Origin of the sequence: Streptomyces antioxidans (assembly GCF_000968685.2) — a bacterium.
Taxonomy (GTDB): Bacteria; Actinomycetota; Actinomycetes; order Streptomycetales; family Streptomycetaceae; genus Streptomyces; species Streptomyces antioxidans.
In genome coordinates, this window is the sequence record NZ_LAKD02000076.1 from 1 (window position 1) to 55,649 (window position 55,649).

At 72.7% G+C, this 55,649-nt stretch carries 54 protein-coding genes and 3 pseudogenes (1 of these 57 running past the window's edge); 26 read left to right on the plus strand and 31 right to left on the minus strand.

Translation table 11 applies throughout. From position 1 onward, the window contains the following. Positions 1 to 28: 28 nt before the first annotated feature. Entirely contained in the window at positions 29 to 535 is a 507-nt protein-coding gene (locus VT50_RS25920; protein ID WP_046085535.1) for a DinB family protein, read from the minus strand. A 40-nt stretch (positions 536 to 575) separates the two neighbouring features. Then, positions 576 to 1,235, minus strand: a complete 660-nt coding sequence (locus VT50_RS25925) for a TetR/AcrR family transcriptional regulator (protein ID WP_046085536.1) — start codon at positions 1,233 to 1,235, stop codon at positions 576 to 578. An 87-nt stretch (positions 1,236 to 1,322) separates the two neighbouring features. Here VT50_RS25925 and VT50_RS25930 point away from each other — a divergent pair, with 87 nt between their 5' ends. Both VT50_RS25930 and VT50_RS39730 read left to right on the plus strand, forming a co-directional pair. Further along, positions 1,323 to 2,558: an FAD-dependent monooxygenase gene (locus VT50_RS25930; RefSeq protein ID WP_046085537.1), complete on the plus strand. Its 1,236-nt coding sequence runs from the start codon at positions 1,323 to 1,325 to the stop codon at positions 2,556 to 2,558. Next, positions 2,555 to 3,556: a Gfo/Idh/MocA family protein gene (locus VT50_RS39730; RefSeq protein ID WP_420822225.1), complete on the plus strand. Its 1,002-nt coding sequence runs from the start codon at positions 2,555 to 2,557 to the stop codon at positions 3,554 to 3,556. The genes VT50_RS25930 and VT50_RS39730 overlap by 4 nt, the downstream gene beginning before the upstream one ends. A gap of 202 nt (positions 3,557 to 3,758) precedes the next feature. On the opposite strand, the pseudogene lnt reads toward VT50_RS39730, so the two are convergent. Continuing rightward, positions 3,759 to 5,150: pseudogene (gene lnt / locus VT50_RS25940) on the minus strand (apolipoprotein N-acyltransferase); the annotation flags it as partial. Beyond that, on the minus strand, positions 5,147 to 7,663 hold the full coding sequence (locus tag VT50_RS25945) for a SpoIIE family protein phosphatase (protein ID WP_240529312.1): 2,517 nt from the start codon (positions 7,661 to 7,663) through the stop codon (positions 5,147 to 5,149). The pseudogene lnt and the gene VT50_RS25945, both read right to left, overlap by 4 nt. 113 nt (positions 7,664 to 7,776) lie before the next feature. On the opposite strand from VT50_RS25945, the gene VT50_RS25950 reads away from it, so the two are divergent. From VT50_RS25950 to aspA, 4 genes are all read left to right on the plus strand, one after another. Beyond that, positions 7,777 to 8,532 carry a FadR/GntR family transcriptional regulator gene (locus tag VT50_RS25950; RefSeq protein WP_075200318.1) on the plus strand — a complete coding sequence of 252 codons (756 nt, stop codon included), beginning with the start codon at positions 7,777 to 7,779 and terminating at the stop codon, positions 8,530 to 8,532. Next, positions 8,529 to 9,968, plus strand: a complete 1,440-nt coding sequence (locus tag VT50_RS25955) for an amino acid permease (RefSeq protein ID WP_046085540.1) — start codon at positions 8,529 to 8,531, stop codon at positions 9,966 to 9,968. The genes VT50_RS25950 and VT50_RS25955 overlap by 4 nt, the downstream gene beginning before the upstream one ends. Positions 9,969 to 10,147: 179 nt before the next feature. Next, positions 10,148 to 11,182: an asparaginase gene (locus VT50_RS25960; protein WP_046085590.1), complete on the plus strand. Its 1,035-nt coding sequence runs from the start codon at positions 10,148 to 10,150 to the stop codon at positions 11,180 to 11,182. A gap of 41 nt (positions 11,183 to 11,223) precedes the next feature. Further along, positions 11,224 to 12,639 (plus strand): aspartate ammonia-lyase, encoded by a 1,416-nt coding sequence (aspA, locus tag VT50_RS25965; RefSeq protein ID WP_046085541.1) that lies wholly within the window; start codon positions 11,224 to 11,226, stop codon positions 12,637 to 12,639. Here the strand turns inward: aspA and VT50_RS25970 are convergent. Beyond that, positions 12,622 to 13,923, minus strand: coding sequence for a GAF domain-containing protein (locus tag VT50_RS25970; RefSeq protein ID WP_046085542.1), 1,302 nt, complete (start codon positions 13,921 to 13,923; stop codon positions 12,622 to 12,624). The two genes, aspA and VT50_RS25970, sit on opposite strands and share 18 nt — an antisense overlap. 202 nt (positions 13,924 to 14,125) lie before the next feature. Here VT50_RS25970 and VT50_RS25975 point away from each other — a divergent pair, with 202 nt between their 5' ends. After that, complete coding sequence (locus tag VT50_RS25975) at positions 14,126 to 15,028, plus strand: SCO4651 family lipoprotein (protein WP_046085543.1); 903 nt, start codon at positions 14,126 to 14,128, stop codon at positions 15,026 to 15,028. Between the two features lie 49 nt (positions 15,029 to 15,077). Here VT50_RS25975 and VT50_RS25980 read toward each other — a convergent pair whose 3' ends face one another. The 5 genes from VT50_RS25980 to VT50_RS26000 all read right to left on the minus strand — a co-directional run bounded on the left by VT50_RS25980 (position 15,078) and on the right by VT50_RS26000 (position 19,807). Next, the gene (locus tag VT50_RS25980) at positions 15,078 to 15,326 is read right to left on the minus strand and encodes a DUF5133 domain-containing protein (protein WP_046085544.1); all 249 of its coding nucleotides are present in this window, start codon (positions 15,324 to 15,326) and stop codon (positions 15,078 to 15,080) included. 106 nt (positions 15,327 to 15,432) lie between these two features. Then, positions 15,433 to 16,959: an FAD-dependent oxidoreductase gene (locus VT50_RS41045; protein ID WP_046085545.1), complete on the minus strand. Its 1,527-nt coding sequence runs from the start codon at positions 16,957 to 16,959 to the stop codon at positions 15,433 to 15,435. Positions 16,960 to 17,029: 70 nt separating this feature from the next. Continuing rightward, positions 17,030 to 17,560, minus strand: coding sequence for a hypothetical protein (locus tag VT50_RS25990; RefSeq protein WP_046085546.1), 531 nt, complete (start codon positions 17,558 to 17,560; stop codon positions 17,030 to 17,032). A 208-nt stretch (positions 17,561 to 17,768) separates the two neighbouring features. Then, complete coding sequence (locus VT50_RS25995) at positions 17,769 to 19,223, minus strand: serine hydrolase domain-containing protein (protein ID WP_046085547.1); 1,455 nt, start codon at positions 19,221 to 19,223, stop codon at positions 17,769 to 17,771. A gap of 212 nt (positions 19,224 to 19,435) precedes the next feature. Next, the gene (locus VT50_RS26000; protein WP_046085548.1) at positions 19,436 to 19,807 is read right to left on the minus strand and encodes a VOC family protein; all 372 of its coding nucleotides are present in this window, start codon (positions 19,805 to 19,807) and stop codon (positions 19,436 to 19,438) included. A gap of 132 nt (positions 19,808 to 19,939) precedes the next feature. Here VT50_RS26000 and VT50_RS26005 point away from each other — a divergent pair, with 132 nt between their 5' ends. After that, entirely contained in the window at positions 19,940 to 21,028 is a 1,089-nt protein-coding gene (locus VT50_RS26005; RefSeq protein ID WP_078840654.1) for an enoyl-CoA hydratase/isomerase family protein, read from the plus strand. 149 nt (positions 21,029 to 21,177) lie between these two features. Here the strand turns inward: VT50_RS26005 and rpsN are convergent, their stop codons facing one another. After that, positions 21,178 to 21,483 (minus strand): 30S ribosomal protein S14, encoded by a 306-nt coding sequence (gene rpsN, locus VT50_RS26010; RefSeq protein WP_046085549.1) that lies wholly within the window; start codon positions 21,481 to 21,483, stop codon positions 21,178 to 21,180. Beyond that, positions 21,483 to 21,719, minus strand: a complete 237-nt coding sequence (gene rpmB, locus VT50_RS26015; protein ID WP_046085550.1) for a 50S ribosomal protein L28 — start codon at positions 21,717 to 21,719, stop codon at positions 21,483 to 21,485. The genes rpsN and rpmB overlap by 1 nt, the downstream gene beginning before the upstream one ends. An 89-nt stretch (positions 21,720 to 21,808) precedes the next feature. Between rpmB and rpmG the strand changes: the two genes are divergently transcribed. From rpmG to VT50_RS26040, 5 genes are all read left to right on the plus strand, one after another. Continuing rightward, on the plus strand, positions 21,809 to 21,973 hold the full coding sequence (gene rpmG / locus VT50_RS26020) for a 50S ribosomal protein L33 (protein WP_017949758.1): 165 nt from the start codon (positions 21,809 to 21,811) through the stop codon (positions 21,971 to 21,973). Positions 21,974 to 21,978: 5 nt separating this feature from the next. Beyond that, the gene (locus tag VT50_RS26025; protein ID WP_046085551.1) at positions 21,979 to 22,236 is read left to right on the plus strand and encodes a type B 50S ribosomal protein L31; all 258 of its coding nucleotides are present in this window, start codon (positions 21,979 to 21,981) and stop codon (positions 22,234 to 22,236) included. Then, positions 22,233 to 23,399 (plus strand): GTP-binding protein, encoded by a 1,167-nt coding sequence (locus VT50_RS26030; RefSeq protein WP_046085552.1) that lies wholly within the window; start codon positions 22,233 to 22,235, stop codon positions 23,397 to 23,399. Before VT50_RS26025 ends, VT50_RS26030 begins: the two co-directional genes overlap by 4 nt. Before the next feature lie 38 nt (positions 23,400 to 23,437). Beyond that, complete coding sequence (gene rpsR / locus VT50_RS26035; protein WP_046085592.1) at positions 23,438 to 23,680, plus strand: 30S ribosomal protein S18; 243 nt, start codon at positions 23,438 to 23,440, stop codon at positions 23,678 to 23,680. Positions 23,681 to 23,766: 86 nt separating this feature from the next. Further along, positions 23,767 to 24,789, plus strand: coding sequence for a cation diffusion facilitator family transporter (locus VT50_RS26040; RefSeq protein WP_046085553.1), 1,023 nt, complete (start codon positions 23,767 to 23,769; stop codon positions 24,787 to 24,789). A gap of 40 nt (positions 24,790 to 24,829) precedes the next feature. Here VT50_RS26040 and VT50_RS26045 read toward each other — a convergent pair whose 3' ends face one another. Further along, a complete protein-coding gene (locus VT50_RS26045) occupies positions 24,830 to 25,189 on the minus strand; it encodes an ArsR/SmtB family transcription factor (RefSeq protein ID WP_046085554.1) in 360 nt (119 codons plus the stop codon). Between the two features lie 395 nt (positions 25,190 to 25,584). Here VT50_RS26045 and VT50_RS26050 point away from each other — a divergent pair. Further along, positions 25,585 to 26,760: pseudogene (locus VT50_RS26050) on the plus strand (APC family permease). Positions 26,761 to 27,004: 244 nt separating this feature from the next. Continuing rightward, complete coding sequence (locus VT50_RS26055; RefSeq protein ID WP_046085555.1) at positions 27,005 to 27,547, plus strand: hypothetical protein; 543 nt, start codon at positions 27,005 to 27,007, stop codon at positions 27,545 to 27,547. Between the two features lie 89 nt (positions 27,548 to 27,636). On the opposite strand, the gene VT50_RS26060 is transcribed toward VT50_RS26055, so the two are convergent. From VT50_RS26060 to VT50_RS26070, 3 genes are all read right to left on the minus strand, one after another. Then, the gene (locus tag VT50_RS26060; RefSeq protein WP_046085556.1) at positions 27,637 to 28,176 is read right to left on the minus strand and encodes a hypothetical protein; all 540 of its coding nucleotides are present in this window, start codon (positions 28,174 to 28,176) and stop codon (positions 27,637 to 27,639) included. Between the two features lie 244 nt (positions 28,177 to 28,420). Beyond that, the gene (locus tag VT50_RS26065) at positions 28,421 to 28,930 is read right to left on the minus strand and encodes a DinB family protein (RefSeq protein WP_046085557.1); all 510 of its coding nucleotides are present in this window, start codon (positions 28,928 to 28,930) and stop codon (positions 28,421 to 28,423) included. A 202-nt stretch (positions 28,931 to 29,132) separates the two neighbouring features. Then, the gene (locus VT50_RS26070) at positions 29,133 to 30,044 is read right to left on the minus strand and encodes a LysR family transcriptional regulator (RefSeq protein ID WP_046085558.1); all 912 of its coding nucleotides are present in this window, start codon (positions 30,042 to 30,044) and stop codon (positions 29,133 to 29,135) included. A gap of 180 nt (positions 30,045 to 30,224) precedes the next feature. Between VT50_RS26070 and VT50_RS26075 the strand changes: the two genes are divergently transcribed. Continuing rightward, positions 30,225 to 30,797: a DUF6817 domain-containing protein gene (locus tag VT50_RS26075; protein ID WP_046085559.1), complete on the plus strand. Its 573-nt coding sequence runs from the start codon at positions 30,225 to 30,227 to the stop codon at positions 30,795 to 30,797. A gap of 122 nt (positions 30,798 to 30,919) precedes the next feature. Here VT50_RS26075 and VT50_RS26080 read toward each other — a convergent pair whose 3' ends face one another. The 3 genes and pseudogenes from VT50_RS26080 to VT50_RS40615 form a co-directional block, all read right to left on the minus strand. After that, positions 30,920 to 31,186 carry a GlsB/YeaQ/YmgE family stress response membrane protein gene (locus VT50_RS26080; RefSeq protein ID WP_044579552.1) on the minus strand — a complete coding sequence of 89 codons (267 nt, stop codon included), beginning with the start codon at positions 31,184 to 31,186 and terminating at the stop codon, positions 30,920 to 30,922. A gap of 104 nt (positions 31,187 to 31,290) precedes the next feature. Next, a complete protein-coding gene (locus VT50_RS26085) occupies positions 31,291 to 32,805 on the minus strand; it encodes an LCP family protein (protein WP_078840655.1) in 1,515 nt (504 codons plus the stop codon). Positions 32,806 to 32,935: 130 nt separating this feature from the next. Further along, positions 32,936 to 33,280: pseudogene (locus VT50_RS40615) on the minus strand (cation:dicarboxylate symporter family transporter); the annotation flags it as partial. A 246-nt stretch (positions 33,281 to 33,526) separates the two neighbouring features. On the opposite strand from VT50_RS40615, the gene VT50_RS26095 reads away from it, so the two are divergent. Further along, positions 33,527 to 34,495, plus strand: a complete 969-nt coding sequence (locus VT50_RS26095; protein WP_078840656.1) for a LysR family transcriptional regulator — start codon at positions 33,527 to 33,529, stop codon at positions 34,493 to 34,495. A gap of 57 nt (positions 34,496 to 34,552) precedes the next feature. On the opposite strand, the gene VT50_RS26100 is transcribed toward VT50_RS26095, so the two are convergent. From VT50_RS26100 to VT50_RS26115, 4 genes are all read right to left on the minus strand, one after another. Next, on the minus strand, positions 34,553 to 35,515 hold the full coding sequence (locus VT50_RS26100; protein ID WP_046085561.1) for an alpha/beta hydrolase fold domain-containing protein: 963 nt from the start codon (positions 35,513 to 35,515) through the stop codon (positions 34,553 to 34,555). A 325-nt stretch (positions 35,516 to 35,840) separates the two neighbouring features. Next, positions 35,841 to 36,776 (minus strand): D-alanyl-D-alanine carboxypeptidase family protein, encoded by a 936-nt coding sequence (locus tag VT50_RS26105; protein ID WP_046085562.1) that lies wholly within the window; start codon positions 36,774 to 36,776, stop codon positions 35,841 to 35,843. A 217-nt stretch (positions 36,777 to 36,993) separates the two neighbouring features. After that, positions 36,994 to 37,383 carry a TraR/DksA family transcriptional regulator gene (locus tag VT50_RS26110; RefSeq protein ID WP_046085595.1) on the minus strand — a complete coding sequence of 130 codons (390 nt, stop codon included), beginning with the start codon at positions 37,381 to 37,383 and terminating at the stop codon, positions 36,994 to 36,996. Between the two features lie 196 nt (positions 37,384 to 37,579). Further along, the gene (locus VT50_RS26115) at positions 37,580 to 38,698 is read right to left on the minus strand and encodes an NADH:flavin oxidoreductase (RefSeq protein WP_046085563.1); all 1,119 of its coding nucleotides are present in this window, start codon (positions 38,696 to 38,698) and stop codon (positions 37,580 to 37,582) included. Between the two features lie 188 nt (positions 38,699 to 38,886). Between VT50_RS26115 and VT50_RS26120 the strand changes: the two genes are divergently transcribed. After that, the gene (locus VT50_RS26120; protein ID WP_240529313.1) at positions 38,887 to 39,345 is read left to right on the plus strand and encodes an RrF2 family transcriptional regulator; all 459 of its coding nucleotides are present in this window, start codon (positions 38,887 to 38,889) and stop codon (positions 39,343 to 39,345) included. 62 nt (positions 39,346 to 39,407) lie between these two features. Here the strand turns inward: VT50_RS26120 and VT50_RS26125 are convergent, their stop codons facing one another. Together VT50_RS26125 and VT50_RS26130 are read right to left on the minus strand one after the other, a co-directional pair. Next, complete coding sequence (locus VT50_RS26125; protein WP_143645273.1) at positions 39,408 to 39,965, minus strand: hypothetical protein; 558 nt, start codon at positions 39,963 to 39,965, stop codon at positions 39,408 to 39,410. Between the two features lie 59 nt (positions 39,966 to 40,024). Further along, the gene (locus VT50_RS26130) at positions 40,025 to 40,948 is read right to left on the minus strand and encodes a LysR family transcriptional regulator (protein WP_046085565.1); all 924 of its coding nucleotides are present in this window, start codon (positions 40,946 to 40,948) and stop codon (positions 40,025 to 40,027) included. A gap of 84 nt (positions 40,949 to 41,032) precedes the next feature. Between VT50_RS26130 and VT50_RS26135 the strand changes: the two genes are divergently transcribed. Beyond that, a complete protein-coding gene (locus tag VT50_RS26135) occupies positions 41,033 to 41,794 on the plus strand; it encodes a sulfite exporter TauE/SafE family protein (protein ID WP_046085566.1) in 762 nt (253 codons plus the stop codon). A gap of 17 nt (positions 41,795 to 41,811) precedes the next feature. On the opposite strand, the gene bla is transcribed toward VT50_RS26135, so the two are convergent. Further along, positions 41,812 to 42,762 carry a class A beta-lactamase gene (gene bla / locus VT50_RS26140; protein WP_046085567.1) on the minus strand — a complete coding sequence of 317 codons (951 nt, stop codon included), beginning with the start codon at positions 42,760 to 42,762 and terminating at the stop codon, positions 41,812 to 41,814. 171 nt (positions 42,763 to 42,933) lie between these two features. Between bla and VT50_RS26145 the strand changes: the two genes are divergently transcribed. Continuing rightward, entirely contained in the window at positions 42,934 to 43,917 is a 984-nt protein-coding gene (locus tag VT50_RS26145) for a LysR family transcriptional regulator (RefSeq protein ID WP_046085568.1), read from the plus strand. After that, the gene (locus tag VT50_RS26150) at positions 43,914 to 44,816 is read left to right on the plus strand and encodes a serine hydrolase (RefSeq protein ID WP_046085569.1); all 903 of its coding nucleotides are present in this window, start codon (positions 43,914 to 43,916) and stop codon (positions 44,814 to 44,816) included. The genes VT50_RS26145 and VT50_RS26150 overlap by 4 nt, the downstream gene beginning before the upstream one ends. A gap of 66 nt (positions 44,817 to 44,882) precedes the next feature. Here VT50_RS26150 and VT50_RS26155 read toward each other — a convergent pair whose 3' ends face one another. The 4 genes from VT50_RS26155 to VT50_RS26170 form a co-directional block, all read right to left on the minus strand. Beyond that, positions 44,883 to 45,638, minus strand: coding sequence for a dienelactone hydrolase family protein (locus VT50_RS26155; protein WP_046085570.1), 756 nt, complete (start codon positions 45,636 to 45,638; stop codon positions 44,883 to 44,885). A gap of 26 nt (positions 45,639 to 45,664) precedes the next feature. Beyond that, entirely contained in the window at positions 45,665 to 46,273 is a 609-nt protein-coding gene (locus VT50_RS26160) for a 3'-5' exonuclease (protein ID WP_046085571.1), read from the minus strand. Between the two features lie 121 nt (positions 46,274 to 46,394). Beyond that, positions 46,395 to 47,276 (minus strand): aldo/keto reductase, encoded by an 882-nt coding sequence (locus tag VT50_RS26165; protein ID WP_046085572.1) that lies wholly within the window; start codon positions 47,274 to 47,276, stop codon positions 46,395 to 46,397. A gap of 206 nt (positions 47,277 to 47,482) precedes the next feature. Continuing rightward, complete coding sequence (locus VT50_RS26170; protein WP_046085573.1) at positions 47,483 to 48,355, minus strand: helix-turn-helix transcriptional regulator; 873 nt, start codon at positions 48,353 to 48,355, stop codon at positions 47,483 to 47,485. 310 nt (positions 48,356 to 48,665) lie between these two features. Here VT50_RS26170 and VT50_RS26175 point away from each other — a divergent pair, with 310 nt between their 5' ends. Continuing rightward, positions 48,666 to 49,433: an SDR family oxidoreductase gene (locus VT50_RS26175; RefSeq protein ID WP_046085574.1), complete on the plus strand. Its 768-nt coding sequence runs from the start codon at positions 48,666 to 48,668 to the stop codon at positions 49,431 to 49,433. A 36-nt stretch (positions 49,434 to 49,469) separates the two neighbouring features. Here VT50_RS26175 and VT50_RS26180 read toward each other — a convergent pair whose 3' ends face one another. Next, positions 49,470 to 50,738 (minus strand): cytochrome P450, encoded by a 1,269-nt coding sequence (locus VT50_RS26180; RefSeq protein WP_046085575.1) that lies wholly within the window; start codon positions 50,736 to 50,738, stop codon positions 49,470 to 49,472. A gap of 136 nt (positions 50,739 to 50,874) precedes the next feature. On the opposite strand from VT50_RS26180, the gene VT50_RS26185 reads away from it, so the two are divergent. From VT50_RS26185 to VT50_RS26200, 4 genes are all read left to right on the plus strand, one after another. Continuing rightward, positions 50,875 to 52,170: a sensor histidine kinase gene (locus VT50_RS26185; RefSeq protein WP_143645274.1), complete on the plus strand. Its 1,296-nt coding sequence runs from the start codon at positions 50,875 to 50,877 to the stop codon at positions 52,168 to 52,170. Beyond that, on the plus strand, positions 52,167 to 52,817 hold the full coding sequence (locus VT50_RS26190) for a response regulator (protein WP_046085576.1): 651 nt from the start codon (positions 52,167 to 52,169) through the stop codon (positions 52,815 to 52,817). The genes VT50_RS26185 and VT50_RS26190 overlap by 4 nt, the downstream gene beginning before the upstream one ends. A 179-nt stretch (positions 52,818 to 52,996) precedes the next feature. Continuing rightward, positions 52,997 to 53,761: an ABC transporter ATP-binding protein gene (locus VT50_RS26195; protein ID WP_046085577.1), complete on the plus strand. Its 765-nt coding sequence runs from the start codon at positions 52,997 to 52,999 to the stop codon at positions 53,759 to 53,761. 96 nt (positions 53,762 to 53,857) lie between these two features. Next, positions 53,858 to 55,649, plus strand: partial view of an ABC transporter permease gene (locus VT50_RS26200; protein WP_046085578.1) — the 5' portion only. It continues 740 nt past the right edge of the window; the window shows 1,792 of its 2,532 coding nt (coding positions 1-1,792); the start codon lies at positions 53,858 to 53,860; its stop codon lies off the right edge, out of view.

The window sequence follows — 55,649 nt, forward strand, 5'->3', positions numbered from 1 at the left end:
ACTGCTCACGCATCTCCGGACCAGCTCACTAGTCGCCGGTGGCGCCGTCGATCCGCTCGCGGATGAGGTCGGCGTGGCCGTTGTGGCGGGCGTACTCCTCGATCATGTGGAGGTAGATCCAGCGCAGGTTGTAGTCCCCGCGGTCGGGTCGGCTGACCACATCGTCCAGGGAACGGCCCGCGGCGGCCCTGTCGGCCTTGGCGATCTCCTCCCGCCAGATGGCGAAGGCGGCCTCCGGGGCGTCCTCGTCGGTGAGGTGGAATTCCCCGTCCGGATCCTCGTCGCTGTACCAGATCGGGCCGATGTCCTGCTGGTCGAGCACCCGGCGGAACCAGCTCCGCTCGACCTCGGCCATATGCCGTACCAGACCGAGCAGGGTCAGCCCGGACGGCGGCGCCGACGCCTCGCGCAGCCGCTTGTCGTCCAGTCCCTCGCACTTGAGGGCGAGGGTCGCGCGGTGGAAGTCCAGCCACCCCTCCAGGCTGGTGCGCTCATCGGCGGTCCGAGGCGGGTCGGGGCGTTCTGTGGTTGCCATGGCGGTCATGATGGCCGCGCCGCAGCCAGCCCGCCACGCGTTATTCGCCGAGCATCCCGCGCAGCAGCTCCTCGAACCCGGTGCGCAGCGCGGCGAGGTCGGGTGCGGCGTCGTGGTCGGCGCCCGCGGCGCAGCTGAACATCAGCCCCTCGCACCAGGCCACCAGTGACCGGGCGTGCCGACGGGGCTCGGTGGAGCCCAGTGCCGTCATCATCGCCTCAAGCGGCTCCCGGAAGCCGCGCCCCGTGGCGTCGTAGAACTCCCGCAGCTCGGGGCGGCGGGTCGCCTCCAGCGCCAGCTCATAGCGGGCGATCAGCAGATCGCGCTGGGTGGTGAGCGAGCGGTGCAGGGCGAGCGCGAGCGCGTCGGCCGGTCCCGCGACCGGATCGGTTCCGTCCGGTGCCGCGCCGCCCGGCATCCCGTCGGGCGCCAGTGCCTCCGTCTCCCGCTGGGCCAGCCGCCGGACCGCCGCCTTGAGCAGGGCGGCGCGGGTCCGTGCGTGGTTGGAGGTCGAGCCGAGCGGCAGCCTGGCCGCCTCGTCCACCGCACGGTGCGTCAGCCCCCGCATGCCGCGCTCGGCCAGCAGCGCCAGCGCGGTGTCGGCGATCAGCTCGGCGCGGGACGCGCCGGACGCGGCGGCGGACGGCGCGCCGGACGCGGCGGCGCCCGAAGCGGAGGCGGTGGTTCGATCAGCGGTCATGGGGTCAACCTAAGCCCATCCGCCATCCGTACTACGGATGTAGTAACCTCAATGAGTACTACATCTGTAGTTCTTCTTGGAGGAGTCATGCAGCAGCCCCGTGCCCTCGTCATCGGTGCCGGAGTCGGCGGGCTCACCGCCGCCGCGGCCCTGCACCGCCGCGGCTGGTCCCTCACCGTCCTGGAGCGGGCCGTCCGCCTCGAGCCGGTCGGCGCCGGAATCTCCCTCGCCGCCAACTCCCAGCGCGCCCTGGACGCCATCGCGCTCGGCGACGAGGTGCGGGCGCTCGCCGCCTGGCAGGGCGGCGGCGGACTGCGCACCCCCGGCGGCCGCTGGCTCTCCCGGATGGACAGCGCCACGATGACCGAGCGCTTCGGCGGCCCGCTGGTGCTCCTCCACCGGGCCACCCTCGTCGACCTGCTCGTCTCCCGGCTGCCCGAGGGCGTGGTCCGCACCGGGACCGCCGCCCGGCTGACCGACCCCGGTGCCGCCGGCCGCCCGGCCCGGGTCACCACCGAGGACGGCGACCACGAGGCGGACCTCGTCATCGGCGCCGACGGCATCGACTCGGCCGTGCGCGGCACGCTCTTCCCGGACCACCCCGGGCCCCGCTACGCCGGATTCACCACCTGGCGCGTCGTCATCCCCGCCCCCGACCGGCCGTTCGAGCCGCATGAGACCTGGGGGAGGGGCCGGATCTGGGGCACCCAGCCGCTCAAGGACGGCCGGGTCTACGCCTACGGGGCGGCCGTCGCCCCGCCCGGCGGCCGGGCCCCGGACGACGAGCTGTCCGAACTGCTGCGGCTCTACGGCGACTGGCACCGCCCCATCCCCGATGTCCTGGCCTCGGTCGCGCCCCAGGACGTGCTGCGCCATGACATCCGGTACATGGCCGAGCCGCTGCCCGCCTACCACCGGGGCCGGGTCGCCCTCCTCGGCGACGCCGCCCACGCGATGGCCCCCACGATGGGGCAGGGCGGCAACCAGGCCATCGAGGACGCCGTCGTCCTCGCCCACCACCTGGCCCCCGATACCGCCGATCCCTCCGCCGCGCTGGCCGCCTACACCCGCGACCGGCTGCCCCGCACCATGGACGTGGTGCGCCGCTCGGCCCGATCCGCCCGCATGATCACCCTCACCAGCGCCCCCGCCGTCGCCTTCCGCGATGCCGCGATCGCCGCCATCGGCCGCCTCGCCCCCGGTATCGCCATCCGCTCCTTCGACGGCGTCGCCGACTGGCGCCCGCCCACCCCCACGTATCCTGCGGGGCACGGCGGAAGCCAGGACCGCACGGGACCGGGGAGAACAGGGGAGAACACATGAGGGTTGGTTGCGTCGGGCTCGGCGACATCGCGCAGAAGGCGTATCTGCCCGTCCTGATGGCCCGCCCCGGCCTGGAACCGCATCTCCACACCCGCACCCCGGCCACCCTCCAGCGGGTCGCCGACACCCATCGGATCCCCGGGGCCCAGCGCCACGCCGACCTGGACTCGCTGCTCGCGGCCGGGCTCGACGCGGCCTTCGTCCACGCCCCGACCGACACCCACGCCGGCCTGGTCACCCGGCTGCTCGAGGCCGGGGTGCCCACCTACGTGGACAAGCCGCTCGCGTACCACCTCGCCGACAGCGAACGGCTGGTGCGGCTCGCCGAGGAGCGCGGGGTGAGCCTGATGGTCGGCTTCAACCGGCGCTACGCGCCCGGCTACGCCCAGTGCCTGGACCATCCGCGCGATCTGATCCTGCTCCAGAAGAACCGCGTCGGCCTCGCCGAGGACCCGCGCACCCTGGTCCTGGACGACTTCATCCACGTGGTCGACACCCTGCGCTTCCTCGCGCCCGGTCCGGTGGACCACATCGACGTGCGCGCCAGGGTCCGCGGCGGACTGATACACCATGTGCTGCTCCAGCTGTCCGGGGACGGGTTCACCGCGGTCGGCGTGATGAACCGGATGAGCGGCTCCACCGAGGAGGTCCTGGAGGTCTCAGGACAGGACACCAAGCGGCAGGTGCTCAACCTGGCCGAAGTGGTCGACCACAAGGGCCAGCCGAGCGTGCGCCGCCGGGGCGACTGGGTGCCGGTGGCGCGGCAGCGCGGGATCGAGCAGATCACCGACGCCTTCCTGGACGCGGTGCGCTCCGGGCGGCGGATCGGCGCGGAGGACGCCCTGCACACCCATGAGCTGTGCGAACGGGTCGTCAGGGACGCCCTGGAGTCGGCTGGTCTGTCCGCCGGTCCGACGGCCGGTCCGGCTGCTGGTCCGGCCGCTCACCCGGCGCCCGGTCCGGCCTCCCGCCCGACGGCCGGTCCGTACGCCGTCTGAGCGCCCGGCCCCCCTCGGCCGCGCAGAAGACGGCGAGCGCCGCCATCGCCCCGTACACCGGCCAGGGCCCGATCCGCACATACGGGCTGGTGCCCTCCCCCAGCGGCACCGTGTAGACGGTGGCCGCGCTGGTGCCGGTGGACATCCGGGGGCCCACCGGCTCGCCGCGCGGCCCGAACACCGCGCTCTCCCCGGTCAGCGTGGCGTGCACCATCGGCCGCCAGGTCTCGGCGGCCCGCAGCGCGGCCAGCGAGGCGTGCTGCTCCGGCGCCCAGCTCCCCTGGAAGGTCGAGGTGGAGGACTGGACGACCAGCATCCGCGCCCCGTCCCGCGCCAGGGCCCGGCTCATGTCGGGGAACGCCGACTCGAAGCACACCAGCGGCCCGATCCGCAGCGAGCCCGGCAGCTTCATCACCACCGGCTCGGTGCCCCGGTGGCGGTCCTCGCCGGCCGCCCTGCCCACCGAGGTGGCCCAGCCAAGCAGCGGCCGGGCCGGGATGTACTCCCCGAAGGGGACCAGCCGCATCTTGTCGTAGCGCTGCCCGGTCGGGCCGTCCCGCCCGATCAGCACCGAGCTCTTGTAGATGCCGGGCATGTCACCGCGCCGCGCGTCCACGTTGACCAGCAGCTCCGCGCCGACCGTCCGGGACAGCCCGGCCAGCCGCCGGGCCAGCTCCGGATGGGCGGTGAGGTCCTGGGCCACGCTGCTCTCGCCCCACACCACCAGGTCGACATCGCGCCCGGCCAGCTGCCGGGTCAGCTCCGCGCCGCGCTCGAAGCGCGGCCCGGGCCCCGGGATGACCCCCGGCTGCACCACCGCGATCCGCGCCGTCCCGGGCTCCTTGGCCTGCGGCACCCAGGCCCACGCCCCCGCCACCGCGGCGCCGCACGCGGCGAGCCCGGCCAGCGCCACCGTACGCCCCCGGGCCACCGCGATCAGCACGGTCACCGCCACGTTCACCAGCACCAGCAGAAAACCGAGCAGCCAGACCCCGCCCACCGAGGCCAGCCGCAGCGCGGGCGCCACCTGCCACTGGCTCGCGCCCAGCAGCCCCCAGGGCCCGCCGAGATACTCCCAGGACCGGACCAGCTCGGCCATCAGCCAGACCGACGGCAGCAGCACCAGCGCCGCCGCCACCCGCCCGGCACCCGGGCGGCCGTGCAGCAGCCGGTGGGTCAGCCACCCCCAGGGCACCCACAACAGCCCGAGCAGCAGCGCCAGCAGCACGATGAACACATGGAGGCTCGGCATCAGCCAGTGGTGTACCGCGAGCAGGAACCCGGCGCCGCCCAGCCAGCCGTCCCACATCGCCCGGCGGGCGGTGGGTGCCGAGCGCGTCAGCAGCAGCCAGGGCACCAGGGCCACATACGCCCACCACCACAGCGAGGGCGCGGGAAAGGCCAGTGCGGGCAGCGCGCCCGCCAGCAGCGCCATCGCGCCGCGCCACCACGGGGAGGCCAGCCGCCGCCCCCACAGACCCCCGCCGCCGACCGGCCTCCGCACCTCGGGCGCCCCCCTCCTGTTGGCACAGGGCCAGTGTGCGGGAGTCAGCCGATCATGAACAGGGCGGGGGTGCGCCGGAGCGTGCTTCATGCCGATTCCGGGAGGTGGTGTTCCGGGCTGTCGTGTTCCGAGGTGTCGTGTTCCGGGCCGTCGTGTTCCGGGCTGTCGTGCTCGGGGAGGTCCTGTTCGGCCCAGATGAGCTTGCCGCCCTCGGTGTAGCGGGTGCCCCAGCGGCGGGTCAGCTGGGCGACGAGGAACAGCCCCCGGCCGCCCTCGTCGGTGGTGCGGGCGTGGCGCAGCCGCGGCGAGGTGTTGCTGGTGTCGGTGACCTCGCAGATCAGCACGTCGTGCCGGATCAGCCGCAGCCGGATGGGGCCGGTGCCGTGGCGGATGGCGTTGGTGACCAGCTCACTGACGATCAGTTCCGTGGTCGTCATCAGCTCCTCGAGACCCCACTCGGCGAGCTGGCGCATCGCCAGCGAGCGGGCGTTGGCCACGACGGCCGGATCGGAGGGCAGGTCCCAGGAGACGACATGTCCGGCGCCCAGACCGTGGGTACGGGCCAGCAGCAGGGCCACGTCGTCGGTCTGCGGGCAGGTCAGCAGGGTGTCGACGACCGTACGGCAGAGCTCCTCCAGCGGCAGCACGGACTGGCCGAGGGCGTTGCTCAGCCGGCTGAGGCCGACGTCGATGTCCTGGTCACAGGTCTCGATGAGCCCGTCGGTGTAGAGGGCGATCAGGCTTCCCGCGGGCAGCTCCAGTTCCGCCGACTCGAACGGCAGCGACCCCAGGCCCAGCGGGGGACCGGCGGGCAGCGCGGGGAAGGTGACCTCGCCCGAGGGGTCCACGATCGCGGGGGTCGGGTGGCCCGCCCGCGCCATGGTGCACCGCCGGGTGACCGGGTCGTAGACCGCGTACAGACAGGTGGCGCCCAGCACCGCGGCCGCCACGCCCTCCTGCCCGGACTCCTCCTCGGTGAGCCGGATGACCAGGTCGTCCAGGTGGGCCAGCAGCTCCTCGGGCGGCAGGTCCATATCGGCGAGCGTGTGCACGGCCGTTCGCAACCGCCCCATGGTGGCCGCCGCGGTGATGCCGTGTCCGACCACATCGCCGACCACCAGCGCCACCCGGGCGCCGGACAGCGGGATCACATCGAACCAGTCGCCGCCGACCCCGTTGCGCGCGTCCGTGGGCAGATAGCGCGAGGCCACCTCGACGGCCTGGCCGCCGCTCAGGGCGTGCGGCAGCAGACTGCGCTGGAGGGCCAGCGCGGTGGCGTGCTCACGGCTGTAGCGGCGGGCGTTGTCGATGTTCAGCGCGGCCCGTGCGACCAGCTCCTCGGCGAGCAGCAGATCGTCCTCCTCGAACGGGTCCGGATGCCGGGAGCGTACGAACGTGGCCACGCCCAGCAGGGCGCCGCGCGCCCCGATCGGCGCCACCATCAGCGACCGCATCCCGAACTCGCGCACCTTCGCCGTCCGTACCGGATCGTCCCCGGACCAGGCGGTGATGGAGTTGCCCATCACGGGGTCGAGCAGCGCCTCCCCGGAGAAGAAGCACCAGGCGAAGGGGGACGTGGGGGAGATGGCGACCGCGTCCCCCTGCTCCGCGATCGACTCCGGGCACCCCTCCCGGATCGACGCCTGACCCGCCCGGCGGAAGGCGGGCAGGGTCTCGCCGGGGGCCTCCAGGGGCTCCCCGCCGCGCAGGATGGAGTCCAGCAGATCGACGGTGACGAAGTCGGCGAGCCGCGGCACCGCGAAGTCGGCCAGCTCCTGGGCGGTGCGCATGACGTCCAGGGTGCTGCCGATGTGGGAGCTGGACTCGTTCAGCAGCGCCAGCCGCTCCCGGGCCCGCCAGCGGTCGGTGACGTCGATGACCATGTGGCACACGCCCACCGGACGGCCCTCGGCGTTGTCCAGGCGGAAGAAGGAGGTCGAATACGCGTGCTCGCGGTGGGGCTCGGCGATCGTCCAGCCCCGGTACTCGTAGTCGATCACCGGCTTGCCGGTCTTCAGCACCTGCCGCAGCTTCGCCTCCAGCGCCTCGGTGTCCAGCCCCGGCAGGCACTCCGCCATCCGGCGTCCCAGTCGCTGCTCGCGCGGCAGCCCGCCGTAGCGCTCCAGCGTGTCGTTGATCCACACATACCGCAGCTCCGGGCTGAGCACGGCCATCCCGACCGGCGACCGGGTCAGGAACGCCTGGAGCAGCGAGCCGCTGAGCGCCCAGGTCGGGATGGAGCCCACGTCGATCCCGGAGACCAGCCACGAGACATCGCCGTCCGGGTCGCGCATGGCGGAGATCCGCAGCCCCACTTCGATCCGGCGGCCGTCCCGGTGCCGGAGCCGCCCCAGGCCGCCCCAGCCGTCGTGCTTCTGGCACCACGAGCCGATCGCCCCGGCCTTTGCCGCGTCCTCCGGCGCCGCCAGCAGCATGCTGGCCGACTGCTTCATCGCATCCGCGGCCGGGTAGCCGAGAAGTCGCTCCGCCGCCGGGGTCCAGCCGATGATGGTCCCCGTGGCGTCGATCAGCGCCGAGGCCGCATCCGCCATGTCGAAAGGGACATGCGTCTCGGTCGGCGCGATTCCCTGGGGGATGGCCATCGCACCCGTCCCATCTGCGGATACATTTCCCTTAATACTATGACTTCCCCGCCTCCCCGGTGGTGGAAAGTCGACGCTTGACAACTCTCCGGTGTACGCCTGAGGATCACCGCGTGAACTTGTCAGACAGCCAGACAGGCGATTCCGGATCCGCCTCGCCCCGTCGCGTCAGCGCGATGGAGGCGGTCCTCACCCACCTCCGGGAAGCCATCGAGCGCGGCGATTACGCGGTGGGGGACAAACTCCCCTCCGAGGCCGAGCTGTGCCGGCGCCTGGAGGTGAGCCGACCGGTGCTCCGCGAGGCCCTGAGGGCCCTGCAGACCATGGGGCTGACCGCCTCACGCACCGGCAAGGGCACCTTCGTCATCTCCAGCGGTCCGGTGGCGGACCCCACCTTCGGCGACTACGCCGCGAGCGACCTGCTGGAGGTGCGCCGGCACATCGAGCTCCCGGTGGCGGGCTACGCGGCGGTGCGCCGCTCCGCCGAGGACCTTGACCACCTGTCCCATCTGCTGGAGCGGATGGAGCGGGAGACCGACACCACCGCATGGGTGGCGATGGACACGCTGTTCCACCTCGCCGTGGCCCAGGCGGCCCAGAACCCGGTCTTCCGGCGGGTCATCGAGGAGATCCGCGATGCCCTGGCGCGGCAGTCGGCATTTCTCAATGAACTCGGCGGCCGCCGCGAACAGTCGAACCGGGAACACCGGGCGATCGTCGAGGCGCTTGCCGACGGGTCCGAACACGACGCGGTGGAGGCCATGGCCCACCACCTCGAACGCGTGGAGACCACCCTGACCACCATCGTGCGGCCCGCCGCGGCGGACAGCCGGACGACAGCACCGACGGAAGGCGGACAGCAGGCGTGAGCGAGCAGTCCCTCCGGCAAGAAGAACGCCCACAGCACCAGGCCGAGCGCCCCGCGCACGTGGACGCGGGCGACGCCGGTTACAGCAAGTCCCTCAAGGCCCGGCACGTCAACATGATCGCCATCGGCGGCGCCATCGGCACCGGCCTCTTCCTCGGCGCCGGCGGGCGGCTCAAGGACGCCGGGCCCTCACTGGCCCTGGCGTACGCCGTCTGCGGCGTCTTCGCCTTCCTGGTGGTGCGCGCCCTGGGCGAGCTGGTGCTGCACCGGCCGTCCTCCGGCGCGTTCGTCTCCTACGCCCGTGAGTTCCTGGGCGAGAAGGGCGCCTTCGCCGCGGGCTGGATGTACTTCCTGAACTGGGCCACCACCGGGGTCGCCGACATCACCGCCGTGGCGACGTACACCCACTACTGGGGGATGTTCACCGAGATACCACAGTGGGTGATCGCCCTGATCGCGCTGGCCGTGGTGCTCACGGTCAACCTGATCTCGGTGAAGATCTTCGGTGAGCTGGAGTTCTGGTTCGCGATCATCAAGGTCGGCGCGCTCGTCGTCTTCATGGCGATCGGCATCTTCCTGCTGGTCACCCGGGAGCAGGTGGCCGGCACCAGCACCGGACCCAGCCTGATCACCGACCACGGTGGCGTCTTCCCGCACGGTGCGCTGCCGATGCTGCTGGTCATCCAGGGCGTCGTCTTCGCCTACGCCTCCGTGGAACTGGTCGGCGTGGCCGCGGGAGAGACCGAGAACCCCGAGAAGATCATGCCCAAGGCGATCAACTCCATCATGTGGCGGGTGGGTCTGTTCTACGTCGGCTCCGTGGTGCTGCTCTCGATGCTGCTGCCCTCCGGCTCCTACTCGGGCGACGAGAGCCCCTTCGTCACCGTGCTGTCCAAGATCGGTGTCCCGGCGGCCGGCGGTGTGATGAACCTCGTCGTGCTCACCGCCGCGATGTCCAGCCTCAACTCCGGGCTGTACTCCACCGGCCGGATCCTGCGCTCGATGGCGATGTCCGGCTCCGCACCCAGGTTCACCGGCGCCATGAGCCGCACCCATGTGCCCTACGGAGGCATCCTCCTCACCTCCTCCTTCTGTGTGCTGGGCGTGGGCCTGAACTATGTGGTGCCGGACGAGGCGTTCGAAATCGTGCTCAACTTCGCCGCGATCGGCATCCTCTCGACCTGGGCCGTGATCATGCTCTGTCATCTGCTGTTCTGGCGGCGCGCCCAGTCCGGTCAGGTCAGCCGCCCCGGCTACCGGCTCCCCGGCTCCCCGTACACCGAGGTCGTCACCCTGGGCTTCCTCGCCTCCGTCCTCGTCCTGATGTGGGCGGACGGCGGCCCCAGCCGACTGACCGTCATGGCGCTTCCGGCGATCCTGGCGGCGCTGGTCATCGGCTGGTACGCGTCCCGCGGCCGGGTGAAGGACCCCTCGTGAGCCATGCTCTGAGGAATCGCTGAGCAACCGCTGAGTCATCACCGAGGAATCGTTTCTCCCGCGCGGCCGAACCACCCCTCCGGATCTCCGCGCGGGCGTACCACCCCCGGACGCCCTCCCCTCCACCACCACTCGGAGGAATCCATCCCGTGAACACCCCTGACCACGAGAGCACCACCATGGACACCCGCCTCGGACGGACCGACGACGCGACCCGCCGTACCCCGGCCGAGCCCCCCGCCGTCCGTGCCCCCCGCCATGTGCCGCTCGCCCATGTGGTGCGCGGCGGGGCCATCGAGGGCGTCCACCACGGCTCGGTCGTCGTCCTGGCCGCCGACGGCCGGGTCGCCTTCCAGGCCGGCGACATCGACGTGGCCTGCTACCCGCGTTCCGCGCTCAAGCCCGTCCAGGCCGTGGCCCTGCTGCGGGCCGGGCTGCCGCTGGACGGGGAACTGCTGTCGCTCACCGCCGCCAGCCACTCCGGCCAGCCGCGCCATCTGGACGGAGCACGCCACATCCTCGGCCGGGCCGGGCTCACCGAGGCCGACCTCCGCAACACTCCGGACCTGCCGTACGGCGCCGCCGAACGCGACGCCTGGCTGCGGGACGGCGGTGGGCCCACCCGGCTCGCCCAGAACTGCTCGGGCAAGCACGCCGCGATGCTGCTCACCGCCCGGCTGCGCGGCTGGCCGCTGGCGGACTACCTCGACCCCGCCCATCCGCTGCAGCGGCTGATCGCCGAGACCGTGGAAGACCTCACCGGGCAGCGCATCGCCCTGGTCTCGGTCGACGGCTGCGGCGCACCGCTGTTCTCCGTCTCCCTGCGCGGGCTCGCGACGGCCGCCGCCCGGATCGCCTCCGGCGCCATGGACACCCCCGAGGGCCGGGTGGCCGCCGCCCTGCGCGCCCACCCGGAGATGGCGTCCGGCACCGACCGGGACGTGGCCCGGCTGATGCGCGCCGTACCGGGCCTGATCGCCAAGGACGGCTTCGAGGGCGTGCAGATCGCGGCGCTGCCCGACGGCCGCGCCGTCGCCGTGAAGATCGCCGACGGTGCGGACCGCGCCCGGATGCCGGTGACCGCCGCGGCCCTCGCCCACTGCGGGACCGACCCCGGAGTCCTCGCCGAGTTCGCCACCACGCCGGTGTACGGCGGCGGGGCCGCCATCGGCGGTGTGCACCCCACCGACGTCCTGGCCCCGCCCACCGGCTGACCCCGCCCACCCTCACCAGGAACCGAGGAAGACCGCACACCATGAGCGCCACCGGCCACCGCCGCGAACACGACCTGCTCGGCGACCGCGACGTCCCCGCCGACGCCTACTGGGGCATCCACACCCTGCGCGCCGGAGAGAACTTCCCCGTCACCGGCACCTCCATCGCCGCCCATCCGCACCTGATCGGCGCCCTGGCCGCCGTCAAGGAGGCCGCCGCCCGGGCCAACGAGGACCTCGGGCTGCTCACCACGGCGAAGGCCGACGCCATCGCGGCCGCCTGCCAGGAGATACGCCGGGGCGCCCTGCACGACCAGTTCACCGTCGATGTGATCCAGGGCGGCGCCGGGACCTCGACCAACATGAACGCCAACGAGGTGATCGCCAACCGGGCGCTGGAGCTCCTCGGCCATGCCAAGGGCGACTACGACCGGCTCCACCCCAACGAGGACGTCAACCTCGGCCAGTCCACCAACGATGTCTACCCGACCGCCGTCAAGGTCTCCACGATCACCGCCGTCCATGAGCTCCACACGGCCATGGACACGCTGCGCCGGGCGTTCGCCGCCAAGGCCGAGGAGTTCCGCGACGTCCTGAAGATGGGGCGCACCCAGCTCCAGGACGCGGTGCCGATGACGCTGGGCCAGGAGTTCTCCGCGTACGCCGTGATGCTGGAGGAGGACCAGGCCCGGCTGCTGGAGGCCGCCACCCTGGTGCACGAGATCAACCTCGGCGCGACCGCCATCGGCACCGGCCTCAACGCCCCCACGGGCTATGCCGAGGCCGCCCGCCGCCACCTCGCGGCCATCACCGGATTGCCGCTGGTCACCGCCGCCAACCTGGTCGAGGCCACGCAGGACTGCGGCGCCTTCGTCCATCTGTCGGGCGTCCTCAAGCGCATCGCGGTCAAGCTCTCCAAGAGCTGCAACGACCTGCGGCTGCTGTCCTCGGGCCCGCGGGCCGGACTCAACGAGATCAACCTGCCCCCGGTGCAGGCGGGTTCGAGCATCATGCCCGGCAAGGTCAACCCGGTGATCCCCGAGGTGGTCAACCAGGTCGCCTTCGAGGTGATCGGCAACGACGTCGCCATCACGCTGGCCGCCGAGGCCGGACAGCTCCAGCTCAACGCCTTCGAACCGATCATCCTGCACTCCCTCTCGGAGAGCGTCGCCCATCTGCGCGCCGCCTGCCTGGTGCTGGCCGAGCGGTGCGTCGCGGGCATCACCGCCAACACCGAACGGCTGCGCACCTCCGTGGAGAACTCCATCGGCCTGGTCACCGCGCTCAACCCGTACATCGGTTACGGTGCGGCCACCAGCATCGCCAAGGAGGCCCTGGCCACGGGCCGCGGCGTGGCCGAACTCGTCCAGGAAAAGGGCCTGCTGCCCGCCGACCGCCTGGCCGAGGTGCTGAGGCCGGAGGAGCTTGCGGGCCAGGACTCAGGGCTGCGCCCTTAGCCGCACAACCGCCGGGGCCGAGCTGTGGGGGAGGAGGTCGGCGGGGTGGTCCGGGCCCGCCACGGCGATGCGGACGCTGTCGGCGATGCGGTAGGGGCGGTGTGCCAGCACCGCCCCGACGCGTCCGCGCAGCCGTGACATCGCGGCCCGTACGGTCACCGTCCGCGTCGGATCCCCGAACAGGTCCTGGGCCAACTGCGCCGCCGTGCGCCCCTCGGGGTGGGCGGCGAGCACCAGCAGCACCTCGGCCTGGCGGGCGCTGAGTTCATGGATCCAGGTGCCCGAGGGACCCGTGAAGGTCAGGGTCCAGCGGTGCGGATGGCGCACGTCAAGCAGCAGATCGCCCCAGCCCGCCGGACCGGTCCCCGGGGATGCCTCGCCGTCCAGCACCCGCAGCAGATGGCCGCCGGGCAGCGGCTCCACCGCGCACGCGCCGAGCGCGGGCAGCCACACCGGCCCGTCGTACGGCGCCTTCGGCAGCAACAGCCGGCGCTCGCGCGGGGTCACCCCGGTGACCCCGGCGATCCAGCCGTGCTGGTCGACCACGACGGCCTTGCCGTGGATCCGCGCCAGCAGCGGCGCGGCGACCGCGCGCAGGCCCTCCAGCTCCCGGCTGTGGGCGAGGCGCAGTTCGCCCTCGGCCCACCGGGCGGTCGCGGTGACCAGGGAGAGCACCGTGGGATGGGCGGTTCCGGCGGGGCCGCTGACGTCGATGACGCCCAGCAGCCGTCCGTCGCTCGGGTCGTGGACCGGGGCGGCGGCGCAGCTCCAGGTGTGGAAGGCGCTGACGAAGTGCTCCGCCGAATGCACCCGCACGGGCGACTTGACGGCGAGCGCGGTGCCGATTCCGCTGGTTCCGGCGACGTCCTCGGCCCAGTGCGAACCCTCTACGAGCGCGATGCCGTCGGCCTGCCGTCGCACCCCCCGATGGCCGTCGATCCACAGGATCCGGCCCTCCGCATCGGCGATGATCATGAGGTGCGCGGCCGCCTCCGCCGCCTCGAGCAGCCCGTCCCGCAGGGTGGGCAGCACCTCGGCCAGCCGGGTCTGCCGCCTCCGCCGCTCCAACTCCTCCAGCCCCAGCGGCCGTGGCGCGCGCCCGTGATCGGGATCGAGGCCCAGGCGCAGCATCCGGTCCCAGGAGGCGCCGATCACCGGGCGGGTGGGCAGCGGAAGCCGTCCCCGGCTCAGCGCCGCCTCGCGGATCACCGCCATGAGACGGGCCGATTCCGTGGGGCTCAGCGCGGCCAGGGGACTGGCGTCGCGGGGTCGCTGGGTACGCATGGATGGCAGCCTTCAGCCTCTGCTGAGCGGGGCTTCGTCGCTCCGAGATTGTAGTGAAGAGGTACGGCGGGTGTGCGGTCGCGAAGGTGTGAAGAGGCAACCGTAACCAAGCGCGAGGTCCTTCAGGCCGGTTGTCAGCCGCTGCTGGTACTGTCCCGGACCACGGCGAAACGAACGCAAGTTCTGCAAGGGGTGGGATGTGATGGCCATGGCCGTACACGGGGGACATGGCAAGGGCGCCCGTGCGGCCGGTGCCGTGCTCGCCGCCTTCCTGCTCTGCGGCGGCGCGGTCGGCTGCGGATCGTCAGGTGCGGACGGAAAGCCCGAGGGCAAGGCGGGGGAGAAGTCCCCGGAGCAGATGCGGATGGCCCCGGCGGCGGCGGTGCGCGCGGCGGCCAGGAAGAGCGAGAAGCTCACCTCGTTCCGCTACCGGATGAGCGGCCGCACCCCCGAGGACGGGCGGATCGAGGGCGACGCGGCGCTGAGCACCAAGCCGCCCGCCGTCAGGATGAAGATGCGCGCGGTCGACCGGGACGCGAACGCGGCGGTGGAGATCCGGATGCTCGACGGGGCGATGTACGTCGGCGGGAGCGAGGAGGCCGCCGCGGGGCTGCACGGCAAGAGCTGGCTCAAACTGGACTTCGGCGGACCGGGCGGGAAGGCGGCCGGCGGGCTGGGCGGTGGTTCGCTCTCTCACCAGGCCGAGAAGAACCCGGCCGACGAGTCGGCCTTCCTCTCCGGCGCCGACGATGTGAAGCGGATCGGCGAGGAGACCATCGACGGGGTGCGGACCACCCACTACCGGGGCACCATCACCCTCCGTCAGATGCGCGCGGGCCTGAAGGACCAGGACGCGGCGACCCGCGAGCGCCGCGAGAAGAACCTCAAGACGTACGAGAAGGTGGGGATCGACCGGGTGTCCATGGACCTGTGGGTGGACCCGGACGGCCACACCAAGCGGTTCCGCGTCCGCGGCGAGGGGGACAAGGGCCCGCTCGACATGACCATCACCTTCTCGGCACTCAATGAGCCGGTCACGGTGAAGGCGCCGCCGGAGAGCCAGACCATGGACCTCGCCGAGCTGGGGCAGGGGGCCGAGGGCTGATCCGCCGATCCGGCGAGGGCGCCTTCACCGGTGGGCGGTCGCGGCGGGCTCAGGCGCCCGCGGCGCCCGCCCCGGCCACGAGGGCCGAATCGTCCTCCACCCGTGCGCCGGGCAGCTGGTGCCGGGCGGCGATGAGCGCGGCGTCCACATCCTGCGTCCCGGTGGAGACGCACAGGGTGTAGGCGAGGTCGTCCATCCGCTGCCGTACCTCGGTACCGCCCGATTCGGCGTGCAGCATCCGCAGCGTCTCGTACTGATCGATGAGGTTCTGAAGTACGACCGGGTGGGCCATCAGCACGGCAGTGGTCCTTTCTCAGCCGACGGGTTGGCACCAGACGCGTACCCCCATGGCCGGAGGGCATGTACGTGTTTCATCTAACAGCGCCCGCGGAGAATCGGTTGGGTCAGATGTCGCGCCGCTCCAGGGGCTGATTGGCCGGGCCCTGGAGCACCCGGCCGTCGGTGCCGAAGCGCGAGCCGTGGCACGGGCACTCCCAGGCCCGCTCGGCGGCGTTGAACGCCACGAGACAGCCCAGGTGGGTGCACCGGGCCGAGACCGCGTGAACCGTGCCGTCCTCGTCCCGGTAGACGGCGCTGCGCCGCCCGTCCAGCCGGACCACCGCCCCGGTGCCCGGGGCGATCCGGTCGACCGAGTCGGCGCCCGGGGCGCTCAGCCGGTCGCCGACGAAGTGCTTCCCGACGTGGAACTGGTGGCCGAGCAGCGCCGAGCCCTCGCGCAGCGCGGTCCCCAGCCGCCGGGGGTCATAGAGCCCGGCCCACTCCGGCCGCTCACCGCCGATGAGCGCGGTGAGCAGCCGCCCCGCCATGATGCCGCCGCTCAGGCCCCAGCCCGCGAAGCCGGTCGCGACATAGGTGTGGTGGGCGCCGGGGTGGAAGGGGCCGACCAGCGGCACGGTGTCGGTCGGGTCGTTGTCCTGGGCGGCCCAGCGGTGGGTGATCTCCACGCCGGGGAAGCGCTCCCGGGTCCAGTCCGCCAGCCGCCCGAAGCGCTCGGCGGTGTCCCCGGTGCCGGGGGTGAAGCTCTCACCGGTCACGATCAGCAGCCGCTGCCCGTCGCCGTACGGCGCGGTGCGCACCGACCGGGTGCGCTGGTCGGGGGTGATGTACGCGCCCCTCGGATCCCGGTCGGCGGCAAGGGGCGCGGCCACGACGAGTTCGCGGCGCGGCGAGAGCCGGGCGAACAGCAGTGCCCGGTCGAACACCGGATAGTGGGTGGCGATCACCACGTCCCCGGCCGTCACCACCGCCCCGCCCTCCGTGGTGACCCGGCAGGGGGTGCCCTCCTCCAGACCGGTGGCGCGGGTGTGCTCATGGATCCGCCCGCCGCGGGCGCGCAGATCCCCGGCGAGCCCGAGGAGGTAGGCGCGCGGATGGAACTGCGCCGCTCCCTCGGCCCGGACCGCGCCCGCGACCGGGAAGGGCAGCCCGGTCTCCGTCACATACGAGGCGGGCAGCCCCGCCTCGCTCGCGGCGTCCGCCTCGGCGCGCAGGCTGTCCGCGCGCCCCGGGTCCTCGGTGTAGGTGAAGGCCGGGACGCGCTCGAGCTCGCAGTCGATACCGAGTTCGGCCGCGATCGCCGCGGCCCGTTCGACGGCCTCGGACTGCGACCGCGCGTACAGCCGCGCGCCCTCCGGCCCGCGGGTGCGCCGCAGCCGGTCGTAGACGAGCGAATGCAGCGCCGTGAGCTTGGCCGTGGTGTGGCCGGTGACGCCCGCGGCGATCCGGTCCGCCTCCAGCACCGCCACCCGGTGCCCGGCGCGGGTCAGCTCCCATGCGGTGCTCAGCCCCGCGATCCCGGCGCCGAGCACGGCGACATCGACCTCCAGGTCCTCGGTCAGGGCCGGGTAGGGGGTGCCGGACGGGGCGGTGTCCATCCAGTACGACTCGGGTACGCCGGGAAGTTCTGTCACCGTTCCAGAGTGCCCACCGGAGCCCGCCCGAAGCGGTTGGTTCGCCCGGGCCGGGCCAACCGGCCGCCGTCTACACCGGGCCCTCGGCCGCGATCAGCGCCGAGGCGGTCCGGGAGTGCAGCGAGTCCAGGGTGGTGAGCTGCTGCCCGGCCCGATCCAGCAGCTCCGCGAGGCGGCCCGTCTGCAGCCGGGTGTCATGGACGGCCACCGCGAGCAGTGAGCGCCACAACAGCGCCTTGCCCTCCACACCCATCCGCAGCGCCTCCAGCCCCACCAGCGTGTTCACCCCGGTGCGCCGCCGCGGCCTGGAGCCCGGCGTCAGCCGCGCCGTGCGCTCGGCCGCCCGCGACGCGCGGAGCTTGCCGCGGCGCACGGGAACGTCGAGCGAGGCCATGCACCACAGCAGCGACCTGCGGTCCTGGACGAGCTCCGCGGTGAGCCTCGCCAGCTCGCCGCCGTAGGCCGAGCGCCGGTGTCTGCGATTCATCCGGCGGGCCAGCCCGACCGCTGCCGTGGCGGCCACCAGATGGTCGTTGAGGTAGATCCCGAGCCACGGCGGCGCGTGGATGCCGCCGGAGCGGGTCGCGGCCGGTACAGCCATGGTCGTCCTCCCGACGCCGGGCCCCGAGCAGCGCTGTCAGGACTCCGACGGGTACCCGCCCGGAGGACTCCCAAGAGACCGCCGCCGGGGAGCCGCGCCGCGGGCCGAGGACCGAGATCTCCGCCTCGTCCCGCGATCCGTCCGCGAGGTGGTCCGGTCCGGGGGGACCCCGGACCGAGCCATGCCTCGGTCGGACGGGCGGACCGAGTCAACGCGGCCCCGGCGCACCCATGGCGTGCAGCGGTCCCCGGTGCAGCGGCGTCGTGCGCCACCGCGCGGTGAAGACGCGGTCCGCGAGGGAGCAGGTGACCAGCAGATGGTGCGGGGTCTCCAGGAACGCGATGTCCACGGTCAGCGTGTCCGGGTCCGTCCAGCCCCCGCTCACCGCCGTGGGAACGGGCGCCTCCGGCCGGATGTGCACCCGCCACCCCGCGCCGTCGAATCCCAGGTCCAGCCGGGACGCCCGCTCGGCCAGCGAGACGGCCCAGCCGCCGGAGCCGTCCTCGGCCACGGTGACCCCGGTCAGGGTCGGCTGATCCGCGCAGGCGCCGCCCGCGGGGGCGAACTCCGCGCCCGACCACGCGCCGGGGTCCGAGAGCGGCGCGGGCTTCGCCGCCAGCGGCGGCAGGGCGAGCCGGGACAGCCGCCGCTCCAGCGCGGCGTCCTCGTCCCCGCGGCCGGTGAGCGGCGCGTCGCCGAAGGCGGGCAGCAGATGCTCCCAGACCGCGTCCAGGACGGCCTGCATCCGCTCGGTGTCCGCCGTGGTGGCGATCACCACATCGTGCTCGGGCAGCACCAGGAGGAACTGCCCGTACGCCCCGTCGCCCCGGTACCCGTGGCGGGACATCCAGAACTGCAGCCCGTATCCCAGCCGCCAGTCCGGCCCCGACCCGGCTGCCATGGGCTCGGCTGTCGGGATCCACCGCCGTGTCGCGTCCTGGACCCAGGAGGCCGGAAGCAGCCGCTCGCCCTCCCACTCACCGCCCCGCAGATACAGCAGCCCCAGCCGGGCGATCGCGTCGGTGGCCGCGAACAGCCCGCTGAAGCCGAGGTCGCGCCCGGCCGGCACCTGGAGCCAGGACGCCTCGCCGATGCCCAGCGGATCGAACAGGCGCGGCCGCAGGTACTCCGTCAGCGACTGCCCGGTCACCCGCTGGACGATCGCGGCCAGCGTGTACGTGGCGGGCTGGTTGTACGCGAAGACCGTGCCCGGCCTGCGATCCGGCGGCAGCCGCAGAAAGCCGCGCACGGGCTCCTCCGGGTCCAGCCCGAACGCCCGGTCCAGCGTCTCCTCGAGGTGTCCGCTGGCCATGGACGCGACATGGCGTACGAGCATGGCACGGCTGCCCGGGTCGGTGATCTCCGCCTCGAACTCGGGGAAGTACGAGATCACGGGAGCGCCGAGGTCCAGCAGCCCCTCGGCGGCGGCCAGCCCCGCCGCCGTGGAGGTGAAGCTCTTGCTGAGCGAGTAGAGCAGATGCGGCCGTTCGGCGGTGTACGGCGCCCACCAGCCGGAGGCGATCAGCCGCCCGTGGCGCAGGATCATCAGACTGTGCGGCTCGATGTCCGGCGAGCCCTCGACGGCGTCGAGGAAGGCGTGGACACCCCGCGCGTCCACGCCCTCGGCGGCGGGGGTGCTGGTGGGCAGCGGATGAGCACTCATCAGAGGCGTCCTCGTGGGGTCAGGGGCGGGCCGGGCCAACCCTTCCCGGCGGGGCGGCGGGTGTCCAGAGGGTTTTGTGCCGTTGGCGTTGCCGTTGCCGTTGGGGTCGCAGTCGCAGTCGCAGTCGCAGTCGCAGTCGCAGTCGCAGTCGCTGTCGCAGGAGACGGTCGTCGCTCGTCCTCACGGTCGCCGTCGTGGGACGGTGGCGACGCTCAGCCGCGGCCGGTGTCGATGACGCAGAAGCGGTTTCCGTCGGGGTCGGCGAGCACGATGAAGTCGGCGTCCGGCGGATAGAACTCCCACCGGACCCTCCGCGCGCCGAGCGACACCAGCCGCTCGACCTCGGCCGCCTGATCGGCGGCGTCCCCCGCGTAGAGGTCCAGATGGACCCGCGGACGCTCCTGGACCGGGGTGTCGCTGCGGCCGAGCGACAGCCGGGCGCCGGTGCGCCCGTCCGCCGGGACCAGCACCACCCAGTCGTCCTCGATCTCCCCGCGCGGGACGTATCCCAGGGCCCGCGTCCAGAACGCCGCCGCGCGCCGGACGTCCGAGACCCCCAGCACCACGGAACCGATCGACAGCATGCGTCCAGTCAAGCAGAGGGCGCGGTTGCCGGGGGCCGATCGCCCATTGAGAGGATCGGTGGTGACGGATCGGCGGCGACGGATCGCCGGTGGTCCGCGAACGCACCAGACGCCGGAAGGAACGAACACCTCGTGACCGACTCCGTGACCGACCGCGTGACCGATTCCGTGACCGACGACGACGCCGTGCTGACGCGCGTCGAGGGCCGCGCGGGACATCTCACCCTCAACCGGCCCCGCGCCCTGAACGCCCTCACCCATCCGATGGTGACCCGGATCGCCGGGACCCTCACCGACTGGGAGCGGGACCCGGCCGTAGCGGCCGTGGTGATCGACGGGGCGGGGGAGCGCGGGCTGTGCGCGGGCGGCGACATCCGTCTGATCCACCGGGATGTGACCTCGGGCGGCGGCGCGGCCTCGCGGGCCTTCTGGCGCGACGAGTACACGCTCAACGTCAGGATCGCCCGCTATCCCAAGCCCTATGTGGCCCTGATGGACGGCATCGTGATGGGCGGCGGCGTCGGGATCTCGGCCCACGGCGGGGTGCGGATCGTCACCGAGCGCTCCCGGGTGGCCATGCCCGAGACGACGATCGGCTTCGTACCGGATGTCGGCGGCACCCATCTGCTGGCCCGCGCACCGGGCGAGCTGGGGACGCACCTGGCGCTCACGGGAGCGTCGGTGGGCGCCGCGGACGCCCTGCGCTGCGGGCTGGCCGACCATGTCGTCCCCTCCGGGCAGCTGCCCGCGCTGACCCGGGACCTGGCCGCGGAGCCGGTGGCGGAGGTCCTGCCCCGGTACGCCGTCGAGGCCCCGGCCGGGACCCTGGACGGCCACCGGGAGTGGATCGACCACTGCTATGCGGCGAACACCGTCGAGGAGATCGTGGACCGGCTGCTGGCCGTCGGTGAACCGGCCGCCAAGGAGACCGCGGAGACCCTTCTCGCCAAGTCCCCGACCGCGCTGAAGGTCACGCTGGCCGCCGTCCGCGGGGCCCGGGCGCTCGGCTCGCTGGAGCGCGTGATGGAACAGGAGTACCGCGTCTCCTGCGCGGCCCTGTCCCGCCCGGACCTCATCGAGGGCATCCGCGCCCAGGTGATCGACAAGGACCGCCGCCCCCGCTGGACCCCGGCGGCTCTCGCCGAGGTCACGGACGCGGAGGTGGCCGGTTTCTTCGTACCGCCCGTCGACGGTGACCTCCGCCTGGCCGAGGCCCCGTAGCCGGACGCTCCGTAGCCAAACGCCCCGCGGCCCCGTCGGCGCCGTTGGGCGCGCCGCCGGCGCCGACAAGGCGGGCCCGCTGGTGTCGTTGAAATAGTGTGCCAAGCTACACACTTCGGCGACGGGGTGCCCCGGGGCCCCGCGGGCGGTCACCAGCTGCTCTTGGTCACCCCGGGGAGTTCGCCCGCGTGGGCCATCTCGCGGAGCCGGATGCGGGACAGCCCGAACGCGCGCAGATGGCCGCGGGGGCGGCCGTCGATGGAGTCGCGGTTGCGTACCCGGGTGGCGCTGGCGTCACGGGGCTGGCGGCGCAGCTCCCGATGGGCGTCGAGCCGTTCCTCAGCCGGGGTCCTGGGGTCGGCGATGACCGCCTTCAGCTCGGCGCGGCGCTTGGCGTAGCGGGCCACGATCACCCGGCGCCTCTCATTCTTGGCGATCTTGCTCTTCTTGGCCATCAGACCTTCCCTCCCCGGGCGCGGATACGGGCCACGGCGGCCTCGATGCCGATCGCGTCGACCGTCTTGATGGCCTTGGTGCTGAGGGTGAGCCGGATGTGGCGGCCCTCGCTCGGCAGCCAGTAGCGCTTGTGCTGCACATTGGGGTCGAACCGGCGCTTGGTGCGGCGGTGGGAGTGCGAGATCCGGTGCCCGAAGCCGGGCTGTCGGCCGGTGAGTTGGCAGTGGGCGGACATGGTTCCTCCGTTCGGTGGTGTGGTGCGGACGTCGCCGCAGCGTAGCAGCTAGATGAAAATGAAAACCACTTCTGTGTATGCTGCGACGCATGGCACGCAATGAACTACGCCCGATCATCAAACTGAGGTCCACCGCGGGCACCGGCTACACGTATGTGACCCGCAAGAACCGGCGGAACGACCCCGACCGGCTGACCCTGCGCAAGTACGACCCGGTCGCGGGTCGCCATGTCGACTTCCGTGAGGAGCGCTGACCGCCATGAAGCCCGGCATCCACCCCGACTACCGGCCCGTCGTCTTCCGTGACCGGGCCGCCGACTTCGCCTTCCTCACCCGCTCCACCGCCACCAGCGACAAGACGGTCGAGTGGCGGGACGGCAACACCTATCCGGTCATCGACGTCGAGATCTCCTCGGCGAGCCACCCCTTCTACACCGGCAACCAGCGCGTCGTGGACACCGCGGGCCGCGTCGAGCGGTTCGAGCGGCGCTACGGACGCGAACGGAGGGACCGGTGACCGCGGACGAGGACCGGCTGGCCGTGGCGGTCGTGGGCGGACTGCACGCCGACGCCCGCCGCGCCGCCGTAGCGGAGATCCTGCGCACGGTGCCCGGCTCGGTGGCGCTGCACCACGATCTGTCCGCCGCCACCGACCGCGCCGTGCGGCGCACCGTGCGCGACGCCTCCGGGCCGCTCGACGAGGGCGAGGCGCCGCTGGTGAACGACTGCGCGTGCTGTGCGCTGCGCGAGGACATGGTCCCGGAGTTGCTGCGCCTGGCCACCGGCGGCGGACACCGGCTCGCCGTCGTGGAGTTGTGGGACTCCGTCGAACCCCAGGCCATGGCCGCCGTCATCGCGGCCGAGGGCGCGCCGCTGGAGCTGACCGGGGTGGCCACCGCGGTCGACCCAGCCCTGATGGTGCCGTACCTCGCCAATGGCGATGACCTCGTCGAGGCCGGTCTCGCCGCCGCCCCGACCGACCAGCGCACCATCGCGGACACCTTCGCCCGGCAGTTGGAGTACCCCACCGTGATCGTCGTCGCCGAGGACGAGACCTCCGAAGAGCCCTCGGACGACGGCGATCTGGCCCTGCTCGCCCAACTCACCCCGGGCGCACGACGGATGAGGCTCGGCGAGGGTGTGCTGGGGCCCGCACTTCTCGAGGGCTTCGACATCGCGGCGGCGGCCGCCCGGCAGCATCCGGCGTGCGCGCTGCTGCCGCAGGAGGGCGATGAACACGGGGTGGCCACTGTCGTCTGGCGGCGCGAGCGGCCCTTCCACCCGGGTCGGCTCTACGCCGCGCTGGAGGATCTGACCTGCGCCGCGGCCCGCAGCAGGGGCCGCTTCTGGCTGGCGGACCGGGGCGACACCCTGCTGTCGTGGGACGCGGCGGGCGGAGCCCTGTGTGTGGAGTCGGCCGGGCCGTGGCTGGCCGCGCTGCCGGACGCCGCCTGGGAGATGGTTCCGGCCGAGCGCCGCGTCGCCGCCGCGCTGGACTGGCACCCCGAGCACGGCGACCGCCGTCAGCACCTCACCTTCACCTCGCCCGGCCTCGACCGCGACGGGCTGCTGGCCCTGCTCGACTCGTGTCTGCTGACCGACGCCGAGTACGCGGCCGGGCCGGACGCCTGGAGCCGGTTGCCGCACGCCTTCGACGAACTGCTCGACCCGGTGTCCTGACCGGACGCCGTACGTACCACCTGGACAAGGACCCGATGATGGCCCGACGCATCGCCCCCGCCCGCCGGGACGCCCGGCGCACCCGCGTGAACCCGCTGGACAAGGCCGGTATCACCTATATCGACTACAAGGACACCGAACTGCTGCGGAAGTTCATCTCCGACCGCGGCAAGATCCGCAGCCGCCGGGTGACCCGGGTGAGCGCGAAGCAGCAGCGCCGACTGGCCCGTGCCATCAAGAACGCGCGGGAGATGGCGCTGCTGCCGTACGGGTCGCGCTAGCGCCTCATGGATACGGTGCGATGTCCGGTGAGGTGTTCTCCGGTTCAACGGGTGCATGGGTGCGCGTGTATGCACATAATGGCGGCATGGAGTCGCATCGCCACGGACACCCGTATCACCATGGGCACCCGCACCGCCGCCAGCTCGCGCATCTGCTGAAACCGCACTCCCACGAGTCGGCGCAGAAGGTCGACTCCGTGCTGGAGTCCTCGGCCGAGGGCATGCGCGCCCTGTGGCTCTCCCTCGCCGTCTTGGGCGCCACCGCCGTCCTCCAGGCCGGGGTCGTCGTGCTGTCCGGCTCGGTGGCGCTGCTGGGCGACACCGTCCACAACGCCGCCGACGCGCTGACCGCGCTGCCGCTGGGCGTGGCGTTCGTCCTGGGGCGCCGTGCGGCGAACCGGCGCTTCACCTACGGCTACGGCCGGGCCGAGGACCTGGCCGGGATCGTCATCGTCCTGACCATCGCCGCATCGGCGGCCCTGGCCGGGTACGAGGCGGTGGAGCGGCTGCTGCACCCGCGCGCCATGTCCCACCCGGGGGTCGTCGCGGTCGCGGCGGTCCTCGGCTTCATCGGCAACGAGTGGGTGGCCCGCCACCGGATCGGGGTCGGGCGGCGGATCGGCTCGGCGGCCCTGGTCGCGGACGGGCTGCACGCCCGCACCGACGGTTTCACCTCGCTGGCCGTGCTGCTGGGCGCGGGTGGCGCGGCGCTCGGCTGGCAGCTGGTGGACCCGATCGTCGGCCTCGCCATCACCGCCGCCATCCTGCTCGTCCTCAAGGACGCGGCCCGTGAGGTGTTCCGGCGGCTGATGGACTCCGTCGACCCGGCGGTGATCGACGCGGGCGAGGCCGCGCTGCGCGGGGTCCCCGGAGTGCTCGGGGTGACCGAACTCCGGATGCGCTGGATCGGCCACCGGCTGCGCGCCGAGGTCACGGTCGAGGTGGACGGCGGTCTGGGGCTGCGGGCGGCACACGATGTGGCGGTCGGGGCCGAACACGCCCTCCTCCACGCGGTGCCCCGGCTGACCGCCGCCCTGGTGCACACCGATCCGGCACCGGGGCCGGGTGCGGAGGACCCGCATCGGCTGCTGGCCCACCATGCCGGATGAGGCCGGGTGCGGAAGTCCCGCGAGCGCGCTCCGCCGGGGCTCAGTCGTGCGGCGGGGCCCCGGTGACCATGTGGTCCGCGTGGTTGACGGCCTCGGTGACCAGCCGGCGCAGATGGCCGTCGTGGAGGGAGTACACCGAGCGCCGACCCTCCTTGCGCACCTGGACCAGCCCGGCCAGCCGGAGCTTGGCCAGATGCTGGCTGACCGCCGGGCGGGCCGCCCCGCTGGCCTGGGTGAGGGTGTTGACATCGGCCTCGCCCCGGGCGAGGGACCACACCAGATGCAGCCGGGTCGGGTCGGACAGCAGCGAGAAGACATGGGCGGCCGTGGCGAACTGCGCCGCGCCGCTGGGATGCGCATGCGACCGGGTCGCAGTTGAGGTGGGTTCGCTGACCGGCATGCCCCCATCGTAGAGCGGCGGGCGCGGGGCGGGCCTGGCTCGGCCCGCTCGGCGTCGGGTGACGCTGGGCCCGAACGGCTCGCACGGCGTCGGGTGGCGTAGGGCTGCGTCGGGTGGTGTCGGGCGGTGTCCAGCCGGAAGACCGGCGGAACCGTGGCCGGTGGCCGAAACCCGGCACCATACTGGGGCACATGCGCTGCGCCGTCTCCCGCCGCCCCCGGCTGCCGCGCGCCCTCGGGCCCGCCACCGGCCCGCGCCGGGATCCCGGGAGCGGCCACCTCCTCGGCGCGGGCCGGGACTGAGCAATGGGGGATACGGCGAACTCCCCTGCCGGGACGGGGTAGTTGAGGCGGCGCCTCGGAGTCTTCGACGCGGTCGTGGTCGGCCTGGGGTCGATGATCGGCGCGGGCATCTTCGGGGCGCTGGGGCCCGCGGCGCGGGAGGCGGGCACGGGGCTGCTGCTCGGGTTGGTGGCCGCCGGGGTGGTGGCGTACTGCAACGCCACCTCCTCCGCACGGCTGGCCGCCCGCTATCCGCGGTCGGGCGGCACCTGTGTTCTACGGCCGTGAGCGGCTGGGCGACTTCTGGGGGTATCTGGCGGGCTGGGGGTTCGTGGTCGGCAAGACCGCCTCCTGCGCGGCGATGGCCCTGACCGTCGGCTCCTACGTCTGGCCCGGCCAGGCGCACGCGGTGGCGGTGGCGGCCGTGGTGGCGCTGACGGCCGTCAACTCCGTGGGGGTGCACAAGGCCGCCTGGCTGACCCGGGCGGTCGTGGCCGTCGTGCTCGCGGTCCTGGCCGCCGTGGTGGTCGCCCTCCTCACCTCCGGGGAGGCGGACGCCGCACGGCTGGGGATCGGTGGCGACGCCACCCCCGGCGGGGTGCTGCGCGCGGGCGGCCTGCTGTTCTTCGCCTTCGCCGGATACGCCCGTATCGCCACCCTCGGCGAGGAGGTGCGCGACCCGGCGCGCACCATCCCCCGCGCCGTCCCGCTCGCGCTCGGCATCACCCTGGCCGTCTACGCGGCGGTCGCGATCGCCGCGTAGACCGTGCTCGGCAGCGGCGGGCTGGGCGCTGCGGGCGCCCCGCTGGCCGACGCCGTGCGCGCCGCAGGGCTCCCGGGGTTGGCGCCGGTGGTGCGGACGGGCGCCGCGGTGGCCGCGCTCGGGTCGTTGCTCGCGCTGATCCTGGGCGTCTCACGGACCACCCTGGCCATGGCCCGCGACCGGCACTTCCGTCCGGGCTGGCCGCCGTGCACCCCCGGTTCGCGGTGCCGCACCGCGCCGAGCTGGCCGTGGGCGCGGTGGTGGCGGTCCTGGCGGCGACGGCGGATCTGCGCGGTGTGATCGGGATCTCCTCGTTCGGGGTGCTGGTCTACTACGCCGTCGCCAACGCCTCCGCCTGGACCCTCGCTCCCGCCGAGGGCCGCCCACCGCGCATCGTGCCGGGGCTCGGCCTGGCGGGCTGTCTGCTGCTGGCCTTCGCCCTTCCCGTCTCCTCGGTGGCCTCCGGCGTGGCGGTACTGGCCCTGGGCGCCGCGGCCTACGGTGTGCGGCGCGCGATGGCCGCGTAGGGGATCTCCCCCACGGCTGAGCGCGGATCGCCCACGGCTGAGCGCGCACCGCGCAGGGGGTCAGGCTGCCTGTCCCCGCGCCCCCGCCTTAACGGCTGGCTATCCGATGAGCCGGACCTTTATGCGATGCGCGCCCGGCCGTCCATACCAGCGCGCCGACGCTGAGAGTGATCTATGTCATGTTCGACACAGCCGTCCCACGGGTACGGTGCTGACAGCTATCGCGCAAGAGGAGCGGCTTCGTTTGTCCCTGGACCTGTCATCCGTCATAGCGGCGACCACGCAGTGGTTGATCAGGGCCTATCCGGCGGCCGACGGCGCGGTGAACGCGGCGCTCGCAGAGACGCAGGCGCGCCAGGCCGTGACCGTCGCCGCGCGGCTGCGCTACTCGACCACCACCGACGTCGCCCTGACGACCACGGCCGGACCGGGCGGCTCCTACCGGCTGGACTGGCTCGTGGACGCGGAGCCGTACGAGATCCGCGGCCCCGACGGCGTCTGGCGCACCTGCGTGGACGAGGTCGTGGCGAGCTGGGCGGCGGCCCTGCTCACCTGTTCCACCCTGGCGTCGGAGGCCGTGGCGGCGCTCGCCGACTGTGCGCGCACCGCCGGTTCGCCCAGGGAGTTCCGGAGGCTCACCGAGCCCGACGCGCACGACTGCCAGGCCGCGCCGCTGATGCGCCATCCGGACCTGATGGCGCGCGTCGTGGAGCTGCACCGCCCCCAGCTGCTGGAACGCCTGGGGCTGCTGCGCAGCGACGACCAGACGTCCACCAGCGCGGTCTGACGGCGCCGCCACACCACGGGCGGCCGCGCCGCGGGGTGGTGACGGAGGGCGGCGCGCGGTCCGGTCCGGCCGCCGCTGCGCCACCCGGTTCATGTGCCGACCACGGCCTCCCGCGGTTCCGTCCGGCCAGGACGGAACATCGCGGCGGCCGCTGCCTCGTGCAGCGACTCCAGCGTCGCGCGCTGCCGCCGCGCACGATCCAGCAGCTCGGTGAGCCGGTCGGGGTCCAGCCGGGGGTCCGCTCCGGCCGTGGCCAGCAGCGCCTGCCACAGCAGCGCCTTGCCCTCCACACCGATCCGCAGCGACTCCAGCTCGAGGACCGTGCTGAGCCCGGAGCGGCGCCGCAGTCGGCCGTTGGGCTTCAGCCGCCCGGCCCGCTCGCCCAGCCAGCCCCCGTAGACCTTGTAGCGGCGTACGGGCACCTCGAGGTCGGCCATGAGGGTCAGGAGCGCCGCGCGGTCCTCCATGATCTGCACGGCGACGTTCTCCAGATCGCCGCCCAGGGGCGACTGCCGGTGCTCGCGGGCCGTCCGACCGGCCAGCTGCGTTCCGGCCGTCGCTCCGGCCAGGTGATCGTTGAGGTAGATGCCGAGCATGCGGGGGGATGTCGATGTCCTGGGCTCGCTCATGATCGTCCTTTGGGGATTCGGCACGGTCGCCCCGGTCGTATCGGGCCATGCCCCGGTCGTATCCGGGCATGCGCTCGTCGTATCCGGGCACGCGACGGTCGTCTCGGGCCGCGCGCCCTCACGGAGTGCCCAGCTCCGGCCCCCTCAACCAGCCCCCGCGCCCTCGTGGCGGCGGCCCGCCCGCCATGGTCGCGCGCTCCCGCCGGGCCGTGGCCGGGGAACGGAACGGGGGCCGTCCCGTCGCTCAGGCCCCCACGACCCCGTCCACGCCCTCGCGCAGGAAGTCCGCGTGTCCGTTGTGGCGGCCGTACTCCAGCAGCACATGCACCAGCACCATCCGCAGCGACACCTCCTCGCCCCAGCGGGGCTGGAGGCCCGCCAGGTCGAGCGACGCCGCCTCCCGCTCGATCCGGCGGGACGTCTCGACCTCCGCCTCCCAAGCCGCGAACGCCTCGGCCCCGCTCGCCTCGCTCACGTCGTACGCCGCCTGGAAGTCGACCGTCGGGGACCAGACCATCGGCGCGTCATTGTCCTCGAACACCCGCCGGAACCAGGCCCGTTCGACCTCGGCAAGGTGCCGTACCAGGCCCAGCAGCGTCAGCGTCGAGGGCGGCATCGACCGCTGCCGCAGCTCCTCGTCCGTCAGTCCCTCGCACTTCATGGCCAGCGTCGCCCGCTGGTAGTCCAGGAAGGCGCGCAGGGTTTCGCGTTCGTCGCCGAAGTGGGGCGGTTCCGGGCGGCTGTCGGCGGTCATGGTCGTTCGTCCTCCTCGACGCTGGGCGGTCCCTGAGCGGTGCCGCTCGGCCTCATGGGACCACGGCCGCCGGGGCCCGGCCGCAGCGGGGCGGCACGGATGATCGGGGAGAACGGCGGCCGGACGACAGCGCGCCGTGTGCCACGCGCGGTGCGCCACGCGCGGTGCGCCACGCGCCGTACGCCGTGCGCCCAGGAACGGCTCAGTGCCCCTCGGGCGAGGCGTCGACGCGCAAGGTGCTGGCCACCGTGTCCGCGAACGCCCGCGCCAGCGGCGGGAGCGCGTCCCAGCGGCGGGCGGCCCAGCCGACCGGCAGCGGCGGCAGCGCGGGGATCGGGACGAGCCTCAGCGGGCCCTCGTCCCCGGGCACCGGCAGCCCCGGCAGGGCGGGCACCACGGCGCGCCCCAGGCCGAGTTCGGCCAGCAGCAGGGCCGTGTCCCAGTCGGCGACGCTGGTATCGGAACCGGCCCGTACGCCCAGTTCGGCCAGGGCCGCGTGGAGCTGCCCGCCGGAGGTGGAGTTCGGTGGCAGCCGTACGAGCGGGATGTCGGCGAGGTCGGACACCTCCACCCGGGGCCGGGCCGCGAGCGGATCCCCGGCCCGCAGGGCGAGCACCCACGGCAGCTCGGCCACCGGCCGCTGCTCGACACCGCGCACCGGACCGCCGAGCGTGATCCAGGCCAGATCCAGTGTGCCCGCGATGAGGGCGCCCAGACAACCACGGCTGGAACTCTCGGTCTGGAACTCCAGGTTCACCTTCGGATAGCGGTGGCGGAACGAGACGATCGCCTCGGCCATGAAGTGCCGTACGGTGGTGCTGCCTGTGGTGATCCGCACCGAACCGCTCTCCCCGTGCACCAGGTCCCCCAGGCGGCGCAGCGCCAGATCGAGCCCGGCGATCCCGTCGGCGGCGGCCTCGCACAGAATGCGTCCCGCCGGGGTGGGCACGACCCCGCGCGCCTGGCGCTCCAACAGGCTGACGCCGGTTTCGCGTTCCAGCCGCTTCACCCGCTGGCTCACCGCCGACTGTGTGCAGGTCAGCTCGCGGGCCACGGCGCTGAGGCTCCCGGCGCGGCACACCGCCACGAACACCCGCAGATCATCCAGAGTCATAACTCCCAAGGTAGAGCTTGGAATTGGCGAGCAATCCCCAGGATTGACTGGGGTGGCCGACGGTGGCGACGATCGTCGCAGGGCTCAGGCGGCAACCCGTACGGCGTCGGCACCGGGATCCGGACCGGGTGGGGGCGCGGTGCGGGTGCCGACCTGCCAAGCACCGAAAGGACACGACTCGTGCCTGCTGCTCCCCCTCCTGCCGCCGCCGACCGTGCCGTCGCTCTGCTGCACCGCCTCGGCGCCGCGCGCATCGCCCACCCCGGTGGCACTCTCCTCGCCCACCTCCAGCGCGTACGCGCCCGGCTCGCCGCCTGGGGAGCCCGCCCCGAGCTGCAACTCGCCGGGCTGTGCCACGCGTTCTACGGAACCGACGGCTTCCCCGTCACCCTGCTGCCCCTGGACCGTCGCGGTGAACTCGCGGCCGTGATCGGCACGGAGGCCGAAGCCATCGTGCACCTCTACGCGAGCTGTGACCGTAAGGCCACCTATCCGGCGCTCGGCGCCCCCGGCGCGGTCTTCCACGACCGCTTCACCGGCCGTGCGCACACCCCCGAACCCCGGCAGCTCCGGGACTTCGCCGAGCTGACGGCCGCCAATGAGCTCGACCTCGCCCGGAGCGATCCCGCTCTGCGGGAGCGGTACGGCCCCCAGCTCCTCGCCCTGCTCACCCGCGTCCGCCCGCTGCTCAGCCGCGCGGCCTGGCTGGACGGCCATGCGATCCTCGCGCCGTCCCCGCTCGCGCACGACTGACGTGCCCGCTCAGCGGGTGCGGGACCACCGGGAGACCACCCGGCGCCCCCCGGGCCGCGGCGGCGGCTCCCCTGTCCCGGGGGCCGCCACCGCGGCGGAACGGGACGAGCGCGGTGGTTGGGTCACTTCCGTGAATTGCCGAACAACAGGCGGTACACGACGAGGAGTACGAAGGCGCCGCCGATCGCCGCACCCCAGGTGGCGGGGTCGAAGAACTCCTTCTGGACCGGGCGGTCGAAGAACTTCGCGGAGATCCAGCCGCCCACGAACGCCCCCGCGATGCCGATGGCCGTGGTGCCGACCAGCCCGCCCGGGTCACGCCCGGGCAGGAGGATCTTGGCGATGACTCCGGCCAGCAGGCCGAGGATGATCCAGCTCACGATGCCCACGTTGTCCGTCCCCTTCGTCGTGCTGTAGTGCGGCTTGATCTTGCGGATGCCCGGTGAGTGGTGCGCCATGCCTGGACCGGAGGTGAGACCGGGCGGGGATCCGGTCAGCCATAGGACAGGTTGGAGCAGGGGTCGTCGTCGGCGGAGCGGGCGTCGTCGGCCACATGGGAGGACGGCGCGGTGGGAGTGGAGGGCGTGGCGGCGCCGGGGGAGGGCGCGGTGGGATAGGTCCGTCCCAGGGTGAGGCTGATGCCCGGGGTGGTGGCGGGGCGCAGTCCGGCGCCGGGGAAGAGCCGGGCCACGGTCTGGGCCCGGTCCCGCTCACCGGGGCCGTAGCCGACCACGGTGGTGGCGTGGTCCTGGGTGTCGGCGTTCGTGGCGCCGGTCACGGTGAAGCCGTGTGTCCTGAGCGTGTCCGCGGCGCGTGCGGCGAGCCCCGGGGTGGTGGTGCCGTTGTAGACGGCGACGCTGATGCCCGCGCCCGACACGGTGGACGTGGCACTGGGCGTGGCGGACTCCCGGGACCCGTCCTTCTCTCCACCGGCCGCCTTTCCTTCGATGGTGCGGTCGGCCCTGATGTCCGCCCAGAGACCATCGGCGTCGGGCTGGACGATGGCGACCCGTTCGCCCTGGTAGCGCCAGGGGATGGTGACGAACTTGGTGTTGTGCAGATCGATGTCCTTCATCGACAGGGCGAAGGACATCAGCTTCTTGGCGGAGCCGAGCCCCGGATCCACGGTCATGGACTTGGTGGCCGCGTTCGCCAGCGGATACAGCGTGGTCGGGTCGATCCCCCGGCCCTTGACCTTCTTCAGCAGGGCGGAGATGAACGCCTGCTGCCGCCGTATCCGCCCGATGTCGGAGCCGTCGCCGATCCCGTGGCGGATGCGCACATAGTCCAGCGCCTTCTGCCCGGAGACCGTCTGGACACCCTTGCTGAAGATGCGCTTGCCACGGGTGGGCAGGCTGGGGCTCAGATCGCGTTCGTAGACGTCCTGGGGCACACACACCTGGACCCCGCCGACCGCGGAGGTCATCCGGGAGAAGCCCTTGAAGTCGACGACGACGGTGTGGTCCATGCGCAGCCCGGTCAGCTTCTCGACGGTGTTCTGGGTGCAGGCCGGGTTGCCCCGGGCGGTCTCGCCCACGGAGAACGCCGAGTTGAACATGGCGTTACGCCGCGTGCTGGTCCATGAGCCGTCGGGCAGCCGGCACGGCGGGATGTCGACGAGGGTGTCGCGGGGTATCGACACCCCGACCGCGTGCTTGCCGTCGGCGTAGACGTGCAGCAGCAGGGCGGTGTCCGAGCGGCCCACGTCACCGGTGCCGCCACCGAGCTTGCTGTTGCCGCCCGAGCGGGTGTCCGAGCCGATGACCAGCACGTTCTGCCCGGCCGCGTTCCCCTCCGGCCGGTTGTCGGAGAGGCCGTCCGCCCCGAAGGTGGTGATGTTCCCGTTCAGCTTGAAGTAGAGCCAGCCCACCGCGCCGCTGAGCAGCACCAGGAACGACACCACGATGACCAGAGCGATCCGCAGCGGGCGGCGGCCCGTGCGCTGCCGCCCCGCACCGGTCCGTGCCGCGGTGGCGCTCCTCGATGTCTCCCCGTCTCTGCCTGTCATGCGCGTCCTTCGTCCGGCGGCTGTTCGGAAGAGAAGACGATCGATGCTGGCTTGAGGTTCTATCGATGCGCAAGGGTAAGTTTCCTAGCGTGTGGTACGACACGTCCCGCGCTGCCGGGATGCGGGGCGGTCAGCCGATGGCGGGGACCGGTTCGCGGGGCGCTGCCGCCGGTTCCCCGGGGACGACGTCATCGGTGTCGGTGGCTGTGTCATCGGGGTTGAAGGGCAGGTCACCGCGGAGCACCGCCCGGGCCCGGGCCTCGTCCAGCTGCCCCTCCCAGCGGGCCACGGCCAGTGTGGCGACACCATTGCCCACCAGACTGGTCAGCGCCCGCGCCTCGGACATGAACCGGTCGATGCCGAAGATCAGCGCGAGTGCCGCCACCGGCACATCGGGCACGGCGCTGAGCGTGGCGGCCAGGGCGACGAAGCCGGAACCGGTCACCCCCGCCGCGCCCTTGGAGGTGAGCAGCAGGGTGTCGGCGTCCACTCCGGTGGCCACCACATCGTGGTGGTCGAAGAGCCAGCACTTGCTGGTACCCCCGCGGATCATCTCGCCCTGCAGACGCAACACAACGGACTCCCCAATGGCCGTGGAACCGACACCCCGCCGACGGCTCCTCCGCGGGCGGTGGCATCTACGGTGTGTGACGGGAGCGTGAAGTACAATCTCGGAAATCTGCAGGGGTATTAAGCGGAAGTGAAGGCTTGAGGTGATGCCGTGCTGGACGTCCGGCGCATTCTGCTGCTCGCCGAGGTGGCCCGGCGCGGCTCCGTGACGGCCACCGCGCGTGCCCTGAACTACACACCATCAGCGGTGTCGCAGCAGATCAGCCGACTGGAGACGGAAGCGGGCCAGCCGCTGCTCGACCGCCATGCACGGGGTGTCACGCTCACCGACGCCGGGCGCGCCCTGGCCGACCGCGGGGAGCGGATCGCCCGTGAGCTGAAGGCCGCGGAGAGTGAACTCGCCGACGTCGCGGGGCTCCGTGCGGGCACGCTGCGCATCGGCACCTTCCCCACCGTCGGCGCCTCGCTGCTGCCGCCCGCCGTCATCGCCTTCCGCGACACCCACCCGGACGTACGGCTGACCGTGCGCAGCGCCCGTATCGCGGGCCTGTGGTCGATGCTGGAGACCCGGGAGATCGAGATGTCGCTGATGTGGGACTACGACTGGTGCCGCATCGACCGCGAGGACGTGGACATCACCCCGCTCCTGGACGATCCGCCCGCCCTCCTGGTCGGTGACCGCCACCCGCTGGCCACCCGCACCGACGCCGCCCTCGCCGATCTCGCCGACGATGCGTGGATCACCCGTGCCGACCGCCATCCGGTGGCCGAGGCCCTGGTGCGCAGCTGCCGGGCGGTCGGCTTCGCACCACAGATCGCCTATGAGGCACACGACTACCAGGAGGCGCAGGCGATGGTGGCCGCCGGGCTTGGGGTGGCGCTCGCCCCGACCCTGGCCCTGGAGGGCATCCGCCCGGGCGTCAGCGTGCTGCCGCTGCGCCCGCCCGCGCCGGTGCGCCGCATCCTGCTCGTGCGGATGGCCGGCCACGCCCTCACCCCCGCCGCCGAGGCGTTCCTCGGCTCGCTGCGGGAGAGCGCCGCGGCCCGGCTAACCGGGGCGATGGACGTGACGGGCGCGGGCGGGCGAGCGGTGGTGCCGGATCCCCGCTCCGGCTCATGACGGGCCCTCACGGCTCATGGCGGGTGCCACAGCCTCATGCGGCCTCATGGCGGGCCCTCACAGCGAGGAGATCACCCGCCCGCGGTCCTCCATGGCCCGGCGGGCGAGCCGGGAGCCGGGGGCGAGGCGGTCGTACTCATGGATGGCCCCGCCGTGCAGATGCAGTTCGGTGGGGATGTCGGCGTCGGCGAGCCGCTGGGCGTAGCCAATGGCCTCGGCGCGGAAGATGTCGAGTTCTCCGACCTCGACATAGGCCGGTGCCAGGCCCTCGACGGTGGCGACGCGTGCGGGCGCCACCTGCGGCGGGACATCATCGGTGCCGAACGCCGCGCCCAGCAGGGCATGCCAGCCCGTCCAGTTGTCGTCCCAGGTCCAGGCCACATACGGGGTCAGCCGGGGATCGGGGGTGAGGGTGCGGTCGTCGAGCATGGGATACAGCAGGGCCTGACGGGCGAGCGGAACACCCCGGTCACGCGCGAGGACCGCCACTCCGGCGGCGAGCCCGCCCCCGGCGCTGTCGCCCATGACGGCGATGCGGCGGGGATCGACCCCCAGCTCGGGCGCCCGGCCGCCCAGCCAGATCAGCGCGGCGAACACATCCTCCACGGGGCCGGTGCCGGTGGCCGCGTCGGGGGCCAGACGGTAGTCCACGGACAGGAACGGCACCCCGGTGGCCTGCACATACCCGGCGACCACCGCATCGTAGAGATCGACACTTCCGGCGAGCATTCCCCCGCCATGGGCATAGACGACCGCGGAACCCGGTGTGGACCCGGCCTTCTCATACCAGCGGACGGGGACCTCCGCGCCGTCCGCGGACCGCACCTGGTGCGAGGACGCCTGCACCAGCGGATAGCCGGTCGGGAACGCCGGGAGGAGTGAGGCCATCCACCGCATCGAGGCCGTGCCCCTGGCGCGCAGCGTCCGCCAGTCGTCGCGCTCGGGCGGTGGAGCGGGCCCGCCCTGTTCGGCGAGGGCCTGGAGCACCGCGGCGAGTTCAGGGTCGAGGGTGAAGGCCATGGTCGACTCCGTTCGAGGACGGCGGGGCCGCTGCCCCAACTGTCCTCACAGGCTGTCGAGTTGTGCTTGAGGCCGGGTACAGAGGCCGAGTGAGCAGGACGAAGACCCTCAGGGGCGGGCGCCCGTTCGCTGCGGCGCGCCCGCCCCTGACCCTCGGCTCTCCCGATGATCGCCTTCCCCGCCTCCGCTTCGGTACTCCCGGGAAACACCGGCGCGACTGCCGGAAAACACCGGCGCGAGAGGGGGCGTCGGCCCGGAGCACAGGTGCCCCGGCCGGAGCACATCCGGCCGGGGCACCGCGCTGTCGCCTCACGGGGCTTGTGGATCAGTCCCGCTGAGCGTCCTTGGGAAGCTGGCGCCACTTCACCTCGGTGGTGGTGTCGTACGTCCAGTCGAGCATCTTCTTCGCGTCCGGGTAGCGGTCCGCGTCGTTGAGGATGACCCCCACGACCGTCTTGTCGCCGCGCTTGGCGGAGAACACCAGGCACGGACCGGCAGGGGTGGTGGTTCCGGTCTTGACACCGATCGCACCCTGGTACGAACCCAGCAACTGGTTGGTGTTGTCCCAGGAGTAGTACCGGGTGTGGCCGTTGGCCGCCGGCGCCTCCTGCTCGGTGGACACCGACTTGACAACCGTGTCGAACGTCGCGTTCTCCATGGCGTGCCCGGTCAGCTGCGCCAGGTCATGGGGCGTCGAGTAGTTGTCGGCGTCGGCCGAGACACCGTCGAAGGAGTCGTACTTGGTGTTGGTGAGCCCCAAGTCCTTGGCCTTCGTGTTCATCTTGGAGATGAACGACTTGGTCCGCTCGGCGGTGGTGTCGCCGGTGCCGAACGTGTCGGCCAGCGCCATCGCCGCGTCGCAGCCCGACGGCAGCATCAAACCGTACAGCAGCTGGTTGACGGTGAGTTTGTCACCGGTCTGCAGATCGGCCGTGCTGGCACCGGACTTGGTCACATAGTCGCGGTACTCCTGCTTGATGGTGACCTGCTTGTCGAGGTCCAGACCCCGGGTCTCGAGCACCACGAGGGCAGTCATGATCTTTGTGGTGCTCGCCATCGGACGCTTGGTGTCGGCGGCCTTGGCCATCAGCTCCTTGTCGGAACCGGTGTCGAGCAGGTACGCGCCCTTGGCGCTGACCTCCGGTGGCGGTTCGGCCGAAGCCTGGGCCATCGCCACCGGGACCGCGATCGCCACGGCCACCGTGGACGCGACCGCCGCGACTTTCCAGCGGCGGGTCACGGTTCCACGACGTTTATGCATTCGCCCTCCGTTTCGCTTGTTGAGGTGTGTTTCGGGCGAGCGCATCCTCTCACCAGGCGAGAATTGGCCATGCCTCGGGGGGCGGAGAGGCGGTGTCGTGGGGGAGGCAACTAGTGCCCGGACCGGCGCTGTTGGCCCGATGGCGGACCCGGGGCGGTCCGGTGGCGGACCCGGTGCGATCCGGTGCGGTCCGAGGAGGAACACCCACCCGGTCCACTCAGCGGGGGTGGGCGGTCGCGCAGCGTACGCAGGTGGTCGCCGTGGGGCGTGCCTCCAGCCGTTCCGCCGGGATCGGCTCGCCGCACACATCGCACCGTCCGTAGTCGCCGCGCTCCAGCCGCTCCACCGCCTCGTCCAGGGTGATCAGCTGATCGCGGGCCTGGGCCAGCAGGGCGGCGACATGGGCCCGCTCGAAGGCGGTGCTCGAGCCCTCCGGGTCGTGTTCGTCGTCCACTGCCACCAAGGCGTTCGACGCGACGATCGTGTCGAATTCACGGCCCAGGGCGTCGATCCGCGTGCTGGTCTCGGCACGCTCGGCCGCCAGCCGTTCACGGATGGCCTCGCGCTCGGCCGGAGGGAACGCGGCATCGCCGGATGAATCGCTCATGCCCGGCATAACCCCGGCGCGGCCGGTCCGCATTCCGATTGCCGCCCCCGGCGGCCCCGCGCCCCCGGCGGACACCCCGGAATGCGAGGTGATCGTGAAATGTTAAACTAACTATGGCACTCGGTGCCCGGCGCCGGCCAGATTCCCCCCGTGCTGGCCGGCGCCGTCCCCATCGGTGCGGGGCCGATACGCGGACTCAGCGCAGCGACTCCACCGCGTCCCGGGTGAACGGGGTGAGGTCGGCCACCCGGCCGGTCAGCACCTTGTCGGCCCACTCGGGGTCGGCGAGCAGCGCGCGGCCGACCGCCACGAGGTCGAATTCATCCCGCTCCAAGGGCTCCAGGAGCCGGTCGATGGACTCCACGGCCGCGTTGGCGCCGGAGAGGGAGCCGGGCTCGAAGACGCTGTCCAGGCCGACCGAGCCCACGGTGATGACCGGCTTGCCGGTGACCTTCTTCGCCCACCCGGCGATGTTCAGATCCGACCCCGTGTCGGGGAACTCCGGCTGCCAGTAGCGCCGCCCGGAGGCGTGGAACGCGTCGACCCCGGCCTCCGTCAGCGGGGTGAGCACGGCTTCCAGCTCCTTCGGGTTCTCGGCGAGCCTGACCTCGTAGTGGTGGGACTTCCACTGGGAGAACCGCAGGACGACGGGGAAGTCGGGCGCGACCCGCTCGCGGATGGCGGCCACCAGGTCGGCGGCGAATGTGGTCCGGGAGGCCGGATCGCCGCCGTAGGCGTCGGTGCGCCGGTTGGTGCGCTCCCAGAGGAACTGGTCGATGAGATAGCCGTGCGCGCCGTGCAGCTCCACGCCGTCGAAGCCGGTCTCCTCGGCCGCCCGCGCGGCCTTCGCGAAGGCGCCGATGACATCGTCGATGTCGGCCAGGGTCATCGTCTCGCCCGCTCCTGGCGTGCCGTCCAGGGCGATTCCGGAGGGGCCAAGGGACGGGGCGTCGGGGAACGGCGGTGCCCCCGCGGTGCGCTGTATGCCCACGTGCCAGAGCTGGGGCATGATCGCGCCGCCCTGGGCGTGCACGGCGTCAACGACCCTCTGCCACCCGGCCAGTTGCTCCTGGCCGTGGAACCGGGGGACGCCGTCGATATAACCCGCGGACCGGTGGTCGACGGTGGTGCCCTCGGTGATGATCAGGCCGGTCCCCGCCGCCGCCCGGCGCGCGTAGTACGCGGCGACGTCCGCACCGGGAATGCCATCGGGGGAGTGTCCGCGGGTCATGGGGGCCATGACGATCCGGTTCGGCAGCTTGGCCGAACCCAGTGTGAACGGGCGGGACAGTGCCGTGGCCAGGCGGGTGTTCACCGTGTCGCTCTCCAGACGTGTCGTTCCGCGAAGGCTTCCCCCGGAGCCTCGAAAGTGTGAATCTGAAACATACAGTTTTCGCGACGTAAACTGCAACTGTAGCGATTGCTTTTTTGGGGTCGTGGTGCTTTGGGGGCGGGGCCGGAACGGCACCGTCGAGTAGGCTGTGCCCCGATCCGGTGGCGGAGGTGGAGAAGGTGTTGGACATCCGGTTCTCCCGTGCGCTCCAGGTGATGCTCTTCCTCGCCGTGGCCGCAGAGAACGGGTCCGGGCCGCTGAGCTCCGCCGAATTGGCCCAGCGGCTGAACGCCAACCCGAGCCTGGTCCGCAAGCTCCTCGTCCCGCTGACGGACGAGGGGCTGGTCGTCTGCGTCAAGGGCCGTACCGGTGGGGCGACGCTGGGGCGGCCGGCCGACCGGATCACCCTGGCCGAGATCTACCGCCGTGCCGTGGGCGACAAGCCCCTGTTCGCCCCGTCGCCGGGGGTGGATCCCGTGTGCTCGGTGACCGCGCACGGCGGTGAGTACTTCGCCGCGCTCACCGCCGAGGCCGAGGAAGCGGTCCTCGCGTCGCTGGGCGACCGCACGCTCGCGGACAGCCTGGGCGAGCTGCGCCGCCTGTGCACCGACCACGCCCGGCAGGGCTGATCCGGGCCGGGCGCACCTCGTCGGTCACGAGCCACGGCCCGACCGCCCGACCGAGCACCGGGCTACCGCAGCCCCGGATCCGGTGGCGGGGCCACGTCCTTCGGATCCGGATACGCGGGAGCTCCCCGGCAGTCCAGCCGCGACGTTATCCCCTTCGCCGAGGCGATGAGCAGTTTGGCGTGCGAGTGGTCGCTGACGGTGAAGTGGTCGCGCATGGCGAACTCCAGGGAACGGGCCCCGCCCGGCTCCGTCCCGCCGCCACCGCCGATGTCACACGCGACGAGGAGCCTCCCCGCGTCCTCCGGACCGACCGTGGCCGTGTGGCGCACCGACCGGCCGGACGGGAGCGACTGGGGAGTCCACGCCACGGTGATGGCGAGCAACTCCTCGCCGTCGGCCCCGTCCTGCACCGTGCAGAGGTCCTGGGGCGTACCCCTCCTGGCCGACTCCACGCGCAGCGCCGTGGCGACCCGGTCGTTGCCCGGGGTCCTGACCGGATAGACCTCGCTGGGTCCGTTCGGCTCCGGAGACTTCGACGCGTGGTCGCCGGCGCCACAGCCCGTGGCGGCGAGGACGGACGTACACATGAGGACTGCCAGCCGCCCCAGAGGCAGACGCACATCGCGCAGCACGATCTCTCCCGCCGGCTCCTTCGGCCACCGCTCCCGGAGGCGGCACCCTACTGGGCCGGAAGGTCATCGCCCCCGTCAGGCTCGGACAGGGCCGCCCGGCGCAGATGCCCGGCCAGCGCCGCGGCGGCGGTGGACGCGGCCCCGGCCTTCGCGCCCCAGGCCAGCAGATGGTGGCGGCGTGCCCAGGGATCGCGGAGATCGCACACGTCGAGCGGATGGTGCGGGGCGATGGCACGGCGCGGTACGACGGCGAGCCCGACACCGGCCGCCGCCAGGGAGACCAGGGTGCTGAGGTGGGCGACGGTGGTGCGGTAGCGCACCGCCGGAGCGTGCGGTCCCACGTTCTTCTCGATCACGCGTCGCAGTGAGGAACCCGCGTCGAGCCCCACGAGCGGATGCTCGGCCACCTCGCTGTAGGTCACCTCGGTACGTCCCGCGAGGATCCCGCCGCACTGGCCGATCACCACCAGCGAGTCGTCTCCCAGGGGCTCCATGGTGAGACCGCAGTCGCGGGCCTCGCGGTCGAGGACGACGCCCAGGTCGGCCTCGCCGTCGGCGAGCATCCGCACGGTCCGTGGGGTGCGGCTCTCGGACACCTCGACATCGACGTCCGGATGTGCGCGGAGGAACGAGACCAGCGCCCGTGGCACCAGGCGGTGCATCGCGGAGCCACCGCCCAGCAGGGTCAGCGGGGCGGTCGGCGGCCGGGCGTAGCTCGCCACGGCGCTCTCCAGGCGCGCCGTCCGGTCGAGCACGTCACGGGCGTGGCGGGCCAGCGCCGTACCCGCGGGGGTGGGACGCACCCCCCGCCGTCCGCGGATCAGCAGGTCCACACCCGCGTGGTGTTCGAGCGAGCGCACTCGCGCACTGGCCGACGGGAGGCTCAGATGCATCCGGGCGGCGCCCGCCGTGATCGAGCCCTCCGCCACGATGTGAAGGAAGAGCCGCAGGTCGTCCAGGTCATACCGCACCCTGACGAGCCTAAGGCAGAGCCTTGGGCCGGCTACGCGGATCACGCATTGTGGTCACACCTGCCGTGGGGCGATGCTCGGCGGATGTCCGAGACAGTGCTTGTTCTGCTGGCGGGTGTGGCCGCCGGGGCGTTGAACGCCGTCGGGGGCGGGGGCACCTTTGTGGCGCTCCCCGCCCTGGTGGCGGCCGGTCTGCCCGCCGTGACGGCGAACGCGTCCTCCACCGTGGCCCTCGTCCCCGGGAGCGTGGCGAGCGCGTGGGTGTACCGGCGCGATCTCGCCCCGGTCGGGGACACCTCCACCCGGGCCCTGACGGCGGTCAGTGTGATCGGTGGCGGGCTCGGTGCCGGTCTGCTGCTGGTGCTGCCCGCGGTGTCGTTCGACGCCGCGGTGCCCTGGCTGCTCGCCTTCGCCACCGTGGTCCTCGCCTTCGGACGCCGGGTCTCCCGCGCGGTGCGCGAGGCGAGGGGCCGTGCGGTGGGCATGAGCCCCCGGGCCGTCCTGCTCGGCCAGTTCCTCCTCGCCGTGTACGGCGGATACTTCGGCGGTGCCGTGGGCATCATGATGCTCGCCGTGTGGAGCGTCGGCCTCGGTCTCGACACCGCGACGGGCAACCCGATGCGGGTCGCCCAGATCACGGCCATCTACCTCAGCGCGACCGCGCTGTTCCTCATCGCCTCGGACGCGCTGGGCGCACCGCGGCTGCTCGGCGCCATGCTGGTCGGGGCGGTGGCCGGCGGGGTGGCCGGGGCGCGGATCGCCCGCCGGCTGCCCGCGTGGCTGCTGCGGGCCGTCATTCTGACCACCGCCGTGACCATGACGGTCCTGTACTTCCTCCGCGGCTGAAGACGTGGCCGACCGTGCTACGCCATCGAGTCGGCCACCACGGACGCCGCGTCCGCGATCAGCTTGTTGTCGAACGGAGTGTCCTTCTCACCGCGGTACGACATGATCGCCATGACGAGGGGAGCGGCGTGGGGCCGCCACACCACGGCGATGTCGTTGCGGGCGCCGTAGTAGCTGCCGTTTCCGGTCTTGTCACCGACCTGCCAGTCCTTGGGCAGTCCGGCCCTGATGAGCTCGTCCCCGGTGGTGTTGGTCCGCAGCCACTTCGTGAGCTGGGCCCGCTCTCCCTTGCCGAGGACATCGCCGAGGACGAACGCGCGCAGGTCCTCGGCCATCGCCCGCGGGGTGCTGGTGTCATGGGTCTCACCCGGCACCCATCGGCTCAACTCCGGCTCGGGGCGCTCCATCGTGATGACGTCGTCGCCCAGCTTCTCGAGGGTGGCGTCGAGCCCCTTGGGCCCGCCGAGCTGGTCGAGGAGCAGGTTCGCCGCGGTGTTGTCGCTGTAGCGGACGGCCGCGTCACACAGCGCGCCCAGGCTCATCCCGGTGTCCACGTGCTTCTCGGTCACGGGGGAGTAGTCGACCAGATCGTCCTTGGCGTACCGGATCACCCGGTCCAGGCCGCTGAGTTTGTACTTGCGCAGGATGGCCCCGGCGGCCAGCGCCTTGAACGTGGAGGCGTAGGCGAACCGTTCGCCATCGCGGTACGCCACCTCGTGTCCGGAGCCGGTGTCGATCGCGTAGACCCCCAGATGTGCGTCGTAGGAGCGCTCCAGCTTCGTGAACGCGGCGGTGGCCGCCTTCGCGTCCGTACTCGCGGTACTGGTCCGCTCGGCGGCGGTGGAGGGGGAACCCGACGGTCCCGGCGCGGCCGAGGAATCCCCTTCGCCACAGGCCGTCAGCGGGACGAGCAGCGCGAGCGCGGCGAGCGCGCTGACAGCGGTGTGCCGGGCACGGGTGAATCGCATGGTCCGAACCTCCGGTTGGGTCCCCGTCACGCCGGGCGCGCACGGGATGGGATGACCGGGCCCCCTTCCGGGGCGTGGCCATTGGCGTTGGCATCACCCTCGCCGCCCGGCGGCTATGCGGTCCAATACGCTCATGCGCCTCTCCATGCCGATCTGGCATAGAGTGCGGGCGTGGATCTGGTGGGAGTGTGCCGGGCGTTCGTCAGCGTGAGCGAGCGGGGAAGTTTCACCGTCGGGGCGGCCGCCGCCCGGATGTCCCAGTCGGTGGCCAGCCGTCGGGTGGCCGCGCTGGAGGAGCGCTTCGGGGAGCAGCTCTTCGAGCGCACCTCGCGGCGGGCCGTGCTCACCCCGTTCGGCCGGGAGATGCTGCCGGTGGCCAGACAGCTGGTACAGGCGGCCGATGTGCTGCTGCACGAGGCGGAGGCGGCCAAGCGCAAGCCGTGGCGGCTCGCGGTGCCCGGTATCTGCTCCACGGCCGGTCTCGCCCACCTCGTCGCCGAGGCCCGGGGGCACGGCGTCACCCTCGACCTCCGGGTGGCGGCGCCCGCGCGGCGCCTGGAGCTCATCCACGCACAGCAGGTGCGGGCCGCCCTGCTCGCGGTGCCCGCGGACGAGGCCACCTGGTCGGTGGAGCTCGGGCTCGCCGGAGCGCGGGATCCCGGTGTGCGGCGGGTCTATCTCGAGACGCTGCGGGTCGGCCGGGCCGCACCGGGCCCGGCCCGCCGCATATGGATCCAGCCGGAGGACGATGTGCCGCACATCCGCGACCCGCTCACCCGGCTGCGCGACGCGGTCGGGCTGCGGCCCGCGCAGCTCGTGGCCGCCACCGATCTGACGGCCGCCGCCGCCGAAGTCCTCTGCACCCCAGACCTGTTGCTCTGCTCTCCCGCGCAGGCGAGGGAACTCGCCCTGACGTGGCGGCCCATCGGCGAGATCGCGCTCAGCCGGGGGTTCGCCCTCGCCGCCGCCGCGGACGGCAATCCCCAGCACCTCGAGGGACGCCTGGGCGGCGCCATCGCCCGCTGCCTCGGCGCGGACACCGGGACATCGCGCACACCGGCGGGCGCCGTGGAAGCGGGCGCCGTGGAAGCGGGCGCCGTGGAAGCGGGCGGCGCCGAACCAGGCGCGGGCGCCGCGGAAGGAGCCGGGGCATGAGCACCGAGGCGCTGCTGAGCGATCTGCGCGGGCAGTTGCGCGACGGCGGCCTGCACGGCTGTCTGCTCGTACGGGACCTCCACACGGGCGACGAGGTGGGCATCGACCCGGACACCCAGCTGCCCTCCGCCTCCCTGGTCAAGGTCCCGCTCGCACTCGCGACGCTGGAGCGCGTCCGGCGTGGCGAGCTCGACGGGGCGACGATGCTCGATGTGCCGCCCGGGCGGATCACCACGCCAGGACCCACCGGGCTGAGCCGGTTCCGCCACCCGGTCCGGATCGCGGTCGACGATCTGCTCTATCTGAGCACCTGTGTGAGCGATGGAACGGCGGCCGACGCGCTGTTCGGCCTCACCCCGCACGCCCGGGTGGCCGAGATCCTCCATGAGCTCGGGCTGCGTGGCATCACCGTCCGGCACGGCATGCGCGAACTGAGCGAAACCCCCGTGGAGCGCTTCGACGCCGCACAGGTGCATCTCGCCCACGCCCTCGCCATCGACGCCGGCACCAGCGGCCGTGGCCATCGGGTGCCGCAACTGGACACCACCCGCGCCAACACCGGCAGCGCACGTGCCTGGGTGGAACTGCTCCAGGCCCTGTGGACACCGTCGAAGATCCACCCAGAAGTGGCGCTGCGCGTGCGCGACCTCATGGCCCACAACGTGCTGCGGCACCGACTCGCCCCGGACTTCAGCTCCGACGCCACCACCTGGTCCTCCAAGACCGGCACCCTGCTCAACCTCCGCCATGAGATCGGGATCGTCGAGCACTCCGACGGCCAGGTGTTCGCGGTCGCCGTGCTCACCGAGTCGCTGGTGCCCGCCAACGCCCAGCCCGGCGCCGAGGCCCTGATGGCGCAGGTGGCCCGCACTCTGCGGGACCACCTCAGGCAGCTCTAGGCACCGGCCTCCGGCGGCCGGTCACCGCGCCATGGCCGACCACGGGTCATCCACGGCCGACCACGGTCAGAGGGTGCGGCCGAAGAGGTCGAGCAGGGCCTCCCAGTGGCGCTCGGCGGCCTCGGCGTCGTAGGCGGAGGTGTCGGCCTGGGTGTAGCCGTGCTGAGCACCCGCGTAGACCTCGGTGCGGTGGCGGACACCGGCCTCGGTGAGGGCCTTGTCCAGCCGCTCGATCTGCTCGGGGGGAAGGGCCTGATCCTGGTCAGCGTGTCCGAAGTACAGCTCCGCGGTGACCTGCCCGGCCACCGTGTGCGGGCTGTCCGGTGCCTCCGTGGCCAAGAAGGCACCGTGGAAACCGGCCACGGCGGCGACCCGGCCGGGGTGCGCTCCGGCGGTCCGCAGGGCAAGGCCGGCGCCCAGGCAGTAGCCGGTGACGCCCACCGGCCCGTCGGTGGCCTGCGGGCAGGAGGCCAGCCAGTCGAGGTAGCTGCCGGCGTCGCGCACCGCACGCTCGGGAGTCAGCTCCTGAGCGATCGGGCCGATGTGCTCGAAGACCGCCGAACGCGCCTCCGGGTCGAGGAAGCCGGGCAGTTCCACGACGGGAGCGCGGCCGTGGCGGTAGAACACATTGGGCACCAGCACGGTGTAACCGGCCGCGGCCAGACGGTCGGCCATCGCCCGCAGATGGGGCCGGAGGCCGAACGCGTCCATGTACAGCAGAACGGCCGGGTGGCGGCCGGTGTCGTCGGGATGGACCAGATAGGCGTCGGCGATGCCGTCCTGGGTGGGGATGTCCACGGATGTTCCGCGCACTGCGGTCATGCGGGGGGTTCCTTTCTCCATACGTACTAGAAGCATCCCTCGGGCAGGGCGGCGCCACCGGCGTGGAGGTGTCCGATCGCCGCGGCGATCGAATAGCAGTCGAAGAGTGCCGAATGCTCCTTGCCAGCCGCGGGTTTGGGCAGGCCGAGCGCTTCCCACAGCCGACCGGAATTGGTCGAGGCCGTACTCGGCGCGAGGGTGTTCAGCCATGGCCGGATGTTCAGGAAGGGGGTGGTGAGAAAGCCGTTCTTGACCTCCTCGCCGCGGGCCCGGGCCCATCCCACGTTCTCCCCGAGGACGACCATGTCATTGCCGTAGGAGAGGGCGGACCGCCCCCGGCAGAAGGCCAGGAAGTCGCCGATCGCCTCGGCGGGTGCGGCCCCCTCGCGGTCCACGGTCCGCTGGTCGATGCCCGTGAGACCGGTGAAGAACGGGGACAGCCGAGGATTGACCACCGGCTTGACCAGCGCCTCGTATTCCTCGACGACGGAGTAGCCGTCAGCGGAGGAGTCGGTGCTGATGCGCAGCGCGCCGATCTGGACGATTTCGCGCAGCTGCCCGGGTTCCGACCAGTCCTGCTCGAGCGCTCCCGACCATGTGGTGAACTCAAGGTCGAAGACGACAAACGTCGACAAACGGTCTCTCCTCGATATGCGGTGGGCGCGATGCACCGTACGGTCGAATCGCTGTGCAGGAGGCTACTCCAGCCCGGACGGCCGGGTGCGGGGCGGTCGTTGGCCGCCCCGCACCGGTGTCTCAGGAGAAGGTGTCGAGCGCGACCCGGTCGGGGTCGGGGCCACCGCGCGCTCCGGTGTCGAGCGCGTCGATGGCGGCCACCTCGTGGGGGGTCAGGGAGAAGTCGAAGATCCCGATGTTCTCCGCGATGCGGTGGGGTTTGACGGACTTGGGGATGGCGCACAGGTCGTGCTCGACCTGCCAGCGCAGGACGATCTGGGCCGGGCTCTTGCCGTACTTCTCGGCGAGGCCGGTGATGGTGGGCTCCTGGAGCGGGTCCCGGACCTTGTCCGCGCCCTCGCCCCCATAGCGGTTCACCCCGCCGATGGGCGACCAGGACTGGGTGAGGATGCCATGGCGGACGTCGAACGCGCGCAGCTCGGGCTGGCTGAAGTTCGGGTGCAGCTCGACCTGGTTCACGGCGGGCACGACCTCGGTGCGCGCCATGAGATCGGTCAGGTGTTCGGGGGTGTGGTTGCACACGCCGATGGCCCGCACCCGGCCGTCGGCCAGCAGTTTCTCGGCCGCCTTGTACGAGGCCACCGTGGCGTCGAACGCGGACGGGACCGGCCAGTGCAGCAGATACAGATCGAGGCGGTCCAGGCCCAGCTTGGTGAGGCTGGTGTCGAAGGCCCGGAGCGTGGAGTCGTAGCCGTAGTCGGTGAGCCACAGCTTGGTGATGACGAAGACGTCCTCGCGGCCGATGCCCGAGCGGGCGATGCCCTCGCCGACCTCCTTCTCGTTGCCGTAGGCGGCCGCGGTGTCGATCAGGCGGTAGCCGTCTTCAATCGCGGCCGTCACCGCCGGGACGGTCTCGTCGGGCGGGCTCTGGTAGACACCGAGGCCGAGGGCGGGCATCCGCACGCCGTTGTTCAGGGTCAGAAGCGGGGCTGGTCCATTCATACGGGGTCCTTGGGTGAGTCGGAGACCGGCGGGCCCACCGCCGCTGCCGTGGCTCCGGCACCGGGCGTAGCCCGCTCGTACTGCGACAGGGGTTCCCCGGGACGGGCCGCTCGCTCGCTCCGCGACCCGAACGTCACCACGTTGGCGCGGTCAGTGAGTCTTGTCCGGCCCCCGGGGCCGCCACTCCGCCGTCACAGGGCGGGGGATCACGGTGACGCGCTGTGCTCACCGGACGTCATGTCCTGCGTGCCGATCACCGACAGCAGCTCCAGCTGGGCGGCGCCCCCGGTGCCGGGCGGGGCGCTGAACCACAGCAGCCGCTGGCGGCCGTCCTCGCTGAACAGGGAGTGGCAGTCCAGCTCGATGACGCCCAGCGAGGGATGGACGATCCGCTTGTGGTCGGTCCGCCGGAGGGCCACGTCATGGGTGTCCCAGAGGGCGGTGAACTCCTCGCTGCGGCGGCGGAGCGCCGCCACCATCCGCCGTACCTCGGAGTCGTCGCCGCGCCGGGCGGCGACGGCCTGGAGATCGGCCACGAACACCCGGGAGTGGTGGGGGTGGTCCTCGGGCGGATAGAGCCCGCGGGCCCGCGGATCGGTGAACCAGCGGTAGACGAGGCTCGCGGCGGGGCCGCGCACCGCCGGGGGACGGCCGATCAGCGCCGCGGCCAGCTCGTTCTGCGCCAGCGTCTGGTGCAGATCGGTGATGACCTGGGCGGGGGTGGTGGTGAGCCGGTCAAGCAGGCCGAGCAGGGCGGGCTGGACCTGCGCGGCAGGGCCGTGCGTCGCCCGGGGCACGGGCCGGTCGGCGAGGTGGAACAGATGGTCCCGCTCGTCGCCGTTCAGCCGCAGCGCCCGGGCGAGCGCGGTCAGCACCTGGGCGGAGGGCTGGGCGCCCCGTCCGCGCTCCAGCTCGGTGTAGTAGTCCGCGGACAGCCCGGCCAGCTGGGCCACCTCCTCGCGCCGCAGACCGGGCACCCGGCGCCGCGGACCGACGGGCAGACCGGCGTCGCCCGGGCGGACGCGGTCGCGCCGTGACTTCAGGAACGCGGCGAATGCGGAGTGGTTCACGCCCTCCATGGTCGCGTGTGCCGGTGCGCTGAGCCAGGGGCTGACAACCCCCGGGTGGGGAGAGCCGTGGCTGGCCCGGCGATCCCGGTCCAAGCTGGAGGTACCCGGAGGGGCACGGCGGAGAACGGCGCCGGAGCCCCCGGGCCACGGCCCGTACGCCGGGGGACACGACCGCCGTGGCCCGCACGTCGTGGCATCCGACCGCCGTGGCCCGTACGCCGGGGGACACGACCGCCGCGGCCCGTACGCCGAGGCATCCACCCCGCAACAGCCCGTACGCCGTGGCATCCGACCGCCAGCACACGCCCCAGGAGTCTCCGTGTCGTCCAAGGAAACCGTGCCCCAGCACCCCACCGACCGCCCCCGCGTCGCCATCGTCACCGGCGGCTCCCGCGGCATCGGCCGCGAGACCGTGAGGCGGCTGGCCGCCGATGGATACGCCGTCGTGACCGTCTACGCGGGCCACCGCGAACCGGCCGAGGCCGCCGCGAAGGACATCACCGCCGCCGGTGGCCGGGCCATCGCCGTCCAGGCCGACATCGCCGACGAACAGCAGGTGGCCGCGGTCTTCGACACCGCGGAGTCCGAGTACGGTGGCATCGACGTCGTCGTCAACGCGGCGGGCCGGATGCACCTGGCCCCCCTCGTCGAGCTGGACCTGGCGGAGCTGGACGCGATGCACCGCACCAACATCCGCGGCACCTTCGTCGTCGCCCAGCAGGCCGCCCGCAGGCTCCGCGGCGGCGGGGCGCTCATCACCTTCTCCACGTCCATCGTGGGCCTGGCCGCCCCCGCCTACGGCGCCTACAGCGCCAGCAAGGGAGCGGTCGAGGCGCTCACCCTGATCCTGGCGCGCGAGCTGCGCGGCCGGGACATCACCGTCAACACCGTGGCTCCAGGACCCACCGCCACCGACCTGTTCCTCGACGGCAAGGACGAGGAGACCATCGCCCGGGCGGCGGCCCAGCCGCCGCTGGAGCGCCTGGGCACGCCCGCCGACATCGCCGAGGTCGTGGCCTTCCTCGCCTCCCCGGCCGGACACTGGGTCAACGGTCAGTGCCTCCGCGCCAACGGCGGCATCATCTGACCGCGGCGGCGCCAGCGGCCAAGCGCCAGCCGGGCATCAGCTCCCGGTGACCGGGGTGGGACTGAACGTCACGGGCAGCGAATCCAGGCAGCGGTACCAGAACGAGTCCGCCCACTGCAGCTCGTCGGGCGCCACCGCCAGCGTCAGGTCCGGAATCCGGTCCAGCAGCACCTCGATCGCCGTCTCCGCGATGATCCTGGCCGTCTCGGGGCCGCCCGCCGGGCAGCCGTAGTCGCCGCCGCTGAAGGCGACATGGGAGTGGTTCCCGGCGTGGCCGACGGGGGTGTCGGGCCACAGCAGCGGATCGGCGTTGGCGGCGGCCAGGCCGAGGACGACGAGGTCACCGGCGCGGATGCGCCGACCGCCGAGGGCGGTGGCGCGGGTGGCGTACCGCCCGATCAGGTTCTGCAGCGGAGAGTCCGCCCACAGCACCTCGTTCATGGCCTCGCCGATGCTGCGGCGGTTGCCCGAGAGGGTCATGGCGAAGCGCTCGTCGGTGAGCATCAGCCGCAGGGTATTGCCGATCCAGTACGAGGTCAGCGGCAGCGCCGCGGCCATCAGCACCATGATGTCCGCGGTGTGCTGCTCCTCGGTGAGGTGCGGGGTGTTCAGGATGAACCGCGAGGTGAGGTCGGGCCCCGGATCCTCGCGCTTGGCCCGCACCAGCTCCGTCACGTACTCGGCGACCCGCCGCTGGCCGCCGATGGCCTCCTCGTTGGAGAGGAACGACACGGCCAGCCCCGTCGCCAGGGCCTCAAGACCGGCCTCCTCCAGGGACAGGCCGAACAGCTCGGCCGTGGCGAGGGTGGGCACCGAGTAGATGTAGTCGTACACCAGGTCCGCCTTGCCGCTCGCGGCGAACTTGTCGATCAACTGGTCGGCGAACCGCTCGCAGTGGCCGCGCAGCACGAAGGGATCGACCGTGGCAAGGGCCTCGCCGACCGCCCTCGAGCGCAACTGGTGCTCCTCGCCCTCCGTGAAGGTCATCATCGGGCTGTACGCCACCCACGGCAGCAGCGGCCAGTCCGGCGGCACGCTGTCCCAGCCGTTCCAGCGGCGCGGGTCCCGGCCGAACGTCTCGGTGTCGGACAGCACCTGACGGGCCTCGCGGTAGCCGAGGACGAACCAGGCGTCGATGTCGCCTTCGAGGAGGACCGGCGCGACCGGCCCGCTCTCCTGCCGTATCCGCTGGTAGGTCTCGTCCGGGCGGCGCCGGAAGTCCGGCCCGTACAGCCGCGCGGCGTGGGCGGGGCAGCCCGGGGGCGGCGTGTCCTGGCTGTCCTGGTCGTCCTGGAGGTTCGTCACCAATGGTCTTCCTCGGAGCGGCGGGCCTACGGAGATGCCCGGGAGGCTAACAGCATCCGCTGCGCGAGGCGGGCCCATCGCGAAGTGCGCTGCAGGGAATGCGTGAACGCCGCCGCGGGTGCGTAGGGTGGCGCGGGTGCGAATAGCTGTGTCCTCCGGCCGGCGCGCCGGTTATCGACGTTGGCCGGGGCGGATCCTGATCGCCGCGCTGGCGCTGTGGTTCCTCTTCGCCGTCTACCAGGACGTACGGGAACGGCTCGTCCTCGACCCGGACTTCGACACGGAGGCGTTCGCCGGGGACTGGGTGCCGATCGGTTCCGGGGCCCTGGCCGGAGCGATGGCCGTGCTGGCGGTCGTGCGCGATGTCCGGTGGGTCCCGCGGGCCGCGCTGGTGGCCTGTGCCGGTACCTTCGCGGCCACCGTGGCCTACCACCTGATGCCGGTGAACATGGTGACCAGCGAGTCCAGCGGCACCGAACTCATGGGTCTGCTGTTCCTCCTCGCCGTGGCGGTGCGCCGCTGCACGCCCTGGTGGGCCCTGGTGTCCGTGGCGGCGATGAGCGTCAGCGTGTTCTCCGTTCCGCTCCTGCGGGACTCCGACCCCGGCGACTTCTCCGACAACACCGCGCTGCTGCTGGCGCTGGCCTTCGTCAGCGGGCTGGTGCTGCGGCTTCACGACGCCCAGCAGGAGCGCACCGGACAGCTGGTGCGGCAGGAGGAACGGCTCGCGCTGGCCCGGGACCTGCATGACACCGTGGCCCACCAGGTGACCGCGATCGTGGTGCAGCTGCAGGCCGTGCGCCATGTCACCGGGCGGGGCACCCCCGACCCGCGGGCACTGAACGAGATGCTCGAGGCCGTCGAGCACGCGGGTGGCGAGGCGCTGACATCGATGCGGCGCCTGGTGGGCTCGATGCGCGGTGACGAGACCCCGCGCCATCCGGAGAACCTGGGCGAGGTCCTGACCCGCATCGTGGACGAAGCACGGGGGACCGGGCTGCCGGTACGGCTCGACCTCGGGCGGGACCTCCCGGAGGACATACCGGCCGAGGTCACCGGCGGGCTGAGCCGCGTCCTTCAGGAGGCCCTGACCAACGCCCAGCGCTATGCGCGCGGAGTGCGGTCGGTGGATGTGTCCGCCCGGGTGGCGGCGCACCATGCCGAACTGGTGGTGGAGGACGACGGACAGGGCTCCCCGTCCCAGCACCGCGGCGGCCCCGGCAGGCTCGGCGGTGGCTTCGGCCTCATGGGCATGCGGGAGCGGGTCGAGTTGCTGGGCGGCGCCTTCGAGGCGGGCCGCCGCGCCGGAGGCGGATGGCGGGTCCGCGCCTCCGTACCGCTGCGCCCCGACGAGAGCTCGCGCACCCCGCGGACCCGCGCGCGGCAGGCCGTGCGATCCGGGTTGCGGCTACGGGAGGGCAGGACGGCATGACCATACGCATCCTGGTCGCGGACGACCAGCATCTGGTGCGGGCCGGGTTCCGCATGGTGCTGTCGGCCGAGCCCGATCTGGAGGTGGTGGCCGAGGCCGCCGACGGGGCCTCGGCCCTGTCGCTGGCCCGCGAGACCCGGCCGGATGTGTGCCTCGTGGACATCCGGATGCCCCCGCCCGACGGTCTGGAGGTCACCCGCCGACTGGCGGGCGGCGGTCGGCCCGGGGCCCCGAAGGTGGTCGTGGTCACCACCTTCGACCTCGATGAGTACGTGTACACGGCGCTGTCGAACGGAGCGTCCGGTTTCCTGCTGAAGGACGCGGGTCCCGCGCTGCTGACCGAGGCCGTACGGGCGGCCGTCCGCGGGGACGCGATGGTCGCCCCGCAGATCACCCTGCGGCTGCTCCAGCACTTCACCAAGAGCCGGCGGCGCGCCGCACATGAACCGGCCGAGCCGCTGACCGACCGCGAGGAGGAGGTCATCCAGGGCATCGCCCGCGGACTGACCAACCCGGAGATCGCCGCCGAGCTGTACATCGCGCCCAGCACGGTCAAGACGCATCTGGGCTCGGTCCAGGCGAAGTTGGGCCTGCGCAACAGGGTCGAGGTCGCGGCCTGGGCCTTCCGCACGGGGCGCGCGGAGTAGCGGTTCCGCGGGCGTGCCGGACAGCGGTTGCGCGGCGATCTCCCCCGATCGGGGGAGGCGGCTCCGGATGGTCGGGGGATCCGCACGGGGGTGGCCGGGCGGGAGGCTCATGTGCGTCGCCATCGACGGCGACGCCCTCCGCCACGAGGCCATCCACCGAGCGCTCACCGAGGACCGGCATGCACCCACACCAGCCCCTCTCCGCCCCGGAGCCCCACGCGGCCCACGCCACCGATCTGACGAAGGTGTACGGCACGGGAGACACCCGTGTGGTGGCGCTCGACGCGGTCACGGTCGGCTTCGGCAAGGGGCGGTTCACCGCGATCATGGGCCCGTCCGGGTCGGGGAAGTCCACCCTGATGCACTGCATGGCCGGGCTGGACTCGCCGTCCTTCGGCTCGGTCCGCCTCGGTGACACGGAGATCGCCTCCCTGAACGACCGTCAGCTCACCCGGCTGCGCCGCGACCGCGTCGGCTTCGTCTTCCAGGCGTTCAACCTGCTGCCCACCCTGAACGCCCTGGAGAACATCACCCTCCCCATGGACATCGCGGGCCGTAAACCGGAACGGGCCTGGCTGGAGAGCGTCATCCAGACCGTCGGCCTGGCCGACCGGCTCGGCCACCGGCCCGCCCAGCTCTCCGGCGGCCAGCAGCAGCGCGTCGCCGTCGCCCGTGCGCTGGCCGGACGGCCCGACATCGTCTTCGCCGACGAGCCCACGGGCAACCTCGACTCCCGCAGCGGCGCCGAGATCCTCGAGTTCCTGCGCGGCTCCGCGAGCGCGCTGGGCCAGACCGTCGTCATGGTCACCCATGACCCCGTCGCGGCCTCCTACGCGGATCGTGTGGTGTTCCTCGCCGACGGCCGCGTCGTGGACGAACTCCACACGCCCACGGCCGAGGCCGTCCTGGAGCGCATGGGCCGCCTGACCCCGGCGCACGCCTGACGCCTGCCCCGCCGTCCCCGAGCCCCACAGCCCCACAGCCCCACAGCCCCACAGCCCCACAGCCCCACACCCGGCACCCTCCCGGAAGGCCGCCCCGTGTTCCGTACCGCCCTGCGCAACGTCCTCGCGCACAAAGCCCGCCTGCTGATGACCATGCTCGCCGTTCTGCTCGGCGTGGCCTTCGTCGTGGGCACCCTCGTCTTCACCGACACCGTCGGCAACGCCTACAAGGAGCGCTTCCTCACCACCCTGTCCGATGTCTCGGTCCAGGCCACACCGCCCTACGACGAGAAGACCGGCGAACGCGGAACGGTGGATGGGGACACCCTGCGGCGCCTCCAGCGGCTGCCCGGCGTGGCGTCCGTCACCGGTTCCGTCGAGGGGGTCGCCGCCGTGGCCGCGAAGGACGGCCACCCCCTCGGCGACGACCGTGTGACCGCGGGGGGCAACTACTTCCCCCAGGCCGATGGCGAGGACACCCGCCACCCACTGACCGCCGGGCGCGCCCCGACCGGGCCCGACGAGGTGGCGCTGGACACCGCCACCGCCGACCAGGGCGGTTACCGGGTCGGTGACACCGTCCGGCTGGCCGTCGACGGACCGGTGCTGCACAAGAAGCTCGTCGGCGTCGTCCGCACCGACGACACCCACGGCTCCGGCGCCACCCTGGCGCTCTTCGACGACGCCACCGCGCAGAAGCTGTTCCTGAAGCCCGGCCGGTACGACGGGGTCACCCTCCAGGCCGACCGCGGCACCTCCGAGACCGAGCTCGCGGCCGAGGCGCGCCATGTGCTGCCCGAGGACTCCGACATCAGCACCGGGGCGCAGCTGCGCGAGCGGCAGCGGACCGAGGCCGCCGAGGGCACGAGGGGGCTCAGCCAGGTGCTGCTCGCCTTCGCGGCCATCGCCCTGTTCGTCGGCGTCTTCGTCATCGGCAACACCTTCACCATGCTCGTCAGCCAGCGGTCGCGGGAGATGGCCCTGATGCGGGCCGTCGGCGCCGAGCGCCGCCAGGTGACCCGCTCCGTCCTCGTCGAGGCGGGGCTGCTGGGGCTGTGCGCGGGCGCCGCGGGGTTCCTCCTGGGCATCGGCGTGGCCATGGGCATCCGGCAGCTGTTCGCGTCCACCGGATCCGGCCTCCCGGACGGGCCGTTGGTCATCTCGCCCGGCACCGTACTGATCTCGTTCCTGGTGGGCGTCGTCGTCACCATGCTCGCCGCCTATGTGCCCGCCCGCCGCGCCGCCGCCGTGCCTCCCGTGGCCGCCATGTCCGCGATCCACACACCCCCGCCGGTCCGCGGCCTCCGCCGGCGCAACGCGATCGGCGTCGCCCTGATCGCGATCGGTGTGCTCGGCGTGGTGTTCACGGCGTCCAGCGGCGAGCAGGGCAGGACCATCGTGCTCCTCCCCTCCGCACTGCTGCTCATCGGCATCATCGTGGTGACACCGGCGCTCTCCGGCCCGGCGGTCGACCTCGCCGGACCCCTGCTGCGCCGCTTCGGCGTCCCGGGCACGCTGGCGCCGCGCAACGCCCGGCGCAACCCGCGGCGCACCGCCTCCACGGCCTCGGCCCTGATGATCGGGCTGTCCCTGGTCACCGGCCTCACGGTGGTCGCGGTGTCCGCCACGGCATCGCTCCACGAGCGGGCCGAACACTCCGTCACGGCCGACTTCGAGATCTCGTCGAAGAACAGTGGCCACCTGCCCCCGTCGGTCCACCGAACCCTGGCCAAGTCCCCGGCCGTGACCTCCTCCAGCCCTCGGCGCCAGGGCGCCGTACGGATCGGCGGCGACGAGGTGACGCTGACCGGTGTGGACCCCAGGACCATCGGCGACCTCCTCGACCCGAGCTTCGTCTCGGGCTCGTTCGCGGCCCTGGGCTCGGGCG

What these genes read in the sequence shown, in the direction of transcription:
- VT50_RS26135 (WP_046085566.1), top strand. Translation starts at nt 41,033, where the DNA reads ATGTCCGAGACAGTGCTTGTTCTGCTGGCGGGTGTGGCCGCCGGGGCG.
- VT50_RS26085 (WP_078840655.1), bottom strand. Translation starts at nt 32,805, where the DNA reads ATGACAGGCAGAGACGGGGAGACATCGAGGAGCGCCACCGCGGCACGG.
- VT50_RS26155 (WP_046085570.1), bottom strand. Translation starts at nt 45,638, where the DNA reads ATGACCGCAGTGCGCGGAACATCCGTGGACATCCCCACCCAGGACGGC.
- VT50_RS25925 (WP_046085536.1), bottom strand. Translation starts at nt 1,235, where the DNA reads ATGACCGCTGATCGAACCACCGCCTCCGCTTCGGGCGCCGCCGCGTCC.
- VT50_RS26105 (WP_046085562.1), bottom strand. Translation starts at nt 36,776, where the DNA reads ATGCATAAACGTCGTGGAACCGTGACCCGCCGCTGGAAAGTCGCGGCG.
- VT50_RS26040 (WP_046085553.1), top strand. Translation starts at nt 23,767, where the DNA reads ATGGAGTCGCATCGCCACGGACACCCGTATCACCATGGGCACCCGCAC.
- VT50_RS26000 (WP_046085548.1), bottom strand. Translation starts at nt 19,807, where the DNA reads ATGCTGTCGATCGGTTCCGTGGTGCTGGGGGTCTCGGACGTCCGGCGC.
- rpsN (WP_046085549.1), bottom strand. Translation starts at nt 21,483, where the DNA reads ATGGCCAAGAAGAGCAAGATCGCCAAGAATGAGAGGCGCCGGGTGATC.
- VT50_RS25975 (WP_046085543.1), top strand. Translation starts at nt 14,126, where the DNA reads ATGGCCATGGCCGTACACGGGGGACATGGCAAGGGCGCCCGTGCGGCC.
- VT50_RS25995 (WP_046085547.1), bottom strand. Translation starts at nt 19,223, where the DNA reads ATGAGTGCTCATCCGCTGCCCACCAGCACCCCCGCCGCCGAGGGCGTG.
- VT50_RS26065 (WP_046085557.1), bottom strand. Translation starts at nt 28,930, where the DNA reads ATGACCGCCGACAGCCGCCCGGAACCGCCCCACTTCGGCGACGAACGC.
- VT50_RS26165 (WP_046085572.1), bottom strand. Translation starts at nt 47,276, where the DNA reads ATGAATGGACCAGCCCCGCTTCTGACCCTGAACAACGGCGTGCGGATG.
- VT50_RS39730 (WP_420822225.1), top strand. Translation starts at nt 2,555, where the DNA reads ATGAGGGTTGGTTGCGTCGGGCTCGGCGACATCGCGCAGAAGGCGTAT.
- VT50_RS26110 (WP_046085595.1), bottom strand. Translation starts at nt 37,383, where the DNA reads ATGAGCGATTCATCCGGCGATGCCGCGTTCCCTCCGGCCGAGCGCGAG.
- VT50_RS26150 (WP_046085569.1), top strand. Translation starts at nt 43,914, where the DNA reads ATGAGCACCGAGGCGCTGCTGAGCGATCTGCGCGGGCAGTTGCGCGAC.
- VT50_RS26190 (WP_046085576.1), top strand. Translation starts at nt 52,167, where the DNA reads ATGACCATACGCATCCTGGTCGCGGACGACCAGCATCTGGTGCGGGCC.
- rpmB (WP_046085550.1), bottom strand. Translation starts at nt 21,719, where the DNA reads ATGTCCGCCCACTGCCAACTCACCGGCCGACAGCCCGGCTTCGGGCAC.
- VT50_RS25945 (WP_240529312.1), bottom strand. Translation starts at nt 7,663, where the DNA reads ATGGCCATCCCCCAGGGAATCGCGCCGACCGAGACGCATGTCCCTTTC.
- aspA (WP_046085541.1), top strand. Translation starts at nt 11,224, where the DNA reads ATGAGCGCCACCGGCCACCGCCGCGAACACGACCTGCTCGGCGACCGC.
- VT50_RS26170 (WP_046085573.1), bottom strand. Translation starts at nt 48,355, where the DNA reads ATGGAGGGCGTGAACCACTCCGCATTCGCCGCGTTCCTGAAGTCACGG.
- VT50_RS25990 (WP_046085546.1), bottom strand. Translation starts at nt 17,560, where the DNA reads ATGGCTGTACCGGCCGCGACCCGCTCCGGCGGCATCCACGCGCCGCCG.
- VT50_RS26045 (WP_046085554.1), bottom strand. Translation starts at nt 25,189, where the DNA reads ATGCCGGTCAGCGAACCCACCTCAACTGCGACCCGGTCGCATGCGCAT.
- VT50_RS25960 (WP_046085590.1), top strand. Translation starts at nt 10,148, where the DNA reads ATGGACACCCGCCTCGGACGGACCGACGACGCGACCCGCCGTACCCCG.
- bla (WP_046085567.1), bottom strand. Translation starts at nt 42,762, where the DNA reads ATGCGATTCACCCGTGCCCGGCACACCGCTGTCAGCGCGCTCGCCGCG.
- VT50_RS25930 (WP_046085537.1), top strand. Translation starts at nt 1,323, where the DNA reads ATGCAGCAGCCCCGTGCCCTCGTCATCGGTGCCGGAGTCGGCGGGCTC.
- VT50_RS25920 (WP_046085535.1), bottom strand. Translation starts at nt 535, where the DNA reads ATGGCAACCACAGAACGCCCCGACCCGCCTCGGACCGCCGATGAGCGC.
- VT50_RS26070 (WP_046085558.1), bottom strand. Translation starts at nt 30,044, where the DNA reads ATGACTCTGGATGATCTGCGGGTGTTCGTGGCGGTGTGCCGCGCCGGG.
- VT50_RS25970 (WP_046085542.1), bottom strand. Translation starts at nt 13,923, where the DNA reads ATGCGTACCCAGCGACCCCGCGACGCCAGTCCCCTGGCCGCGCTGAGC.
- VT50_RS26060 (WP_046085556.1), bottom strand. Translation starts at nt 28,176, where the DNA reads ATGAGCGAGCCCAGGACATCGACATCCCCCCGCATGCTCGGCATCTAC.
- rpsR (WP_046085592.1), top strand. Translation starts at nt 23,438, where the DNA reads ATGGCCCGACGCATCGCCCCCGCCCGCCGGGACGCCCGGCGCACCCGC.
- VT50_RS26100 (WP_046085561.1), bottom strand. Translation starts at nt 35,515, where the DNA reads ATGGCCTTCACCCTCGACCCTGAACTCGCCGCGGTGCTCCAGGCCCTC.
- VT50_RS26195 (WP_046085577.1), top strand. Translation starts at nt 52,997, where the DNA reads ATGCACCCACACCAGCCCCTCTCCGCCCCGGAGCCCCACGCGGCCCAC.
- VT50_RS26025 (WP_046085551.1), top strand. Translation starts at nt 21,979, where the DNA reads ATGAAGCCCGGCATCCACCCCGACTACCGGCCCGTCGTCTTCCGTGAC.
- rpmG (WP_017949758.1), top strand. Translation starts at nt 21,809, where the DNA reads ATGGCACGCAATGAACTACGCCCGATCATCAAACTGAGGTCCACCGCG.